Here is a 57,671-nt window from a genome sequence, read left to right as displayed (position 1 = left end):
GATCCACACCCATCAGGTTGTAGTTGGCACCAAAGATTTGGATCTCATCAATTTTAACAGCATTAGCTTCGCTGTTCTGCGCAACGAGGTCGTCAGAGAATTTGGAATCTTCACGATTACTGGCGCCGGTGATTTGAGAGGAATAAACAGTCAGGCCGTTCCACTCAGCAGACAAGTCAGCACCGTTTGAGCTTGCATCCAGAATACGGGAACCAGAGTTGCTGAATAGTTCATAACCGCGTTTTTTCACACCCAGAGAGCCTTTCAGGGCTACCTCGCCAAGGTTGTACTTAGCCTTCAGGTAAGCCTGTTGGAAGCCAGCAATATCATTGGCTTTACCATCAGAACCTTTGGAGATGTTGGTCATACTGGTGTCGTCTTTTGTTTTCAGACTGTTTGCTGCACCAACAGTCACTACGGCACCAACCATGTCATTTACATAGCCGGTATCAAAATCAGCAACCAGAGCATGTACCCATTCGTCACGGTAGTACTTAGGCTTGCCTGAGTCTTTGCGGGCGAGATTCTTTTGCTTCCAAAAATAGTTCTTATAAGTGATGTCCAGGCTTGGATCTGTGGTAGTGATTTCTGCGGCCTGAGCAGAAGCTGCAGCTGCTGTAGCAACAGCAATGGCGAGTGCCAGCTTTTTCATGGGTTGACTCCAGATGTGTGTGCGTGTGTGTTCGCAAGTCGGCAGGGGTACAAAAAAACAGGGGTTCCCCGCCATTGATCTGGATTATTCATTTGCGTGAAATACGGTCATATCGTTTGGTTTTATAACGGTATGCATAAAGCTGATACCAATACGGATACTGCGGAGTGACTATCGAGTTATAGAATGTGCATATTCGTTTAATCGATGATGATTAACGGAACTTTCTTCTGGAAGTTGCAAAAACGTTAGGGACAGGGTGCGTAGTTAATGAAGACCGGTAGTAGAGACCCGCATGCGGTCAAGGTGTCACCGACCGACGATACAATCAGCCTAAACCGTTTAAATCTGAACTTGTTGCCCAGCCTTAAAGCTTTGCTGGATACCCGTAGTGTGACGGAAGCAGCAAAGCATCTTTGTGTTACTCAGCCAACAATGAGTCGTAACCTGGCGCAGTTACGGGAAGGCTTGTGTGACCCACTACTGGTGCGTGCGGGAAACAGAACAACGCTGTCAGAAATGGCACAGGCTATTCATCCCAGGGTTAATCGCCTGGTGGTAGAGGCTGCCAGTATTTTTGAAAATGCGACGTTTGATCCTTTTACAACAACCCGTCATTTTCGTATCGCTGGTGGTTACCTTCCGGTTCAGCAGATTCTTCCCCAGGCTATTTGCGAACTCCGTAAACTGGCACCGAACTTTACCTTTGAAATTGAACTGTTAAATGAGCATGTAATAGAAAAGCTTCATAGTGGTGAGGTTGATTTAGCTGTGGGGTATTCCGGAATGCCGCCATCGGGGTTGCGGAGTCAGGAGTTGATTCGTTATCGCCTTGGCTGCTTGATGAGTGCAAATCATCCGCTGGCTAACCGGGTGTTTACCATGGAGGATTTGAAAGAATATCCTCACCTGATTCAAACATCCGGTTGCTCAATGGCTCCACAGGTGCAGGCGTTCTATCACCGCTTGGGTATTGAGCCAAAAATTTCCAGTCCAAGCTTTGCGGCTACTAAATCTATTCTGGCGGGAAGTGATTACATTTCCTTTTATACGCCAATAAAAGACATGTTGGATGAAAGATTGGTGGTGCGACAAATTCCGGATAATACCCCAGAGGTTGAGCATCGCATGGTATGGCCAGAATACTGGAATGCTAACCGCTCCCATCGTTGGTTACGGGATCGCATTTATCAGTGCATGAGTCGTGTAATGGAAAAAGATTTGAAGCTGGTTTCCGTATCAACCAGCAGTTGGAGTGTTCCGGAGAGTTACAGTGATATGATGTAGCGACTATGGGTTAGCGCTTGAATTTATGAGCTGTAGCTGTTGTTTTTGAAAGTGACAGCTGCAGCTTTTTCATGTCGTGAACGACTTGTTGGCATTGGGCATTCTGCCTGGCCAGCTTTTCTTCCAGCTTTATCAGGCTGTTATTCATTTCCTTCAGGTTTTTCAACGCCTTCTGCAATTTATTTGTATATTCCTGTTCCGTGTTTTGTTGCGCCGTTTGATGGTCCATCTGCCTGAAATCCAACTCTTAACTGTTTAGATTTCAGCATAGACCAGTCCTGATAATTAAAGGGAAGATAAAAAGAAGCCCGGAAGAACCGGGCTTTGGAAAATAATAAATCTGATTTAGTGATAAAGGACGGCTGTATTAACAGGCATGGCAGCGACGCGATTGTTGAGTTCTGCCAATAGTTCTTTAATTTGGTTCTTCTCTGCGTCAATAACATCACTGGTACGCTTAACACGAAGTTCGCGGTGGCGTTCCATGGCTTCCATAATTCTCAGCTCTTTCTCACTGAAAACTTTGGCAGGTTCTTCCAGGGGTTGTTCAACAACTTCAGCCGGGGCTGGTTCTTCTGGGGTGGCTTCTGCTTGCTGGACAGTTTGGGGTGCTTCGGTAAGTGGCTTAACTTCTACCGCTTGTGTTCTTTTCTGTGTTTCCAGCTGGCTTGCAGCCTGAGCATCTCCAGCCAGAACACCATCTACAGCAGCGGTAATAGCGGCCAGTTGAGCGTTAATGGTGTCGTCAATGCTAACGTCCAGCTTCATGCTACCAGTGGTGCGGGATGTTCGCTTTGGATCGACAGGTTTTGGTTGTGCGGCTGCCTTTTGCTCTTCTTCTTTTGCGGCTGCGGCAAGAATGGCTTTAGCTGCAGCAACTGCATCAAAAGGGGAATTGTTGCTTGAGGATTTTTTGGCTGCCGGTTTGGCGGCTTTCGGGATGCTGGTCTGTTGGGAAATAGCGGGCTGGGCAGGAATCTCAGCCTTGATAACCCGACCTTTTGCTTCTGCAGGTTTGGTTTCTTCAGAAGATTTGGATTTTTCTTGCTCTACTGGAAGTTCATCAGAATCGCTGTCTGTGGCAAATGTATCCAGCAGGTCGAGCAGTTCTTTTTCAGCTTCTGATTTCTTGCGTCGAACCGGTGTTTTTTTCTTAATGACAACAACACTGGTCTTGTGACCACGAAGGCTGATGGCATTTAGGGTATCAATGGCGTCCTGCTCAAGCTCTGCAAGCTCCTGGCGATTGTCTGCCATGTCGTAGATTTCGCGGGTAAAGGCATCGCAGCCGTGGGTGCGAATATCACGGTAAAGCGGGAAATCAAGATTCTGCTCAGCAGCGGCCACCATTCGTTCCCATTGAGCGTCCAGATCGTTGCGGGTGGAGCCGACATAAACCTGATTGGTAATAGTGTTGGTGACGGTAAAGATTATCAAGAGGCTGCAACCCTGTTTGACTTGGTAATGACTGAAACGCGAGGCGCGCCATTATAGCGACCTTGACGAGAGTGTGAAGCGGGTTTTTAGTCAGTATTTCACGAATATTCCATTGCGTTGGAATTTCTGGTTATTGAATAGAAATAAGAATGTACGTTGTCGTATAAGCTGAAGGGGAAGGTGGGAAAGGGTAGATAGGAATGTTCGGCCTGAAAGGAGTTTCAGGCCGATGGTCTTGTGCGGTTATGCAGTGCGGCTTACGGAGAAGTTAGCAAGATCAATCATGGCCTGTCGGTGCGCACTCTCTTTCAGAGTGTTTACCGCATCCACAGCCTTTTGTGCTTCTTCTTTTGCACGCTTGGCTGTGTATTCCAAAGCTCCTGTGTCTTTGATTGCAGCCATCACCTCGTCGAGGTAGTCAAGGCCGCTACCGCGAATCGCTTTCCGGATAATAGCGTTCTGGTCATTGGTTCCGTTCGCCATCGCATGAATCAGCGGCAGTGTGACTTTGCCTTCGGCAAGATCGTCACCCACATTCTTACCCATAGTCTCGCTGTTGCCGGTGTAATCCAGCAGATCATCTACCAATTGGAAAGCCAGGCCGAGATTGTTGCCATAAGCTTTCAGTGCATCAGTTTCTTCTGGAGTGGCTTTTGCCAGAAGCGCAGCTGTGTGTGTGGATGCCTCAAACAGCATGGCGGTTTTGCAGCGAATCACTTCCATGTACTGCTCTTCGCTCAAATCAGGAGAACGCACATTAATAAGCTGCATGACCTCGCCTTCGGAAATAACGTTGGTGGCCGTAGCAAGGGTGGAGATGACATCCATATCGCCAATGCTGACCATCATTTCGAAGGAACGGGAGAACAGGAAGTCACCAACCAGTACGCTGGGGGAGTTGCCCCATTTGGCGTTGGCTGTGGATCGGCCACGACGCAGATCGGAAGAATCAACAACGTCATCATGAAGAAGGGTGGCAGTGTGCAGAAATTCAATAACAGCGGCAAGAGTGGCTTGTTGCTTGCCTTTGTAACCGCAGGCTCCGGCACTGAGTAAAACAAGTAAAGGCCTGAGGCGTTTGCCACCGGCATCTATAATGTAGTGGCCGATTTTTTCTACCAGCGTAACATCCGAGTGCAGCTGAGCCATGATGCATTCGTTTACGGTCTGGAATTCCTCTTTGACCGTAGAGTAGATACGGCGGAGATCGTCGTTCTGGGACATTAGTGGTGATACTTGTATGAATCTGGTAGACGGGGCTGATCGTATGGGGTGCCCACAGGGGTGTCAAGGAAATACACGGTCTGGAAAACGGTCCCGTACAGAGTATTGGCAGTAGATGTCCGCTTTGAGGGTTAGAACGGCTTGTTTCGTTGTCAGTCATTCTCTACAATGCGCGATCCGTTCTGAAAGTCTTGATAGCAGCTGTTTGTTATGAGCGATCAGGAATTTGGTAACTCATTGGGTCTACCGAAGTCTGGAATTCGTTACATGGGCGCTATCTCGGAAGCAGGCGGTTAACAAAAAAATTCCACATCGTGTGGATGCCTTTGACAAAAAGGCTAGGGTTTTCGGAGAATTCCATGTACGCAGTTATTAAGACTGGTGGTAAGCAGTATCGTGTAACCGAAGGGGAAACTCTGAAGGTTGAGAAACTGGACATTGCCACTGGTGAAGCCATCGAGCTGGACCAGGTTCTGCTGGTTGCCAACGGTGAAGACGTTAAGATCGGTGCTCCTGTTGTTGAAGGTGCAAAGGTTAACGCTGAGATCGTTGCTCACGGTCGTGGTAAGAAGGTGACTATCGTTAAGTTCCGTCGCCGGAAGCATCACCGTAAGCAAATGGGCCACCGTCAGTGGTTCACTGAAATCAAAATTACTGGCATCAGCGCCTGATTCGGAGGGTATTGACTCATGGCACACAAAAAAGCAGGCGGTAGTACTCGTAACGGCCGCGACTCGGAAAGTAAACGCCTTGGCGTGAAGCGTTTCGGCGGCCAAGTTGTACTGGCTGGCAACATCCTGGTTCGTCAGCGTGGCACCAAGTTCCACGCTGGTGAAAACGTTGGCATGGGCAAGGATCACACCTTGTTCGCTAAAGCTGACGGCAAGGTTGTTTTTGAAGTGAAAGGCCCCAAGAACCGTAAGTACATTCGTATCGAAGCGGCTTAATTGGTGTCTGGCTTTTCTCAGTAAAAGCCAAAAAGCCCCGCTTGCGGGGCTTTTTTATTATGTAAGTAACAAAAGTTTGCGCCCGGTTTATGTTAGTTATTTCGTATTTTTGCCCGGAGATATCTAACATAAGCCGACAGGCGCCTGGATTGATAGCACTGGCAGCTGTAGCGCTGGTGTGGAGGTAAAGAATGAAATTTGTTGATGAAGCCCATATTAACGTTGAAGCTGGCAAAGGCGGCAATGGCTGTGTGAGCTTCCGCCGTGAGAAGTACATCCCCAAAGGTGGCCCTGATGGGGGTAATGGTGGTGTGGGTGGCAGCATCTATATGGTGGCTGATAACGACCTGAACACGCTGGTGGATTATCGTTACACTCGTCACTACAAAGCTAAAAACGGTGAGCAGGGCCGTGGCGGCCAGTGCACTGGCGCAAAAGGTGAAGATACAATTCTGCGCGTACCTGTAGGTACAACGGTTGTTGATGAAGATACCCAAGAAGTGATTGGCGACCTGACTCTGGCGGGTGAAAAACTGCTGGTGGCTCGTGGTGGTCATAACGGAATCGGTAACACTTGCTTTAAGTCCAGCACCAACCGTGCTCCGCGAATCTGCACTCCAGGCAAGCCTGGTGAGGCTCGTAACATTAAGCTGGAGCTGAAGGTTATTGCTGATGTTGGCCTGCTGGGTATGCCCAATGCCGGTAAATCTACATTTATCCGCTCTGTTTCCCATGCCAAACCTAAGGTGGCGGACTATCCGTTTACCACGCTGGTTCCGAACCTTGGTGTTGTCAGCGTTCAGAAGCATCGCAGCTTTGTGGTCGCCGATATTCCCGGTTTGATTGAAGGTGCGGCTGAAGGTGCGGGTCTGGGAATTCGATTCCTGAAGCATCTAGCTCGCTGTCGCATCCTGCTGCATCTTGTGGATGTGGCACCGATTGATGGCACTGATCCGGTTGAGTCTGCCAAAGCCATTATTAATGAGCTGGAAGAATTCAGTGGGGCTTTGGCCAATCGTGAGCGCTGGCTGGTACTGAACAAGCTTGACTTGGTGCCGGAAGAAGAGCGTGATGCTTTGTGTGAGCGTATTACCAGTGAGCTGGGCTGGGAAGGCCCTGTTTATCGTATTTCCGCAATCAGCAGCGATGGCACTATGCAGATGTGCCAGAACATGATGACCTTTATTGAAGAGCGTAATCTTCAGGAAAATCAGGATGAAGAGTACGCTGAGGCTGAACAGGCACAGCGTGAGCGCATGGAAGAGGAGGCGCGTGTTCGCATTGAAGAACTGGCTGCTGAGCGTCGTGCCCGTCGTCAGGCTGAAAAGATGGCTGCGCAGGCTGAAGAAGACGATGATGACGAACATGATGTTGAAGTCTTCTACGTGCCATAAGCCATAACATGTTTTATTCCCGGGTAAGATGATATGTGGGGAGAGTGAAGTGGGTGCAGAAGTAAAAAAAAATAATAATCCTGAGGCTGCTCGCAGCCTGCTCTCTAACAGTCGTCGCTGGGTGATTAAAATTGGCAGTGCCCTGTTAACGGATGATGGCACCCGGCTGAATACCGAAGGTATTCATGGCTGGGTAGCCCAGATTGCTTCTTTGAAAGCGAAAGGTATACAACCCGTTCTGGTATCTTCCGGTGCAGTGGCTGCTGGGATGACACGGTTGGGCTGGAAGATCCGCCCCAAAGCCATGCATGAGTTGCAGGTGGCTGCTGCTGTTGGGCAGATGGGTTTATCCCAAACCTGGCAGAGCGCTTTTGCTGAGCATGGTATTGAAACCGCCCAGGTTTTGTTAACTCATGCCGACCTCTCCAATCGCCAACGTTATCTGAATGCTCGCAGCGCCCTGAATACCATGATGGGGCTGGGGGTTATTCCGGTTGTTAACGAAAATGATTGTGTAGTCACTGATGAAATCCGTTTTGGTGACAACGATACTCTGGGTGCTCTTGTTGCCAACCTTGTAGAAGCGGATGCTCTGCTTCTCTTGACTGATCAGGATGGCCTCTATACTGGCGACCCTCGAAAAAATCCTGATGCTGAGCTGGTGGATTTGCGTCATGCCAGTGATTCATCCCTTGATGCCATGGCTGGCGAAAGCAAAGGTGTGCTCGGACGGGGCGGTATGTTTACCAAGCTTCGTGCGGCCAGGTTGGCTGCTCGCTCTGGCGCCAGCACAGTTATTGTGGGTGGGCGCATTGAAAGTGTTATTGAGCGCCTCTATAAAGCCGAATCTCTGGGTACATTGCTTCTTCCCGATGAGGAGCGTACTGTAGCGCGAAAGCGCTGGCTGGCTGGTCATTTGCAAATGAAAGGCCGGTTGAAATTGGATGCGGGTGCGGTCAGAGCTTTGCGGAATACCGGATCAAGTCTTTTGCCTGTTGGTGTGAGAGGTGTTGAGGGTGTATTTCAGCGTGGTGAAATGGTGGTTTGTGTTGATGAGCATGGCCAGGAGATTGCCCGCGGTCTGGTAAATTACTCTTCGGAAGAAGTGGGCAAGGTTCTTGGATTGCCAAGCAGCCAAATGGCTTCAGTGCTTGGTTTTACTGGTGAGCCGGAACTGGTTCATCGGGATAATATGGTTATAGATTAACCGTTTTATATTTTTCTGATTTTAAGAGCCGCTCCAAGTATCTGGAGCGGCTCTTTGCGTTTGAACTACTTCTTTCCGGGTTTCTTGAGGAAGTGGTAGTTGCTCACCTTCTCTATTGAGTCCACCAGAGCTGGAGTCCAATGGCGTTCATTAATGGAGAGCTTTTTGTTATTCGCAGGAATCATGTAAACAGGTACACCCTCCGGATGGGGATTCTGGAACAGAGTGTTTCCCCACGTGGTTTTATTGTTGAGATACTCGTCCTCTACTTCTGCCAGAATCAGCCAGTTTTTGTTGTAGGCGCTAATTGCCTCGGCCACGTTTTTTTGTGTTCTGTTTTCTTTTGATCGGTAGTAAATGGCATCACGCCTTAGGCTGTCTGGCAGTTCAAGGCTGTTAAAGGCAATGGCAGGTATGTTGCAGGCCAGCCCGGCATATTGCGCTACAGCTCCCCCCAGTGATGACCCCGTTAGAATGATGCTTTTTATAGAGGGTATGTTTTTCAGGTGTCGGCATAAGCGTCTGGCTTCAGTGAGTATCTGATGGCGAAACCCATAGGCAATTTGTGATGAGGCTGAGATAGTCATCGCGCTGCGGTAGGTGGCGTCAAAATCTGTACCGGCAAAGGCAAGAATAACTGTACCGGTGGGTCTGTGGATAAATCCTCGAGCCTGCAGGCCGGAAGAGGAGTCTTCAAAACGTTTAGTGACTCTGGGTTTAAAGTGTTTGGTTGCGGCCACAGATAGATCAACGGCTTTGATTTGCTCAAGGTTGAGGAATTTCAAACGGTCAAAATTCCAGTGGTGGTCTGCCGGTCTGGAGCGCTCCAGCTTATAACTATGAGCCATATGGCTGGCCAGCGCGTAGGGGTAAAGGGCTTTGGCCTGAATGTTGTTAATGTTGATTTTGGGGTTGTCCTCATCCGTTGCTGGGGCCGCGCCCACAAGAGTGGCTGGGGTGAAGAAGTTGCCTGCCGGCAGACGCAAAATGCTTGGGCTGGCAAAGGTTGGCAAAGAAATTATCAATGCCAGAAGTGGTGCAATAAGTCGGTTTGTAATACGCATGGCTGTCCTTCCCTGGTGCCAAATCGGTCTGGTTTCTATCGGTTTTGTATTTCTTGCAGTTTCTTCTCAATCAGTCCGGATTTCATCAAGCCGCAGAGTGCTCTGTTGTTCTCTTCCCATATGCTTTTAAGGCTGTGTCTTTGCTTCAAAGTCGGGCTTTCAAAGGTTAAGACCGGAATATCCAGAATCTGGCTGGCGTAGCTGCCGAGAGAGCCGGGTGTCGGGTGTCCTTCAATTTCGTCCCGAACAATTGGGTAGTTATTGGCTTTATGGAGAAAGTTAAGAATTTCTTCGCATTCTCCATTGCTGTTTAAAAAAGGCTTCCATGAGTGGAGGCTGATGATGAATCCTGGTGGATATCTCTCAAACAATCTTAAAAGGTGCTGATTTTCCGGTTCGCTGCCTGCTTTGGTGCCGGGACTGTAACGGTCGCATCTTTGTTCAGGTATCCAGTTTGGGGCAGGTAGGTTGCGGTTGAGATCAACGCCATTGGAGTTGGTTCTGGTGTTGGCGATCAACCCGTCTGGATTGTGTTTGGGGATCGCTACAGTCGGAATTCCCGATTGTAGAAATGCTGGCTGCTCCATAAGGGTTTTCAGAAGGTGTACACCTTCTGGCTCATCACCGTGGGTGCCGGCAATGAGATAGCAGTAACGTAGCGCGCCACCCGGGCTGATCATGGTGTTGATCAGGCGTCCTTCAACAGACTGGCCGGGTTTTGTGGGAATCAGGTTGGGCATATCAGGATTTTCGGTTGATATGCTTCAGGCTTGAGGGAGGGGTGGTAGGTTTAGAGCAATAAATGAAGAAAATCAGGCAAAAGAAAAGGAGCCATTTGGCTCCTTTTCATAAGGCTTGCGAGGCGGCGAATTAAGCGGCCAGAGCTTTAACCTTAGCGTTCAGGCGGCTCTTGTTGCGAGCAGCTTTGTTCTTGTGGATCAGGCCCTTGTCAGCCATACGATCGATAACAGGAACAGCAGCAGCGTAAGCGGCAGTTGCAGCTTCGAAGTCTTTAGCTTCAACAGCAGCGATAACTTTCTTGATGTAGGTGCGGATCATGGAACGCTGACCAGCTTTGTGCTGACGACGCTTCTCTTGAGTACGTGCACGCTTCTTTGCGGATGGGGAATTTGCCATCTGGATAGCTCCTCGAAAATTCGGTTGTATTTAAAAAACGCGCAAATATGCCGGGTTGGTCAATTTTTGTCAATTTCAGGCAGCCGCGCCAAAGTGACATTGAATCAAGCCGGTGATTTGCATCCCGATGACACATTTCGGGAGATAAAAATACGGGTGCGCGGATTCTGGCATTCATGCCACCTTGGGTCAAGAGTATCTGCTGTCTGAGGTATGTCTCAAAACACGTATCTGGCCTGTATATCCCTGATGGTTTGAGTGAGTTCTTCGTATACGAGCTGGCGGAACCATATGTGCCCGGGATCCTTCATATGACGCTCATGCCAGATAATTGAGTAGGTAAAAGGCTGTTGATTGAGAGGCAAAGGAAGAATCTTCAGGTTGTAGTGGTTGGCGCAACTGGTAGCCAGACCGTAAGGAATGGTAAGTACAAGGTCTGTTGTAGCTACTAAAGCCAGGGCGGCAACAAAGTGAGGAACCCGCAGGGCGATACGTCTTTCCAGCCCCTGCTCTTCGAGGAGATGGTCAACCGCACCTTTGGTTTCGCCTCCCATTGTGATTAATGTGTGGGCATGGCTGGCATAGTTCTGAAGATAATTTTCGCTAAGTTGTGACTGGTTCACCAAGGGATGTGATGGGTTCACCACACAGACAAACTGATCTTCGCCCACGCCTCTGCCGTGGATCATGGAAGGCGCATCACTGACTGTGCAAACCGCCAGATCAATATCCTGCTGATCCAGTATGTGAACAAAGCGTTCCTTCCATGGTGTGATTTCCAGATCAACTCCGGGGGCCTCTTCTCTCAGGCGGCGAATAACTGAAGGCAGCAAAACCTGCGATCCGTAATCTGTGGTCGCTAAACGAAAGCGTGTTGTGGCTTTGGCGGGAATAAACTCAGCAGGTTCTATCAGTAGGCTCAGGTCTTGCAGAGAACGTTGAAGTTGCAGGGCAATTTTTTCTGCTCGTGGCGTAGGAGTCAGCCCTTTAGGGGTTCGAGTAAAGAGAGGGTCGTTAAACAGTTCTCTCAGGCGAGCAAGGTTCCGGCTGATCGCGGGTTGAGTCAGATTGAGCCGCCCAGCCGCTCGGGTGACATTGCGCTCTTCCAAAAGTACCTGGAGTACAGGTAGAAGGTTCAGGTCTTTTGATGAAAGGCTGGAAATACTCATGATATGACTTCTGGTTATATTGATTATGCATGCAATGCATTATATGCATGATGGTAACAGGAATAGAGTAGCCACGTCGCTTAGAACACAAACAGCCAGGGTGCTCCATGTATATCGAGAAGAATCAGAAAATCCATTTAGCCCGCCGCCCACAAGGTCTGCCAGTACCTGAAGATTTTGAGTTGGTATCCGAGACAATCGCTGAGTTAAAAGACGGTGAAGTGCTGGTTAAGAATCTGTGGATGTCTGTTGATCCTTATATGCGTGGTCGCATGACTGAGCGTAAAAGTTATATTGCGCCTTTTGCGATTGGGGAAGTACTGGAAGGTGGCGCCATTGGGGAGGTTGTTGAGTCACGTAATCCCAACTTCCCAGAAGGTACCAAGGTATCCAGCATGCAGGGCTGGAGAGAGTTTTTTATATCCAGCGGGGAAGGTTTGCAAAGCCTTCCTGAAACCGGTGTTCCCGTTCAGGCATTTTTGGGAGTGTTGGGAATGCCGGGTATGACAGCTTATACCGGGTTGTTGAAAATCGCCGAATTGAAAGAAGGTGACAATGTTTTTGTTTCGGCAGCGTCTGGAGCTGTAGGGGCGATTGTTTGCCAGATTGCCAAACTGAAAGGTTGTTATGTGGCAGGAAGCGTGGGCTCTGATGAAAAGGAATCCTATTTAAAAGATGAGCTCGGCGTTGATGCCGTAGTGAATTATAAGAAAACCAAAAACCTGAAAGCCGATATCGCAGAAGCCTGCCCAAATGGTATCGATGTTTATTTTGAAAACGTTGGTGGCGCTCATCTCGAAGCAGTACTTGATCTGATGAACGATTATGGACGTATTGCTGTATGCGGGATGATTGATCAATACAACGCGACTGCTCCAGTGGCAGGGCCTTCCAATCTTGCGCAATTGGTAATCAAAAAACTAAAAATGCAGGGCTTTATCGTATTTGATCACTGGGATGGCTATCCCGCATTTGTTCAAGAGATGAGCCAGTGGCTGCAGAGTGGAAAGGTGGTTGCCCGAGAAACTGTTTATGAAGGTATAGCTCAGGCACCAGATGCATTTATTGGCCTGTTCACCGGCAAGAATACCGGCAAGATGTTGGTGAAACTGGCGTAGTAACAATCTTCCGTTCAATCGCGAGTTACGAATATTAATAAAGGGGCGTTATGTGCTGTGGGTGTTTGTGTGTTACCCACAGCACATCACTTCTAAGAGGGGATATCTGTGAAAGTTTTATTTGTTCTTACATCTCATAATCAACTGGGAAATACAGGCGAAAAAACAGGCTTCTGGATAGAGGAGTTTGCTGCACCGTATTACACTTTTGCCGACGCCGGCGCTCAGGTAACACTGGCCTCTCCTGCAGGCGGGCAACCACCAATTGATCCGAAAAGTGCGCTGCCTGATTTTCAAACAGAGGCAACCCGTCGTTTTGATAATGATGAGGAGCTACAAGCCAGACTTTCCAAGACGATCAAGCTGGCCGATGTTTCGGCGGATGACTTTGATGCCATTTTTTACCCGGGAGGCCATGGCCCACTTTGGGATCTTACAAATGACAAAAGCTCAATTGCATTGATTGAAGCATTCGCGGCACAAGGTAAGCCCGTGTCTGCCGTATGCCATGCTCCCAGCGTTTTGCTGCATGCAAAAGCTGCCAGTGGTGAACCTTTTGTGAGTGGTCGGGCTGTTACCGGTTTTACCAATACGGAAGAGGCTGCTGTGGCTTTGACTGATGTAGTGCCTTTCCTATTGGAAGATGCCTTGGTAGAAAAAGGGGCTAAATACAGCAAAGGTGAAGATTGGGGATCTTACTGTGTGAAAGATGGCTTGTTGGTGACAGGGCAAAACCCAGCATCTTCAGAAGCCGTTGCTGACACGGTTTTATCTTTTCTTAAATAAAACTGGGAGCTGCTAAAAATGATTAAGGTTCATCACCTGAAAAAGTCCCGGTCGACTCGTGTTATCTGGCTTCTTGAAGAACTGGGGCTGGATTATGAACTGATAACCTACGATCGAGACCCTCAGACTAATCTTGCTCCAGCGGCATTGCGAGATATTCACCCACTGGGTAAGGCTCCTATTGTTGAGGATGGTGGTCGGGTTCTGGTTGAGTCTGCCGCAATTCTGGAATGCCTCCTGAATAAATATGCGCCAACACAGTTGCGCCCGAATCATGGGGCGAAGGAATATCCTGTTTATCTCCAGTGGCTGCATTTTGCCGAAGGTTCTGCAATGTTGCCGGTATTGCTGAATCTGTTTCTTGACGGGCTGGATGTTGGAAATGCACCCATTGTCGGTTATGCGCAAAAAGAAACAGCGCTCGATTTTTCTTATATCGAAAGTATTCTAAGCCAGTCTGACTATTTTGTTGGTAATGATTTTACGGCTGCTGACATCATGATGACGACGGTTCTGTTGTTCGCTTTGGAACGGGGGATGCTCGAGAGCTATACAGCGACGCAAGCTTACCTGAAGCGTATTATGCAGCGCCCAGCCTTTCAGAAGGCGGCTTCTCTCGGTTAAGTATTTGTTGACGATATGACGGGACAGGCTATGAACATGACAGGCAATTTAAAATGGTGTCGTCATGAGTCTGTCCCGTCGTTCATTTGTAAGTGCTACCGCTGCAACGGCTACCTGCCTTTCTCTGCCTTTAGCTTTAAAGGCTTCTGTCCCTCCGAAAGACACTCAGGCTGATAAGAAGTTTCGGGATTATGACTCTGCGCCAGAGCATGTCACCCGTTTCTATAAAGAGCATCACCAGAAGCAAACTCATCAGTTTGCCGTTGATCAAATGGAAAAGTACGGGAAGCTGAATCATAGCAAGGCAACAATCTGGGAGATGACCGAAAAGCTGGACAAGGTTCACGATAACAGTGACCCGGATATTAATTTATCCCAGATGGAGCATTCCTTTCAGGTTGCCCAAAGTATGAGAGCAAAAGGGTTGCCGGACTGGATGGTTCTCTCTGGTTTCATTCATGATCTGGGTAAAGCACTGGTGTTTTGGGGAGAGCCCCAGTGGGCCGTTGTAGGAGATACTTTTCCTACGGGTTTGACATATTCACCCGATATTGTTCTTTCCCACTTTCTGGATCAAAACCCGGATGTGAACAACAAAGACTTTAATACTGATTTTGGTATTTACCGCCCGGGGATCGGCTTGGATAAGGTTGTTATGACCTGGGGTCATGATGAATACCTCTATCAGGTATTGGCACACCAAACCAAACTTCCCGAAGAAGCGCTGTTCGCAATCCGTTACCACTCCCTTTACCCCATTCATACGGCCAAAGAACCCCGTTATCTGGCATTGATGAATGAAGCGGATAAAAAAATGTGGCCATGGGTTGAACAGTTGAATGGTCATGATCTCTACAGCAAAACCGATCAATCCTCACGCTTTGTTATGGCGGAGAACACCGATTATTACCGGAGCTTGATTGAAAAATACACGCCGGGAATCCTGCTCTGGTAAGCGGAGCGACTCTGTTGATTCCTATAGTTGTATGTACGTCTGGTATCCTGAGGTCTTAGGCAGGTACACTTTATTGATTTGATCTTCTCATTTTCTGGAATTTATGACGTCTGAAAAGCAGGATGCTGCTGAAAATAAGGCAGGCGGTGGCCTGTTACGTTCATCACTGGTTGTAGGAGTGATGACCATGCTGTCCCGTGTGCTTGGTTTGGCGCGGGATGTAGTGATTGCGGTGTATTTCGGCTCTCAGGCTGAGGCTGATGCATTTTTTGTTGCCTTTAAAATTCCGAACTTTCTGCGCCGTCTTTTTGCTGAGGGGGCGTTTTCTCAGGCTTTTGTTCCGGTTCTTTCGGAATATCGCACCAAGCGGCCAAAAGAAGCTGTTCAGGAGTTAGTGAACAGGGTTGCGGGAACGCTGGGAGCAACACTCGCCCTTGTTACAGCTCTGGCGATGCTGGCAGCACCTTTACTGATCCTCGTGTTTGCTCCAGGGTTTCATGCTGAAACGGAAAAGCTTGCCCTTGCCGGGGATATGCTGCGCATCACCTTTCCTTATCTTCTGCTGATTTCCCTGACCGCTTTTGCAGGCTCCATTCTTAACAGTTATGGAAAGTTTGCGGTTCCTGCCTTTACGCCAGTACTATTGAACCTGAGTCTGATTGGTTCAACGGTTTTGCTTACCCCTTATTTTGAACAACCTGTTATGGCTTTAGCCTGGGGCGTAGTCATTGCCGGTATTTCCCAGCTGCTGCTGCAGATTCCATTTCTAAAACAAATTCAGTTGTTGCCCAAACCTCTTTGGGGTTGGAAAGATGAAGGTGTTCGCCGGATTCTGAAACTTATGGCTCCAGCCATGTTTGGTGTATCTGTGGCTCAGATTAACTTGTTACTGGATACAGTGCTGGCATCGTTCCTGCAAACTGGCAGTATTTCCTGGCTTTATTATTCCGACCGTTTAATGGAACTGCCACTGGGTATTTTTGGTATCGCTATCGCTACGGTGATTCTGCCAAGCCTTTCCCGTCAGCATGCTTGTGATGACCCGAAGGCATTTTCTGCAACTCTGGATTGGGCAGTTCGTCTGGTTCTGCTGATTGGCATTCCTGCAGGTATCGCGCTGTTCCTTCTGGCAGAACCATTGATTGCCACTTTGTTCTATCACGGACGTATGGAAGATCGGGATGTATTAATGGCGGCCATGAGTCTGCGAGCTTATGCCGGAGGGATGCTGTTTTTTATGCTGATCAAGGTTTTAGCTCCGGGATATTTTGCCCGTCAGGATACCAAAACCCCGGTAAAGATTGCTGTGTATGCCATGGTTTCGAATATGGCGTTTAATCTGGCGCTGGTCTGGTCGCTTCAGCATGCAGGTTTGGCACTAGCAACATCACTGTCGGCCGCCTTGAACGCTGGTATGTTACTTTGGGGGCTGGTGCGTACAGGTGTGTTCAAAATACAGAAAGGTTGGGGACTTTATGCGTTCCGCCTGGTGATAGCAAATACTGCTATGGCGGCAGTGTTGATCTGGTTAGTCAATTCACCAGATGTATGGCTCGATTGGACGCTTTTGGAGCGTATTGAAAACCTGGTTGTTCTAGTCACTGCGGGTCTTGGTGCCTATGGGGTGACGTTGATTGCTTCTGGGTTGCGCCCGCGAGACTTGATGGCTAGATAGCTTTTTCAGCCCCCTTCGAAGGGGGCTGAATCTCTACTCCTCAATAATCATTCCATCGAATACTTCGATATAGACACCAAAGTCCATTGAGAAAATTCCATCATTCTTTAAATCCATAACTTCGCCTGGCCGGTGGGGATTTACAGGTTCTCCCTTTCCGTGGGGAGAGCGTAGGGTGATCGTATTGCTTTGCTCGTCAAAGTTCAGAACACTGTATCCGTGACCATCCACAAGGTCTTTAAAAGGGGGAAGGACGGAAGCTTCTGGAGGTCGTTCGTATAAAACGGTGACCATGACTTTATTACCTCTTTGGGCGGAAATAACCTGCTCTCGAATGGATTGATACTCTTTTGCCTCAAAAGCTATTCCTTTGGCAGAGTTTCCTGTCAGCAGCTTAATAGCCTTGGATGCATGATAGGCGGTCAGGTAATAGTCGATATCCCGGTCGTCAAAGAAAAGTTGGAATTGACCAGAGGAGTCCTTTTTACTGATGTGCGCTTCGGCCGCATTTGGGGCTGGTTTTTCGCTTCTTTGCTCATGAAGAAGAACGGCCTGCTCCAGAACGTTAACCCAGGAGCCACCTTGTTCGCTGGCTTTAGCTCCGGCGATGATGTGGGTCATGTTTGATCTGACCAGTAGAGGGGCTTGTGATGGAAAGTTCACTGTAAATGAACCATCTCCATTATCCTTAATCATCTCAAAGAGGGCCTGCTTTCCCCGTTGGGAGTGAGCCAGAGAAGATATGGCAGAAATGAGCGCGCAGTCGCCAATTTTACCCTGAAAAACTAAAGATGAATCGATGGATTGGATACCGCGAGGATGCAGGCCAGCCTGATACGCTTGGAAGCCTCTTATGAAAGATTCGGAAAACTGGAGCCTGTCGATTCGGTTTAGAAACAGTTTGATATCCTGGTGAGTCAGCCCATAGTTTTCATGAAAGTACGTGTCATGGTTTAAACGGCTTACGGCGTCAAAGCGTTGTAGCATGGTCCATAACAGAGTCTGGGTATAGATGCCGGCCTGGCTTGCAATAGGATTATCTTCCAGCTCATCTTTTGTGACAAAGCCATCTCCGTCCTGATCAAGGTCGATAAAGAAATCGGCGCTGTCAGGTATTTCCCGGGTTAGCAGCCCTCTGTACGTTTTTCCTTCATGCTCATCAGTGTCCTGTAATGCAGAGGCTGGAGTACTGATGAAGAGCATCATCAGGATAGCCCCCAACAGGGAGGGGAGATTCTTCATAGAGGGGCTCCGTGATTCCGTGGAGTGTTGTTAGGCGTGTCAGAACGACATTTTCCTTGCCTGCTACTTGTTCAGACATTTTTCTGAAGAAGGAGTTCTTCCTATACGTCTGGAAGATTATTCGACCTTGGTCTGACTCTCGAGTGAGCTTTTCCCCTAAAGACGGCCGCCAGCCATGACTTTTACTTGCTTTCCTTTATATAATCCTTCGTTTCGTTCTGCGAGCTGATAGTAATCGATGGAGAGTCGATGCAGTTGATTCGAGGGCACGGCGCCATCACAGAAGAGCACCGTGGGTGTGTTGCCACCATTGGTAACTTCGATGGCGTTCATCTGGGTCATCAGGATATTCTTGCGCAGGTGCGCGAACTTGCCAGAAAGGAAGGCGTGCCAACCTGTGTTATGGTGTTTGAGCCTCTGCCCCGGGAATACTTTTCCCGGATTTCCGGTTCAGATGATAATCCGCCTGCCCGCATACAGACTTTCCGTGACAAACTGGAAGCACTGGAGCAAGCCGGTGTGGATCAGGTGTTGTGCTTACCTTTCAACGAAGCATTGCGCAGCCTGACCGCTGATGAATTTATTCGTCAGGTTCTTGTTGACGGGCTGGCCATACATCATCTTGTGGTTGGGGACGATTTCCGGTTTGGCTGTGATCGCAAAGGTAACTTTGAATCTTTGCAGGCTGCTGGTGAGCGCTATGGTTTCACTGTAGACCATACCCGTACTGTGGTTGTAAATAGCGATCGCGTCAGCAGTACTCGTATTCGACAATTGTTATCCGATGGTGATTTTGCCGAGGCTGAAAATCTACTGGGTAAACCATTCTCGATTTCTGGTCGTGTCAATCATGGGCAGAAGCTGGGCAGGCAGCTTGGCGTCCCTACAGCTAACCTGCGTATTGGTCGGCGTCACTGTCCGGTACAGGGCGTATATGCTGTTCGGGTGCATGGGCTCGATAAAGTTTATGGTGGTGTCGCGAATATCGGTATGCGTCCCACGGTAAACGGTAAGGTTGAGCGACTGGAAACCCATCTGCTGGATTATGATGGCGATCTGTATGGCCGCAGGATTTCCGTGGAATTTGTTAACAAAATTCGCGGCGAACAAAAATTTGATCATCTCGATAAACTGAAACAGGCTATCGAGAACGATATTGCCCGGGCAAGGGTTATTCTGGCCGGGGTTTAAAACTTTTTAGGTGCTGAAGGTTCTTCGGGAGCCGAAGGTTCTGGCCGCAACCAAAGTGAAGCAGCAATTCGCTGATTGAGCAGCCTTGAGCTGAGTAAACAGCCCTGAGCTGAATTTGTATTTTCTGGTAAACGACTGATGAGCGATTACAAGCCTACGCTAAACCTGCCGGAAACCGCGTTCCCAATGCGCGGTAACCTGGCAAAACGTGAACCTGACATGCTCAAACGCTGGCAGGAGATGGATCTCTACGGAAAAATTCGTGAAGCGCGTGCCGGTCGTGACAAGTTTATTCTTCATGATGGCCCTCCTTACGCTAATGGCGATATTCACATTGGTCATGCGGTAAACAAGATTCTGAAAGACATCATTGTTAAGTCAAAAACAATGAGTGGCTTCGACGCACCCTATATTCCTGGCTGGGATTGTCACGGTCTGCCTATTGAACACAAGGTAGAAACCAAGATTGGTAAAGCTGGTGACAAGGTTGATTACAAAACCTTCCGCCAGAAGTGCCGTGAATATGCAGCGACTCAGGTTGATGGCCAGCGTAAGGACTTTATCCGTCTGGGTATTCAGGGTGACTGGTTCAATCCTTACCTGACTATGAACTTCGAAACCGAAGCTGACATCATCCGTTCTCTGGGCAAGATCGCTGAGAATGGTCACTTGGTAAAAGGCTACAAGCCTGTTTACTGGAGTGTTGTTGGTGCTTCCGCTCTGGCTGAAGCGGAAGTGGAATATCAGGATAAGACTTCTTTCCAGATTGATGTGCGTTATGCCGCCGTTGATCAGGATGCAGTACTGAATGCCTTCGACCGTGATGAAGATGGTGAAGGTGAAGTTGCAGCAGTTATCTGGACCACCACTCCCTGGACTCTGCCTTCTTCTCAGGCGGTCACTGTTGGTGCTGATTTAGGTTATGCACTGGTTCAGTGTGAAATCAGCGGCGAGCCTGCCCGTCTGGTTCTGGGTGAAGAGCTGCTGGAAGGCGCTATGCAGCGTTACGGTTGCGAAGATTACAAAATCCTCGGTCGTACTGTTGGTGCCAAGCTGGAAAACCTGAAAGTTCATCATCCGTTCTACAGCAAAGAGCTGCCAATCATTCTGGGCGACCACGTAACCACCGATGCGGGTACTGGCTGTGTTCATACCGCACCTGACCATGGTGTGGATGACTTTAATGTTGGCAAGAAATACAACATTGGCACCCTGAACTATCTGGATGATCACGGCACTTTCCGCCCACAGGTAGAGATGTTTGCCGGTGAGCATGTTTACAAGGTTGATCCAAAAGTTGTTGCGGTTCTGGAAGAGAAAGGCCGCCTGCTGGCTCAATCCAAGCTGGAACACAGCTATCCACACTGCTGGCGTACCAAGACTCCGCTGATCTTCCGTGCGACTCCTCAGTGGTTTGTCAGCATGACCAAAGAAGGTCTGCTGGATACTGCTATGGCTTCTCTGGAAGGCGTGAAGTTCACTCCTGACTGGGGCCGTAACCGCATGGAATCCATGCTGGGTCAAAGCCCTGACTGGTGTGTATCCCGTCAGCGTACCTGGGGTGTGCCAATCACTCTGTTTATCCACAAGGATACCGAAGAGTTGCATCCGCAGATTGCCGAGCTGGTGGAAAAGGTTGCTCTGCAGGTAGAGAAAGAAGGTATGGATGCCTGGTTCGACCTGAACCCGGAAGACATTCTCTCTGCTGAAGATGCCGCTAACTATGTGAAAGTAACGGACACTCTGGACGTATGGTTCGATTCTGGTGTGACTCACCACTCCGTATGTGACCGTCGCGAAGAACTGCAAACTCCTGCTGACCTGTATCTTGAAGGTTCCGACCAGCACCGTGGCTGGTTCCAGTCTTCTTTGAAGACCGGCATCGCTATGAATGGCGTACCTCCTTACAAGGCGTTGCTGACCCACGGCTTCACTGTAGACCCTAAGGGTCGCAAGATGTCCAAGTCTCTGGGTAACGTTGTTCCTCCTCAGAAGGTTGTGAACAGTCTGGGCGCCGATATTCTGCGTCTGTGGGTATCTTCTACTGACTACACCACTGAGATGACCGTTTCTGACGATATCCTCAAGCGTGCAGCAGACAGCTACCGTCGTATTCGTAATACCGCCCGTTTCCTGCTGTCCAACCTGAATGGTTTCAACCCTGAAACTGATGCGGTGGACTGGAGCGAAATGCTGCCACTGGATCGCTGGGCTGTAGATCGTGCTCTGAAATTGCAGGATGAAATTCTGTCCAGCTACGATTCTTACAGCTTTGTAAATGTTTATCAGAAGGTTCATCACTTCTGTGCGCTGGATCTGGGTAGCTTCTATCTGGACATCATCAAAGATCGTCAGTACACCACTCAAACTGACAGCCTGGCTCGTCGCAGCTGTCAGACAGCCATGTTCCATATCATGGAAGCCTTTGTACGCTGGATTGCTCCTGTACTGAGCTACACCGCTGATGAAATCTGGCAGGTTATGCCGGGTGACCGTGGTGAAACTGTCCACACTCAGGAATGGTATACCGGGCTTGTAGCTCTGGGTGAAACCGAGCTGTCCCGTGAATACTGGGAGCAGGTAATGGTGGTGAAGACCGCCGTAAACAAAGCCATGGAAGATGCCCGTAATGGTGGTGCTATCGGTGGCAGCCTGCAGGCAGATGTGACTCTGTATGTTTCAGACGCACTGAAAGCACAGCTGAAAAAGCTGGGTGATGAACTGCGCTTTGTTCTGATCACTTCCCGTGCTGATGTGGCCTCTCTGGCAGATGCTCCTGAAGCCGCGGTTGAAACTGATGTGGCTGGTCTGAAGGTTGTTGTTGGCAAGTCTGCTCATGAAAAGTGTGAGCGCTGCTGGCATCACCGTGAAGATGTTGGTTCCAACGAGAAGTACACTGACCTGTGCGGTCGTTGTGTTACTAACGTCGAAGGTGAAGGTGAAACCCGCCACTACGCATAAACAGAATAATTCTGTTCAATAAAAATGCCGACACGTTTTCACGTGTCGGCATTTTTTATGGGGGCGACTGGTGCAAAGCCAGTCTAAATAATGACACCCTTGCGGAAGTGTGGCTTGTAACGACTTCGGGCTTCTTTGAGGTAAACCTCATGCTGCAGTGCCATAAAACGTTCAAATTCCGGAAGAAGTTTGGGTAGATTATCTGTTGATGGGTTTCGTGCATGTTCATCAATCATGCGTGCGATTTTCTCTTTAAACCCTATGTAACCCGGAGGCACTGATACATCTATCTGGCCGAGCATCTCATAGAACTCCTGATTTATACTCGTTCCGTCTTTGCCCATATTTGCAAGAAGTTTAGAGACAGCTTTTTCATGCTGGGTGGAATATCGGATAAATGGATTGCCACCATCTTTTTCAGTTAATCCTTCGAACTCTTCAGGTTTTGCAGACCATGAGGGAATTTTTTGCATTTTCCCCCCTCTCCAACCATTGTACTTGGCATACATGTAGGTGAGGGTGTTATTTCCAGGCTGCTCCCACCAGTTATGAACGCTGGAAACTGAAGCACCTGCTCCAATTTTTACACTGCCTATCGGACCAGTTGGAATGCTCAGGTTGTCTGGTGCTGATATTCCTATACTGTCGTTCGACAGTAGTCGGGTAAATTGCAGGCGCCAGCCTTTAAGACGTTTAACCAGGTGACACTCTATTCTCATACCCGCCTCAACAGAAAAACTGGGCATTTGAGGAACCAGTTCAGAAAGTGCTGCAAGGGCAAATTCTGGCAGGTCGCTGTCTTCTGAATTTTTTCTGTCTTTGGCCTTTTCTATAGCGGTTTGCAGGGTTTTCATCGCCACGGCCATTGGTGTTGTACCTGAATTGATATTCAGACCAAAAGTGAAATAGTTACCATCATTGTCGGGGTTAACATGCTTACCAATGATGGAGTGCTTAATATCGGCAGAGAGCCCAACATTGGTATTGGGTATAGCCAGACTGAGCTTCATTGAGGTCGTCTTCTCTGTGCTTCTGGCAACAGAGGCAGCGGTCAGGCTCTGACGGACATGTTTTTCATCCTTCAGGCTCAGTTGAGGGGTATCAAGTGAGGGTTCGATATTGTCCTGGAGAACTTTGTTGAATACCGGGTCGTCGCCTTCTGGCGTTTCCCCTGGCAGAAATGTGTCCTTATAGAGTTGGTGCAAATGAAAGAATGAGTAGATGTGTGCGGCGATAAACTCTCCTCTGTCCTTGGCGCCATAAACCTTTTGCATACTGTGTTTAGCTGTATGGAAAGGCTTTTGCGAAGACTCTTCGCCGACACGGCCTTCCATCGCATTAACCGTGAAATAGTACATATCCCGTTCAATGAACTGGTCGACCATGGCTTTCTTTAATACTTCCCGGATAGCCAGCCTCTGCTCTGTGCAGCTGGTTTGTTCACTGAAAGAGATTTCAGAATCTGGATTCTGGCTCAGTTCCAGCTCTTTATCCCGAAGGTCTTTTAAGGCTTCTGCCTGATCATTCATCCACTTTGCAGCATCTTGCGTGCTTTTTCGAACACTGATAACGCCATCCTCTTCTTTGAAGTTGGCGAAAAGAGTCTGTTCCTGATCGGTAAGAGTGTTTATTCCCTCATGGACATTTGGCAATTGGTTAGTAGCTTCTGGTGGGCTTTCCTGAACACTTGGGGTAGCAGTCTCATCTGCGGACTGCACTTGATCGTCAGACTCGCTGGAGGGTTGGGTTTTGAGTGGGATACCGCTTCGCAGCTTCAGGTCGTGATACCGGAGTTCCTCAAGAGGGGAGGCCGGAACCCAGAATGATATATACCCTTTATGTTTCTTTGGGGGCGATGCTTTATCTGGGTTATTACGCAGCATATAAAGCAGGTTTGTTTTTGTTTTAAAGTTTGTTGCTTTGTTCTGTACTGATACTTCACCTTCAATAACACCGGCCAGAGCTTTCACTTTTAGACTTGTGGCAATAGCGTGTTGTTTAAAGTTGGCGTAGTTTACACGTTCCTCCTGAGAGACTCTGATCTGGTCTCCTGGGTGAATTACTCCTAACTCCGCCAGTCTTTGTGAAAGCAGCTGGCCATCTGCTGTCACTTTTCGCTGAAGGTTTTGTGCTCTTCGGGAATCAACGCTGCCTTTGGTGTTCACAGCAACATGGCTAAGGGTTCCCATAAGCATGGGAACCAGATCATTACTATGGAACTGAACGAAATCCTCAAGGTTTTTAAATACCCGCCCCTTGGAGTGAGCCGTTCCGGCTTCTAGAGCGGCTGAAATAACCTTGTCATCCCCTCCAGCCAGAGAGAGAGAGGGCTTAACGATATGGAATTCCCTGACCTTGGTATCATCATTGCCGGTGACCTTGAAGGTGTATTCAAGTTTTGCTCCTATCGAGAGTGCACTTATTCCCGCAACGGAAGCGGCACCTCCAATATCAATGGAAACAGTAAAGGTCTTTTCACTCCCGCCTTTCTCAAGGAATCGCAGCTGGCGATAGAGTTCTTTTTCAAATCTGGCCTTGGTGCGATTGAGAATTTGTGAGTCTATATGATCCCTTAGCAGGTTAAGGGTTTGGCTATTGAGCCTTGAATCCGTTAACTTGGCAGCTTCTTTCAGTATTTTGCTGAGCTCAACCAGCGTGGCATCAGAAAGATCATCTTTTTCCTCGGGAAGCTCAATGACCCTTCTTTCCAGAACCTTTAAACCTTCGACAGCTTTTTGGTCATTAACCATCAGTTTTTTTAAATGCTTGGCAACCTCCTTTAAATCCGCAAGTGAGAGCTGATCATCTTTTAACAGAACCCTGAGTTCAGGGTGGCTGTCTATATGGCGTGCTACGTTGACTATCGGATGGGTCTGGCCAGGAGCATTATCTCGGATTCGTTCCAGATCTTGCATCCTGAGTTCATCGATTTTTGTCAGTGCTATAGGTAAATGCTGTTCCAAATCGTCAGAGGCCATGTCTTCTTTAAATTCTGCGGCCTCCTGAAAAGATTCTTCGTGCTGTTCCCGGATATTTTCAAGGGTGCTCATGACTATAGGAACGGTGTATTCGGGATCAGAGAGGTCAATGTCCTCTCCCATAAACAGGTTGGCATATTCTATTAAAGGGCCATCCGGCAAATGGGAGGCTCTGGCATTGAGTCGAGCTTGAATCTGCAGTAGACCCTTGCCCATTTTGGTCCTGTCTTCGCTGGATAGAGGCTCTCCTGCTTTAAAACATTCCAGCACATAACTTCCAAAACCTGTGCTGAGAAAGATTGCCAAAGCCCGCGGTGTGTATTCCTTCATCAGGCTGCTGAACTCAGCAACTCCTTCCTGAGTAGCTGTTGCTTCTGGTGTTTCGTCAGCCAGAGCTCTCAGCAGAGCTTTCAGTTCTTTCTTTGTTTCTGGATTGAGGCTGTTGCCATGGAGCAGAGATTCCAGAACATATTGGAACTCATCGTCACTGGTTGTTTCGTCAGATAATTCGTTAAGAATAACGGCATGCTTTTTGGCAATTTCCAGAGTTTCACTCTCGCTGGCATGATCGCTTTGCTCTCGTTCCCTCAAGGCCGTAAGAAAACTGGTTCTTTTTGGCATTTCTCTGAGTCTGGTCACAACTCTGCTGCTGATAGCCTGTTGCAGCTGTAAACGGAAAACCATGGGGTGTTTGGCAAAGTGGCTCTGCACCGGTGCTTCTGCATGAGACCAGCGGCGGCTGGGGCTTCTTTTAGCACTTGGTGGGCGCTGTTCTCCTTCGGTTATGGAACCACGGCGCAGGGTTGAGGTCCGCGAAAAGCGGCGCGGGGATTGAGAAACTGAGCGAGTTGGACCAGCCATGGCAAATGTGCTTCCCAGCGTATTAATTTATTTATTATGGATCAGGATTCTAAAAGGGTTGGTGCTGTGGAGCGGGTGGTGGTTAAAATACAGGCCATTAAAATCTTGATTGGAACTAATGCATGGTTCGCAGTAAGCGGCTTTTTGCTACCTCTTTATTTGTCTGCCTGCTGATTATTGTTGCAGACCAGCTTCTTAAAGGCTGGTTTGATAATAATTTCTTTATGTATCAGCAGGTTGTTGTTATCCCTGATTTCTTCAGTTTCACTCTGGCCTATAACAAAGGTGCAGCATTCAGCTTTTTAAGTTCAGCTGGTGGTTGGCAGCGTTGGTTCTTTATTGCTGTGGCTGTCGGAGTGAGTTCGGTTCTAACCATTTGGCTTGCCAGACTTGAAGAAAAGCAGAAGCTGCAGGCTGTGGCTTTGACTCTTATTCTTGGTGGGGCCATAGGGAACCTTATTGACCGGGCTTTTTTAGGACATGTGGTTGACTTTATTCTGGTGCATTACAAGCAGGAGTGGTTTTTCCCAGCCTTTAACCTGGCGGATATTGGCATTACCACTGGTGCCGGATTAATGATTCTCGATATGATTATCAACCCTGAAGCCAAGAAACAGCAGTAAAACAGGATAATGCAATAATGACGATAACAGCGGAGCAGGGCATACAGGCAGGAAGCAAAGTGACCCTTAATTTTTCCCTGAAGCTGGAAAATAACGATGTAGTCGACAGCACCTTTGACCGGGAACCCGCCACCCTTGTGATTGGTGATGGAAATTTGCCGGCAGGTTTTGAGAAATGCATTTTGGACCTGGAAGCTGGTTCCAGTGAGACCTTCACGATTGAGCCTGAAGATGCCTTTGGGCAGCACAACCCCAGTAATCTCCAGACAATAGGACGTAGCCGGTTTGCTCCTGATATGGATTTAGAAGAAGGACTGGTGATCTCGTTTGCCGATCAGGCAGGCAGTGAATTGCCTGGTGTGGTAAAGGAATTTGATGAGCAAACTGTGACTGTGGACTTCAACCACCCTCTGGCCGGTAAGACCTTGATTTTTGATGTGGAAATTATCTCTGTAGACTGATTTTTAGCCACTTATCCCCTCCCTCAGGCCGCTTATCGGCCTGAGCCTCTCTAGCTCTGATTGTTTCATTTTCCCTGCCTAGGCTGTCAATAACGGCGTAGAAGGTACAGGGAGGTGCCCATGCCTGTTTTCAATGGGCCTGCCAAAATAAACCAGATTGGTCTCACTCTTCCGGAGTTACTCTGGGCGATTGCTTTATTTGGCATCCTTATTACTGCAGGTGTTCCCTCCATGGTTGGGATGACCAACCGTCTGGAAGCTGAATCAGCCTTCCGAAACTTTCGTGGTGCTGTCTCTTATGCCCGGGCCGAAGCCATTGTTCGTCGTTCTGATGTGGTTCTTTGCCCACGACAAGCCAATACCGAAATGTGTCACGCCGGTGCTATAGGCTCTGATGATGAAGAGGAGCGAGTGTGGAAACAGGGCTGGTTGTTATTTGTGGATCGTGGCAACTCACCATCCTCCATTGATGAGAGCGAAGGCGACCAAATTCTCAAGGTTTACGACGAAGTTGATGACACTCTGGACATGACTATCACCAACAGTGGTGGTGGTCAGCTGGATAACGTCAGTTTTACCTCGAAAGGAGGGAGTTCTCCATCGACTATTACGGTACTGATCTGTTTGAAAGATGAATACGATGATGTGGATTTTGCCGGGCTAACGGTTGTTCATCACGGGCGAGTCCGTATGTCTGACCGGGATGAAGCTCAGGAGGACTGCAATGCGATTTAAGAGCATAAGAGCTGATAGAGAGCGCGGTTTTAACCTGGTTGAGAACCTGGTGACACTCTTTGTTTTGTCTGTAGGGTTGCTTGGTGTTGCCGGTATGCAGGCTGTCGCCATGAAAACCCAGCAGACCAGTCATTATTACCATAAAGCTTTGTCTTTGGCTCAGGGGTTCTCGGACCGAGTCCGGGCCAATATGGAAGCAGCGGAAGCGGGTGCCTATGACCTGAAAAGCCCAGCTGAAGGGCTGAGCCTTTCTATAGATTCCGATTGCACTGCGAATGGCTGTACGCCTATTGAAATGGCCGGGCACGATATTACCGAGTGGCGAGATACCGTTGAAAGAGTTCTGCCTAAAGGAAACGCTTATGTTTGCCAGGACAGTACTCCCAGCCAGGATCCAGAAGATTATTATGGCGATCCATTTACTGTGATTCCCAGCTCCTGTGATGGCCAGGGAGATACTTATGTTATTCACATCGTCTGGGATATGGATCCAAAGCGTGATGGGGTAGTGATTCTGACATCAAACCCTGAAAAGTCTGATGGCCACTTCATGATGGTTTTCGAGCCGTAGGGGCGGGGATAAAAGGAGCGTGTTATGAAAGGATTTCAGCGCGGTTCCCTCATGGTTGAGGTCATGGTTTCCAGCTTGATTGGAACCCTGCTTCTCTATGGTGCCCTCTCTATTATGCTCAACAGCCGGATCAGTTTTAAGGCCAGAGAAGGGTTGTCCCGTATTGAGGAACGTGGCCGGCTGGCACTGGAAATTGTGGCCGATGATATTCGCTTGGCTGGCTATAAAGGCTGTGTATCCAGTGGTGGGCAGGACATTATCAGGGCCGTGGATATTTCGTCGGGATGGGTTCAGCCAGAGCTGGGTATCAGAGGATGGGCCTTCAGTAATACGGAGTATGGTGATGACTTAGATGTTCATTCCATTCAGCAGTCTGCATTTACTACCGGGAACTGGCAGCCTAATACTCCCGGTAGTAAAGGTACGAACATTGATATGCTCCAGAGAAGTGATGTGCTGGAACTCTGGGTTGCGCAGCCTTTTGTTATGGATATTTCCGGAGCCACAATAACAGACTCTCTGAAACAACTTAATGCGGTTCCTTCCACTATGGAGGGCTTCCCCGACAGCAGCGAAGCGGATCCTGAGAGATTGCTGTTAGTCAGTGATTGTTCCAGAAATATCCTTGTGAAGGCGGATTCCTTCGGCTCTACTGGTCTGGTTGGCCTTGATCCCACTAACACGAATAGCCATGCCTCGCAGCTGACATCCATGAGCCAGCCTCAGGCCGTTATGATTCAGGGAATTATGTATTACCTCACGATTCCTTCGGATCGCGATCGTCCATCCCTTTATAAGAAAGAAGTGAATGCGGATGGCACATATAAAAACGCCGTAGAAGTGTTACCCGGGGTTTTGAATTTTCAGCTTCAGTTTGGTGAGAATACAGATACAGAACTTTCAGCAGATCGTTATGTTGATGCGAATGAAGTCAGTGACTGGGCCAATGTGATCAGTGTGCGTATTTATATGCTGGTGGAGACTGAGATCGAGGATGCAGTGCCTGATGGTATGGAATTTTATTTCTTTGGAAGAACTTATTCCCCTGCAAGCTCACAGGATAAAAGGATTCGCAGGGAATATACGACAACCGTAACACTCAGGAACCGGTCGCTGGGGTTGATATTGACAGGTGAAGCTGATGATCCGTGAGGGTAGTGCGATGAAAGGATATCAAAGCCCATCTCACCAGAAAGGCGCAGCACTAATTGTTGCCATGGTTTTGCTGACACTGTTAACCCTGATGGGGACAGATAGCATGAGAACTTCAATGCTGGATATGCATTTGAGTAAAGGTTTTCAGGATCAGAATCATGCTTTTCAAACGGCAGAAACGGGGCTCAGGCTGGCAGAGGAAATTCTACAGACAGCCACCAGTGATGCAGAAATTGATGCACTGTTGGCCAGTTCGAACATCGATGTAACAACGGGCTCAATTGATTATCACGATAGTAGTTACTGGGGCAGCAAAGATTTCTACGACGATGACTATCTGGTAAAGATTGTTGTTCAGCGGTGGCGATTCATTTCAGACAGCTTGTCTGTAGGGGCGGAGAACCCTACAGGAATTCAGTATTACCGTATTACCGCTCGGGGAGCTGATGCTGGTTATTCGAAGTATCTCAGTGAAGGGAATGGTGAGAACTATAGAAAGAGCCGTTCAATCGTAGTTTTACAGAGTATCTACGCCGCACGGCATAACTGATTGCCATAACAATAAAGAAACGACAGGGAGGATACGGATATGCGTCTGTCGGTGCTTGCAGCTTTATCATTAGCATTTGTGGGAACAAAAACAACTGCGCTTAATTTTTCTGAAAAGCCTTTGTTTCTGGCAACAGGTTCTCTGCCCAATGTGTCGTTGATGTTGGATGACTCTGGTTCTATGGACTGGGAAATTCTGAGCAACAATCATTATCGATATTGCTCATTTCTTCCAGCCATAGTTCCCACTATGAATGAATCAGCAGAAGTGACTGGTAACTCAGGGGATGACAAGGTCTGTTTCTATTCTGATGAGAACTACGGTGGAACAAAGACCTGTTATAACGGGCCTACTGACTGGATTGGGTATTCACGTAATGATACCTGGTCATCCGTTCGCGTAAGGTCAGGTTATGCCGTTAGAATGGTTGAACACGGTGATGTTGACCCTAACTTTCCTGGTGTACATATTGATGTGACCAATGACCGGGTAAGAATGCCCAGTGGTTGGGATAATCGTGTATCTTCCCTGAAAATATTTGAAACCAACCCACCAGCTTCTAACAGTAGCTGTGTAAATAATGAATTTGATAACGGGGGGCTATTTTACCCTCACAATGGCATCTACGCCTTTTACATGTTTGGCAGCTATTCCAACTACAACACTTCAGACGTTAACTTTTTTGATGAAGAGCAGGGTGACTGGAGAATTTTTGCCAATGCATTAAATGTTCTCTATTTTGATCCATCCGAGAATTACGCTCCATGGGATGGTTACTCGGATGCATCTTTCACTGCAGGCCGTTTACACCCACATCCATCGAATGGGAGTTATGGAACTACCCGTGATCTAACGGGTTCCTTCTATGCTGTGGCCAACAATTCGGCTGGTTTTGCCGGAGATAAGCCTGTTCAGGCTGATGCGAACTATTCATCAACACCTAACGAGTTCATAGATGCTTGGGATAATCACACTCTTTACCAGATTAATGGCTCATCTATTGCCCGATGGAGTGTGACATTCACCCTTGAAAATGATTCATTGGGAGATAATGTTGTTCGGCGTTCGGTGCGCCTTTCTGATATCACAAACTCATCAGAAGTGAGTGCTATTAAACAGAATTACGCTAACTGGTATCAGTACTATCGCAAGCGTTTGTTCTCCGCTGCTTCTTCCGTAAGCTCGTTAATTACAACGACACCGAATTACCGTTACTCGCTGGGTTATATCAACCGCTCCAGTATGGTGTTTAATGCACCGGCCAATAATGATGATCTGGACACCCACAATGCCAACCTGCTGGATGAGATGTTTTCCTCGTATCGGGGAAGTGGTGGTACGCCTTTAAGGGCTGGCCTTGACCGTGTGGGAAACTATTTTAAAACCACCGGCGCAAATGCTCCTATCACGGAGAGCTGTCAGCAGAACTTCTCGATACTGTTCACTGATGGTTATTGGGGTGGATCTTTTTCCAATGGCGCAATCGGAAACTCCGATGGCGATCCATACTCTGAAACTGTCGCAGATGTCGCTCATTATTATTACAAAGAAGATCTCCGTCCTGACCTTGTTGATAATGTTCCTATTGCCCCTGCAGACAGTGCCCAGCATCAGCATATGTCTACCTTTACTGTGGCTTTTGGTGTGGAAGGTGCGTTAACGGATGGTGACGGCAGTGGATGGCCAGATAGGAATGGTGTAGACCTGACTGAAAGTTCTGACTGGGGTAACCCTTATGACTGGTCCGGGCCAGGAAAGATCGATGATATGTGGCATGCGGCTTTCAACAGTAAAGGCCTTTATACATCGGCAAAAACTCCCGGCCAGGTTGTTGATGGGCTCTCAGCTGCTCTTGCGGAAGTTGCGCAGCGTATAGGGTCATCGGCTTCAGTTGCTACAAACTCCGGCAGCCTTCGTAGCAACAGTACGGTCTACCAGGCACGCTTTAATAGTGGAACCTGGAACGGCGATGTCTGGGCGCTACCTTTGGGAAGTGATGGTACTGTCAGCCCAACACCGAATTGGCAGGCTGGTGCGTTACTGGATGCTAAACACTATGCCAGCCGGGTTGTACTGACCGCTGATAAAAACAGTTTAGGCCGGTTCGTTGGGGCTCCATTCCGTCATAGCACTCCCAATCTTTTATCCAATGACTATATAGCCCGCCTAGGCGAAGGAATGACTGCATTGGGTATTAATGGTTCGGTGGATGATTATGCAGTTGCTTTCACTGATTTCCTGCGAGGAGACACATCTAATGCTGGTGGTGGAAACCCTCAGGTGACATGGGCAAAGTGTGCCAATGAATACGAAACCTGTAACTTTTCAGGAACCCGAACAGTTCGTTATGGCATTAATAACTCATGGACAACAAAGGTTGTTACAGGTCCGGTGGCCTGCAGTAACAGTGTATTCGGTGACCCTGCCCAGACTTTTGTAAAAGAATGTTATGTGGGTACAACAACCCATTATGGCTTCCGGGAGAAAACCTCCAAGCTGGGCGATATTGTGCATTCTGATCCCACCTATGTCGGTGCACCGGGTGCCACTTATAGCGACTCAGGTTATCAGGCGTTCAGAGACGCGTATCGTAACCGCCCAGCAATGGTTTATGCCGGTGCTAACGATGGCATGTTACACGGCTTTGATGCTGAGACAGGTAATGAACGTTTGGCATTTGTTCCCTATGCCCTGGGTACACAACTTCACCACTTGGCCGATCCGGACTATCCCCACAAGTTTTATGTTGATGGCTCTATTACTGTTGGGGATGCCTGTACCGGTACACCAAGTTGCAGCTGGAAAACATTGTTAATTGGAAGCTTACGAACAGGTGGTCGTGGGATATTTGCCCTGAATGTAACTGACCCGAACAGTTTTTCAGAGAGTCAGGCTTCAAATATCGTGCAGTGGGAGTTTAACTCTGAGACTGATTCCGATATGGGATACAGCTTTGGTAAACCTCTCGTTGTAAAACTCGCTACTGGACAGTGGGCTGTAATTACTGCCAACGGTTATGACAGTAATAATGGCAAAGCTGTGTTGTTTATCCTTGATGCCGCTACAGGGCAGCCTCTCGCTTCTGGCGGAAAAATCGATACCGGAGCTAATGGCTCTAATGGCCTTTCCAGCCCAACAGCAGTGGATACGGATCAAGATGGTGATGTTGATTTTATTTATGCCGGGGACCTGAAAGGTAACTTATGGAAGTTTGATCTGCGCTCATCAAACTCTGCAGACTGGCGTGTTGCTTATAGTTCAAGTGGCAATCCTCTCCCTCTGTTTGCTGCAGGTACTGGTAAACCAATAACAACAGCACCAGAAGTAGGGCGTCATCCTACCGAAACAGGATTCATTCTCTATGTGGGTTCTGGTCAGTATATGGAAGTTGATGACAACCAGGTTTTAGGGGAGCCAACCCAAGGCTTTTTCGGAATCTGGGACGACAACCGAGCGGATAATAACTTCTCCTCTTCCATAACAATGTCAAACTTGCTGGTTCAAACGATTCTGGCAGAACAGGATTTTTATCCTAACGACACCAATGGTGACGGCGTTAATAACAGCAGTGATGATGGAATAAGGTTCAGGGCGACTTCCAATAATGAAATTTGCTGGAGTAATTGTGGTTCTGGTCCCACTCACCGTGGCTGGGTATTGAACCTGGAACTTTCTGGTAATAATCGTGGTGAACGGCAGGTAACAAATTCTGTTCTGAGAAATGGTCGTGTTGTATTTACAACATTGCTGCCATCCGGTGATGCCTGTGAGCGAGGCGGTACAAGCTGGCTGATGGAACTGAATGCCACTGATGGTAGTTATCTGTTCGAGCCTCCGTTTGATATCAATCAGGATGCTGAGTTTGATAGCGATGATTTGAACTATTCAAACTGGACAACCGAAACCCTAGTGAATTTTTGCCCGGATGGTAATTGTCAGTCTCCCTCGGGAATACACAACGATGGGATTGTTCAGACTCCCGCTATTATTACCTGTGGTAAGGGGATGGAGTGCAAATATCTGAGTGGCTCCGATGGTTCTGTTGAGAAGATTGATGAGAACCCAGGCGGTAATAGTCTCGGAAGGCAGTCATGGAGAGAGCTGAGAGGAGATTAAATATGAAATGGATTCTATCTGTATTAATGATGTGCTTTTCCCTGTCTGGTTATGCAGAGGAAAAACAATTGACGAAAGGCGTATTAAAAGGAATTAATGATAATACTCGCTCTCTGATAATTGGCAGCTCAGGGAAAGAGTATCCAATGACTGAAAACGTCAGAATTGAGTCACCTTACTTGAAGTCAAATCATTACTTTCTTTTGCCAGGATTGACTCTTTCTCTTCACTCTTTAGACGGTAAAAAGGTGTCTCGTATTGTTATTCATGGGCCATACTCCTTATTACGTAAGGCTGTAATGCATTAATACGTACCCAAAGCTCGTGTTAATCAGTAAGGAACCTGTCAAAGGAGATTTGATTACAGCCGTTTGAAATGGATCATTCAGCAGTAGAAGTACAAAATCATGGCAGTAGTAAAAGCAGTAAAGCCAAATGGATTTACCCTCTTTGAGCTTCTTATAGTTCTTGCGATCGTCAGTATCCTTATGTCGTTCGCATATCCCTCTTACCGTGATTACATTATCAGGGCCAGCCGCTCCGACGCCCATGTCGCTATTCAGAAGGTAGCCATGGCCGAAGAAAGGGTTTATGCCGTGCATAGTCAATATACTGCGAATATGGACTCTCTTGGGGGAAGTGAATCCCAGGAAGGTCTTTATACACTGTCTGCTGTCACTGGTATCTGGAGTGGGTCAAATTGTGCTCTGGCCGTCAGTGATACGACAGCAACCAACTCTTACACAATCTTCGCTATGCCTGTTACGGGTAAATCTCAAGAAAGCGACAGTGACTGTACATGTATTTATTTTGACAGTCGCGGTGTCAAGGGCTCGACCGGAGCTCGTGATAATCCCAAAGACTGCTGGTAACAGCGCTATTTACCCACCTGCCTGACACCCCCTCTCCAAACTAAACTCAAGAGTGTATATCTGCGCCTTTTTATCAGGAAGTAGTTGTATAGATGTCTGATAGTCGAGTCTGGAAAGTACTCGTATTGAATGGCACTGAAGATGATTGTGCGGTTTGGTCGAGTACCTTAGAAGAGTCAGGTGGGGACTTTGAGTTCTCCTACCCGACTAGTCTCGACCAATATAAATCACTTCTGAACGAAACAACGTTTGATCTTATTGTTGCTTACGACTTATCAGATCCAATTATCGCTCCCGATAAGTCTTTGATTCATCAAAAAAACATCCAGCCCCAGACGCCTTTATTTATTGTTTCATCTGAGTATTCATCTGCCACTGTCGTTAAATGGCTGAAAGCTGGTGCCTGTGATGTTGTTCCCCATGGCAACAAGGATCACATTGCTCTTGTCACTATGAGAGAGCTTAGTCGAACTTCTCATATGTCAACAAGTATTTTCTCAGAAGAAGAAAAAGCAAGCGACAGTGTACAAGAAACTCTGGCGCAACTGCTTAGTACTCCAGTGGAGAGCCGATCAGGAAAAACTTTCTTCATGATCGAAATACAAGACTGGGTTGGTTTAATCAGCAGGGTAGGAAAAGAAAAATCTTCCGTTGTCCTCAAATCCGTAACTGATGTCATCCAATCTCACCTTGGTAACGACTCTCTGTTAGAAATCATAAATGAAAAGTTTGTTTACGCAATGACAGAAGTTGGAGAAAAGTCTCCGGAAGAAATAGCACACGACATTACTCGTGAAATGGATCAGTTATTTATTGATATTGATCATCACAGTTTGCAGGTGGGAATCAGCATGGCTGTGGTGCCGCTGGATTGCCCATTCGCAGATTACGAAGAATTGGATACTCGTGCAAAAGAACTTTTACAGGAGGTTGAAGCTATGGGCGCGAATAAATTTAAGGTGTTCTCTCAAGCGGTTGTTATTGAGAAGCAGGCTACGGAAGGGGATTCTCATGCCCTTGTGCAGCATGCCCTTGATAACAACAGTTTTCAATTGTACTTCCAGCCGGTTGCCAGCTTGAGTGGCGACCCGGAGGAGCATTACGACGTATTGCTACGGATTATTGATCCTCAGGGCAAGAATGTATCTGCCGGTAAATTTATGGGGCCGATTGACCGTACGCCATTGGCAGAGAAAATTGATAAGTGGGTAATCCTGCACAGTATCAAGCGCTTGATTGAGCACAAGAAAAACGGTGGTGGCTCTCACCTGTTTATCCATTTGAGTGGTGCAACCATCCAGGATAACAAGTTCTTGCCCTGGCTGTTCCTGTTGCTGAAGAAGGCGGGTGTGGCGCCAAGTTCTCTGATATTCCAGCTGGGCGAAGAAAACATTGCTCGATTTAAAGATCAGGCGCTGAAAATGCTGCAGGGCTTCAAGAAGATTGGCTGTAGAACCAGTATCAGCCACTTTGGTACCACTATGAATCCAATGCGCATAGCGGAGGAGCTGGAAACAGATTACGTCAAACTGGATGGTAAATTGACCGAGGAACTGGCCGGAGACGCCGAGCAGGAGAAACCGGTTCAGGAATTGATCGAGAAGCTACAGGAGCTGGGAAGAAAAACCATTGTGCCTCAGATAGAGAACCCGAATGTGATGACCAAGGTTTGGAGAACCGGTGCTGCATATGTGCAGGGTTATTTCCTGCAAAAGCCAAAGCCTGATATGGACTATGACTTCAGCGCGGATGAATAAATGAATGAGAAATGATATGTGGCCAACAACTAAAACTCTTATATTACGGACATACAAAGCCAATTTGGCCGGCTACATTTCCTACTCCTGATTGTGTCAGTGTTATCTGTGGAAAGATTGGGTTAACAGGTGTTGCTACAAGCGTATATGTTGATGGTGTTACAGCTCCCTGAAAACCAATGGTGTAATTCTGTACGCCCCCATCAACAGGACTACGTATAGGAAAATTAACTCCAGCTACGGCTCCATTGTAACCCCTGTTTGTAACTCGATATCTTTCTAAAGTACTTACAGCTCCCATTAATGTGCCTCTGGCATCCTGACAAGCATTTCTGATTATATATGTTTGATAGGACGGATAAACTACGGCTGCCAGAATCGCAATAATAGCTACTACGATCATAAGCTCAATCAATGTGAAGGCTTTTTGTTTCACAGCCCTGATTTTTTTTATATGCACAGCTTTATGCCCTTTATGGAAACGGGGGCAACATAAAGTTGCCCCTTATTTTCATGTTTACTGAATCAAAGCATCAATCCAGCCAATGCCTGTAACGGAGCCTTCGTCTGCTAACTCATCAAGCCCAAGGCCAGTGCTTTCGAGAGTTGTTCTTACACCGTTACTGTCAGGGTTATTTGCAAGCTCGCCTGTATTTACAGTTATAAGCTTTGTTGCAGATATAATACCTGTGTTTTTCACTATGGTATAACGTTCGCCATCTGGTGCTGAACCATCAGAGGCTGATACGCGATAGAAGCGATTGATACCAACAACAGGATCACAGCTGTTTGCCAAGGTTGCTGGTTCGTAGCTGACATAGCTGATATTACCATTAATTAGCGATATATCCGATAATACCTTCTCACCATCCTCAGGCATGGTTATGTACCATCCACCATCTTGTTTGAAGGAAGATACCCCATCCGGGTCAGTTTTTTGTTTACCATTAGAGTCAACGTAAGCTAGAGCTAGGTTAAGCTTGGCTGCCTCTTTTTCTTCATCTGTTCCGAGTTGAACTTTATTTTCTGAAGCATCATAAAGATCATTTTCTGACAGGGTTTTTGCATCTGGGTTGTTATTATAGATAGCCGCTGACTTAAGAACATAAAGCCTATCTGTTACTGTTTTATCAAGAGGGTGTGCTCTATAACCTGATCCAATGGAAATTGTAAACATCTCTCTGTTACCTGCATAGGTTATACCTGTCACTGGCTTCATAAAGAAGCGCCTGTTATCAGCAGCCTCAGAGTCAATGCTTAAATCAGCTACAACCCCGTCCGCTTTGTTTGCATTTTTACCTAGAGGAGTTATTACCAGATTGTTCTTGGACTTTGTACTTTCAGAATGATCTGCAAATAGCCTCCAAACTTGTCCTCCCATATCTGCAAAAACAATCTGATCTGCCACCCCATCAAAGTTCAAATCTATAACACTCAAATCACCAGGAATGCTGTATTTCATTTTCTCAACTACAAGCTTTCCATAGGTGCCTGCTATGGCATCAGGATTATTTGTTGCTTTCCACAGAAGTTCACCCGTTAAAGCATCGACTATGAAAATAGCATTACCTATCGTATCGCTATCTCTGGCGGAGCCACTGATATCGTTAGTCGTATCGTATCCACCGCCGAAAATCAGAACCTTTTGGGCCACTTGATCATTTGGGTTTCCAGTTTGGTTAACGACTATGCGCGTTAAAATTGGTGTGGACCATGTCTGCCCCAACTCCTCAAAACCAGTATCAACAGCGCCTTTTTTCCAGAGTAGTTTAGGGTTATCTCTGTCAGTTATATCCAAGGCTGTATAGAAATTGCCACCTCTTCGCATACCTGTGTATAGATACACCCTGTCGCCAGCAGCTTTATCAATAAAACCGTCCCTATTTTTATCTATCCGCCATGCGACTGGAGAACCATCAATACCGTATGGCTTCTTTACAAGTGTTCCACTGATATCTGGGTTCGCACGGTAAACTTTCAGATTTCCAAGGAACTCCTTGGGGATATAAGCAAAATGTTCACGACCATTTTTACCACTTACTGCATGCAAGAACCCTTGGTTGGTTCCAAAAAACAGACTGATATCTTCAGATGCGGAATCAGCACAGCCTTTCTTTTTATCATTGGGGTCGTCGTACTGAGTACACCCATAGCTTATGAGGGCTGGTTCTGAGTGGAGAGGGTCTCCAATTTGCTGGCGTTCTGAGCCGTCTTCTGGATCAATACCTCTTGCCCACTGGATGACATCGCTTCGTTCACTACTGGATACTCCAAGAAGGGTGCTAGTGATTTTACTATTGCTTTCTTTCACCTCGTTGCTAGTTATTGATAAACCATCATCTATATCAATATCTGTGTATATCTTACGATTATCAGGGTCTGGTAGCTGCGATGCGGCTCCTCCTTGAGCAGTATTTTTTCCATCATCGCTGGGAGACCAGATGCTTCTTGTACCCTGCTTAAAGCCTCCAGTATCAGGATCAACGGCCTCTGTTCCAAAAGTGTCGGCAATATAGAATCTGGCAACAGTTTTGCCATTTACTGTTTTGTCTTCTTTACCGATTTGATACTTTTTGATGTTCCCATCCCAGTTAACGGTCTTGGATGGTGTAAACAGTGCGTAGTAAAGTTCGTTATTATGCTGATAACTTTTGTATTGGTTTACAGAGATACTAGGGCTAACAAATGATGACTCTGTTGCCAGTATGGACTGCAAAATTGAACTAAATGCTTTTGTCAGTTCTGTTGCATTATTTGCAGTATATGAGCTTGTCTTTCCGGTATCGTCTACAGGGCTGGCTATCTGCTGCAGAAAGTTACTCGCTTCCTCATTAGCCGCAAAGCTTATTGTATGCGTTGTGATGGTGTTATCGCCATCCAGCCCCGGTAGCATGTCAGTCGTTCTCATCCAGTCGGTAAGGGTTTTGCCACATTGGGCGTCATCGTCCAGATAATCTGTTCGGTCATCGACATACTGACAATCTCCACCGGTTAAACTTCTAACATTATCATCCCACCCATTCAGTCCATTTGGCTCACCATCTGATAAGAAAACAATATGATTGCTTTGGCAGGTGTTGGTTATGGGAGTATTAGAGCCAGAGTAGTAAGATTGCGCTTGTAGAAGCGCCTTTATCGCAGGCGTTCCATACTTTGGAAACAAAGCATTGGTATAACTGATTAACTCATCACGAACCTTGGGGCCAGTGTTACCATCTATATACTCTTCAGGTACTTTAATAACCAATCTAGGAGCTAAAGCCGATCCTCCATCCCATGAGTAAACTCTCCGATCATACGCTCGACTGCCTGAAGTTCTGGATATCATTAGAGCTAACGGGTTGCCGGCATTCCAGTCGCCTCTGGCAAGAATCTCTTCGAGTATTGAGCTGATATCTGGGCTTCGGTACGACAAGCCATTATTCCAGTCTTCATTAATTACCCAGTTAACCTTTGCTGCTGATTTATCTCTGCCGGTGATTGAGTTCTGGTTCTCGTTAAATTCTGCTGCTCTCGCAATGTCGTTGCCGACAATTTCCACTGTAATGTTGTGAGCACTGCTCGAGCTGGCAGTAAATTCAAGATAGGCCTCGGATATCTGAGCCCCTCTTTTTATTGGAAAATATTCATAACGAACTCCAATTTCTCGATCAGCAAGAGCTAAGTTTTGTGAACTTAAGTCTGTAAAGTACTGGTTACCGCTACGACTCCTTTGAGCATCATTGGATTGACCCGTTACTACTCTTTTGATGGTTTTATTATTACAACTAGGTACGTTTGAATCCGCAAAATCGATAACGAGCTCTGGTGCAACATCGCTAGATTCATCACTGGCTATTTCTCGGTATCCTGGTGTATTTTCATCAGGTGTAAGAACAAAAGCCATAGAGTTTCCGCCACACCAGCCACTTCTATCAATAACTTCCTGAACACTTGAGGTGATATCAACTTCATGTCTGATGATATCGCCAGTATTCGTTGATCGCTGCCAGGGGGATAATTGCCAACTTGTTGTATTAGAGGTTAAAGAGCGGCTATTAATGTTGTCGTCGTCATTGTTAAAGGGTTGTGCGTTATCTGCATCCTCAGCAGCAACAGTAAACAGAGGTTCTGAGTCATAGTTAGATGAGGATGTAAAGCGTAATGATGCGCTAGTGATGCTGGAGCCTTGAGGAACCTCAATGTTTGTGAAGTGAAAGCCTCCACTATAGGTATACATCGTACCATCTCCAGAGCCAGGAGTGATGATGCTCTGCTGGCTGACTTGATAGCGTATGGTTAGTTTAGGCTCTCTTCCTGCCTGATTGTCATAGTAAGTTTCAAGGTTGTTTGGGTTATGAACCGGGTTGAAAATAAGCGTTAAGTTATCTATTCCACTAACTGAGTTATTATCAACAACGTCTTGAATAACTGATGATATATCCGGCGAGCTGTACCATCCTCCGCCAACAGGTAAGCTCCCAAGTGTCCAGTTAACACGGGATGACTGTTCTATTTGGGTTCTTGAAGAAATGTTCCCTGAATTATTGCCTAAAGGATTATTGATGCTTCGGTCGGCACTTATAACGACAGAATCATTCTTTCCCGACCAGTTTTGAGGCGTGTAAGATTGAACAACAAGCCTGGCTTCAAGGATTGTGGCACCAGAAGGAATCGAGAAGTTTTCAAAGTGGTATGCGTTAGTTGTGTTGTTATCAAAGTTCAAATAACCGTTTTTTGATATGCTTCCGTTGCTTCTCTCTGTAGAGTGATTGTGGGTACCTCTAGGAAGCAAAAGGTCTGAAATAGTGTATTCTGTCGGTGTTCCACCTTCAGTAACGGTACCAATTCTAATGGTTTCTCTATCAGTCGTAACTTCATCGGTCTTACTATATTGGTCACCATCGCTTACACCTTGTTCAGGTGTTAAGTAGATAATTGGATTATTTCCGATCGGATCGTCAACATTGGTTACAGGGTAGTAAACACCATTGTTATCGTTGTAACTATTGTTATCATGAAATCGCGTTAGACCTACGTTCATTGCGATTCCGGTAGTGCTGTTCATCAAGTTTTCAAAAGAGGTCCTCAAGACCTCGATTCTAGACTTGTCTTTCGTCTGTGGATCATTTTTACACTCGTAGTCATAGTCGTCGCAAATATCCCATTGCATGGAGCCGGAATTATCCATAACAAATAAAATGTTTGGGGGGATGACAGAGCCAGATTGCAAGCCACCAAAAAAGATTTCGGTATCATCTGCAATTGCTGAGTGAAAAGTGCTACTGCTCAAGACAACCGAGGCGAGCAAGGCATTAATTTTTTTATTCATTTTTAGCTTTGCCTTAATCAATATATTCGTAAGTTCTATAACGATAAATAGTGCTGTAGGAGTGTGTTGGGCTGCCAATGTCAATATTTGTATCGCTATTATGGTCAAATCCAACGGTTGTAGAGATAACTTTACACTTGAATTTTCCAGCGTTTGGGTCAAAGGCGTTGTTCTTCTGTAGGCAAAAACCTAAATCTGTATAGCTTGAATTTCCAATAGTTGTTGAGCCAACAGGTGATATGACGGCTGGCTCGGTTTCTGGGTTTGCTTGACCCTTGATGTTACTTATAGCGTCATTGATAAGGCTATTGGCTTCGCTCTGAAAATCTCTGCTTTCAGACATTGCTGTCACTTGCTTTTCCTGAAGGCTGACACTGAAAATACTAGACAGTCCAACAATAGTTATAACTAACAGCATGATCATGGAAACAAGAAGAACTGCGCCCTGTTGTTTTTGAAAATTCATCAGTTTCTGTTCCTCGCCTTGATAATTGTTGTGAAAGTACCTTCCTCAATTTCTCCGGCAGGTGCAGGCCCGTTTACATCATTTCTAAGATTATCTAGTAAATTAAGAGTGACTGCGAAGTAGTCTTCGGGATTGTTGGTGCCAGCTGGCATCGTAAGAGCAGTTTGTTGAGTTACGGAAACGCCATCGTTTTCTATTCCGTCAACCATGACGTTTGTGTTCAGTGTTAGTTCTCCATTATTAAATTGGTAGACTCCCTCGCTGTACTCATATAGTCGTATGTTTGAGTCGGATGAGTTGTTTTTCATATCCCAGAAAAGGTTTGATACCGGAGATGCAAGAACAAAATTGTCATCTCCTCCGTTAATGGTAGGAGGATCAATCAGCTCCATTGTGTGACAGTTGGCAATAATTAATCCATTGTTATTACTGCCACTGGTGTCATCATCCCTTTGATTAAAAGTAGTAGGGTCAGTATCTGGGCTTTGATTTATGGTAAGCATTGTTCGATCGGCAGAGATATTAACTGTTGTTCCACTGGCAAAGAGCGGGGTAAGGAATGCTGTGGTTAACGATGATGTCCCACTCACCATAACTTTGTCTGTGAGGCGTTGATATCGCGTTGGCCAATCACCACCTGTAAAAGAAGTTGCAGCCACAGGGGAGCAACCAGAAAAGCCACCTCTTTGGATGTCATTTCTGATTTTATTCATAACAACACGGGCGCTATCCTGGCTGTTTGCTAAGTCAATGCTTGTCCTTTGAGTTGCCAATGCATCAACTGCGTAACGTGTGATACCAAGAACCAGTATGGTGCCAAGTGCAAGTGCTATGAGTAGCTCTAATAGAGTTAAGCCTAATTGTTTTCTTGTATATAGCGTATTCATCTCATTCGTACCTCTCTGGTGAGAGTTCTCAAAGCCGCTCCGTTGTTATTAGGGGTTCTTGAATTGACTTCTGTCCAAGCCACCTGCACCGTGAATGTATTGACTCCGTTTATTGCCAAGGTAGGGCAGGCGGCGCCGACGCCTCCCAACATAGAGACAACCGCTGTTGGATCGATTGTTTGTGCATTTATATTAAAAGGAGCAAAGCTGCCTGCATTGCAGATATTTCTACCTTGGCTGGCTTCCATGCTTCGAATAGTTTCTTCCACTGAGTCAAGAATTAAGATTGCCCTAGTGTCTTGCTCCGAGCCGATGTTAGCTTGAAGGGCGTGACTTTGTAGGCTTATCATACCCAATATCCCAATAGCTAAAATCAGCAAGGAAATCAGAATTTCTATCAGTGAGAAGCCCGTTTGTCTGCTTGATTTTTTCATGCTATTGAACCGTTCCATGGATTGTTTTAACAACAGTGACGAGGCCTGCACCATTAACGCTGATGTTGGAAGTTATCGTGTTCGCATTATTGGCAACAATGATGTTAGGAAGAACTCCGGAAATAGCACCGTCTCTATCAAAGGTGATATCAATGTTTATATCATCAAGACTGTCTGGTATTGGAGCTAAAGCCTGAATGACTTGATTTCCAGGAGGTAAAACTGAGCGACTGGTATCTAAAATCAGGAACCCATTATTTCCACCTGCTGCACAAGCAGTTTGTCCCACATTAGAATTACAAAACCTTATGTCTGCACGACGAGAAATTGCTTCTGAGCGGGTATGCCGTATCAGGGAAACCATTTGATTGGATTGGGAGGCAACACTGTTTCTTTCAATAAACTCCCTGAAATCAGGTGCTACCACTGTTACCAGTATTGCAACAATGATCAGTACGACCATTAATTCTATAAGAGTAAAACCGAACTCATCCCTAGTCATCAGCTTCGACCTAATTATTATTGGCATCCATTTTATTCAATGTTCAGCCACGGTCGTGAAAGAAGAGATAAGTGGTTGTAGTGGCCAGATGACTGACCACTGAGAGGAGCTTATTTCAATCTATAGTCGTTTCTTGCTCATCAAGATTAAGTTTTTTCAAACGGTATCGAAGCGCCCTGAATGTGATACCTAACTGTTTAGCTGCTGCAGTACGATTCCAACGGGTAGCTTCAAGAGCCTGAAGAATGGCCTTCTTTTCTATACCCTCAAGATAATCTTCAAGGCTGTCGAAATTGGTCTGTGGAATTGCAGTTGCTTCAGGAGCCTGCTCTTCAGATGTCTGGATGTTGTTCTGGTTATTCAGATAAAGATCCGATGGCTCAATAGTATCATCCTCACACAGCGTAAACGCACGCTCGAGAATGTTTTCCAACTCCCGAACATTTCCAGGGTAGCTATAACTGGATAGTGCTTGAATTGCTGCTTCGGACAATTCCGGAGGAGTGGTATCGCACTCATCACTAAGTTTTGTTAGAAAATGCTCAGCCAGAAGCAGGATATCGTTACCCCTGTCTCGCAGTGGAGGAACTTTCAGCTCAATAACATTAATTCGGTAGAATAAATCCTGACGGAAACGTTCATCCTGAACCTCTCGGCTCAAATCCCTGTGAGTGGCACTAAGAATTCTGATATCAACAGGTTCTTCCTGCTGGCTGCCAACAGGGCGAATCTTCTTTTCCTGTATTGCCCTTAACAGCTTTACCTGCATATGAAGAGGAAGGTCTGCCACTTCATCAAGGAACAAGGTGCCGCCATGGGCTGCTTGGAATAAACCTGTTTTGTCTGATACTGCTCCGGTAAAGCTGCCTTTTCGGTGTCCGAAAAACTCACTTTCCATCAGCTCTGAAGGAATGGCACCACAGTTAACTGCAACAAAAGGTTGATCACTGCGAGGGCCTTGTTCGTGAATCATTCGTGCTACAACTTCTTTACCGGTACCGGATTCACCATTGATATACACAGGGGCCTGACTGCGCGCGATACGGGCAATCTGCTTTTTTAACGTTTGAATAGATGCCGAACTTCCCAACATCTTGATCTTTGTTGTTTTGGCTTTTGTTTGCGACAGTTTCAATGCCTGATTCACAAGCTCTCGCAGGCGGGGAAGTTCGACTGGTTTTGAAACAAAGTCAAAGGCACCGGCTTTAAGAGAAGCAATTGCAGTGTCCATGCTGCCGTATGCAGTAATAACCGCCACGGGTGTTTCCGGGCAGTGCTGCTGGATAAACTGTACCAGCTCTATACCGTTGCCATCCGGCAGATTCATATCCGTCAGACAAAGGTCAAATTTCTCTTCTTCAAGAAGAAGCTCTGCTTCACCCACTGTGGCCACAGCTTTAGTATCAAGCTTCATCCGGCCAAGGGTGATTTCCAGTAACTCCCGAATATCTGGCTCGTCATCAATAATCAGAACGCGTGGAGGATTCATACCGCTTCCTTTATTATTTTTTCCTTATGCTGCCAGAGCACATGGATATCCTGCTAACAAAATTACAAATGGCTTCTTATTCTATGCGCTTGCCCGGGTGGGCAAATGAAATACGGAATGTGCAGCCTTTCTCCTTTCCTGGAGGGAGCAGCTCAAGACTGGCCTGATTGGCCTCGCACAGTTCACGGCTTATATAGAGTCCCAGCCCGGTACCATTTTTATCTGTGGTAAAAAATGGATCAAAAATACTGTCGAGCTGATTCTCAGGAATGCCTGGCCCCCGATCAGTGATTTCCAACCATGGATGACCTGATGGGTTAACACCGGTTTTTAACTGCAGCCATGCTGTTCCTGTTTCCTGCATGCTGTAACGCAGGCCATTCAGGCACAGGTTCATAATAACCTGATGAAGCTGCTTATTATCAAATCGTGCCATCAGTTCTTTAGCGATTGGCGAAAAATAGATTTGAGGGTTATCAAAACCTGAGAAATGCTCTTCATGAATAAAGTGGTTTATCCATGCATTAAGGTCGAGCAATTCCGGGCTCCAGTTTTCCTTTCGGGAAAGCTGGAGAATGGTTTCGATAATGTCATTCATACGCCGACTGTGTTTATGAACAATATTCAGTAGTTTCTGATCGGCTTGATCAAGATTTTCAGATTCAGATAACAGCTGGGCTGAATGGCTGATGGCTCCAAGAGGGTTTCGTATCTCATGGGCAATGCTGGCGGTAAGCTGCCCCAGTGCTGCCAGTTTTAGTTGCTGGGCATGTTGGGACATTGTGGCCTTATCATCGAGAAAGATCAGCACATAAACATCGGCGTCATAAGCCAGCCGGGTAAAGTTGGGCTGAACATCTGGAGTATCGGGTGTGACTCGAAAGCTTTCCTGTCGAAGTAAAGGGTTATCCCGCCACTGCCAGTATGCGGTTTGCAGTTTTTTGGATATAGATGACAAATCGCCTGAACTCTGGCCGGAAGCCAGCATATGATTTGCAGACTCATTCATCATAACAACCTGGTCTGGCTCGCGAAGAACCACAATCCCGGTGCGCATATGCTGCATAATGCTCAGGCTGAGCTTTTGTAAATCAACGGCCCGGTTTTGATTAAGCTTGGCCGACTGCTCTGTGTTCTTAAGACGCAGGTTGTAACTCTGCATCATTAATGCAGTGACAAAAAACAGGATACCTTTTAATCCGGCGTCAATCTGCTGGGAGGTTTGTCCAATCGATCCTGTGTAGTAATCAATTACCAGCAGAAATATTGAAGCCATGGCTGCCAGCAAAATGCCTGTACGACCTGGGATTAGAATATTACCGATGATAATAGGGACAAAAAGAAGATTGGTCAGACCATTATCCTGATGGGTCCCCATAGTGAGGAGAATGCTCAGTAAAATAATATCCAGAAATACGATGCCAAAGATTGCGGTCTTTCCTGGAAGGGATCGGAAAAATATTAGAATGCCCACAACCTGTAGCAGATAAACCCCGCAATACAGCAGGGCATCGGTGGCACTGACAGAAGCGAAGAAATTAGGCGCTCCCGGAAAAATGGCAATCAGAAAAAGCACAATTGCCAATAGGAAACGGTAACTGTTGTACAGACTGTACACGCGATCAGGCAAAGAATGTTCGTGATCGGCGGGCATAGAGTAGGGAGACAATATCTTTCTCTTCTTGCTTTTATACTTGTTGTCGCTGTCTTGGTGGATTCTACACATCCACCCTGCTGTCGTGAACTACCGAGTTTGCTAAGACGTCTACGCCATCACAGAAGACTGGCAACGTTTTAACACTGTAAACCCGGGCAATAACTTATAGAATACTCACCATTTGCATCTGACTCATTTGAGGTACTCATGGCCGCGACTCTGCGCGTTGCCCTTGCTCAGCTGAATTTGCTGGTAGGAGATATCGAGGGAAATGCCCGCCGAATCGTTGAAGCTGCCGAGGAGGCGAGCTCTCAGCACGGTGCTCATATTATTGTTTTCCCGGAACTGACCCTGTGTGGTTATCCTCCGGAAGATCTTTTGCTGCGCCCAAGTCTTGATCTGCGCATCGAGAAAGCTCTGGAAATTCTGGCCGCAGTGAAAGGTATTGATCTGGTTGTTGGTATTCCTGTGCGTAATGGCCCTGTTCTGGAAAATCAGGCCGTTGTGATTCGTGATGGGAAAATTATAGCCAGCCATGCCAAGTGGCACCTGCCCAATTACCGGGTGTTTGATGAAAAACGCTACTTTCACCCTGGTAGTTCAGCTGAAACATTTGATTGCCGGGGAATCGCAGTTGGTTTGACTGTCTGTGAAGATATCTGGTTCTCCGATCTTTCTGCCGAGTTGAAGGAGAAAGGCGCGGAGCTGGTTCTTAACCTTAATGCATCTCCTTTCCATGTTGATAAGCAGGATGAACGTCATCAGGCGGTGAAAGAGCGCTGTCTGGAAAACTGTTTACCCGTTGTGTATGTGAATCAGGTTGGCGGGCAGGATGAGCTGATCTTTGATGGTGGCTCTTTCGTGATGAACAAGGATGGAGAGGTGGCAACTTCTGCACCTACCCATGAAGAAAGCCTGCTTATTGCTGAATTCGATCAGCAAAGTGGCCTGTTCCTTCACAGTGAAAAGGCCATGCTGAAGCCTTTGGAGGCCCGTATTTATGACAGCCTTGTTCTCGGTGTGCGGGATTACGTGAACAAGAATGGTTTTAGAGGTATTGTCCTCGGTCTTTCCGGAGGTATTGATTCCGCGCTTACACTGGCTGTCGCTGTTGATGCTTTAGGCGCTGACCGTGTAGAAGCGGTCATGATGCCATTCCAGTACACAGCAGAAATCAGTAAAGAGGATGCGGCAGAGGAAGCCCATGCATTAGGCGTCACCTATAAAGAGTTACCTATTAAAGGTATGTACGATGCCTTTATGGCAACTCTTGAAGATGAATTTGCTGGAACCGGCCGTGATACCACTGAAGAAAATCTGCAGTCCCGCTGTCGTGGAGTGATCCTGATGGCGATCTCCAACAAAAAAGGCTACTTGGTTCTGACCACCGGCAATAAGAGCGAAATGGCTGTTGGTTATGCCACTCTTTATGGTGATATGGCTGGTGGTTTTGATGTGCTGAAAGATGTACCGAAAACCATGGTCTTCCGTCTGTCTGAATACAGAAATACTTTGTCGTATGTGATTCCGCAGCGGGTTATTGATCGTCCACCCTCTGCAGAACTGGCACCGGATCAAGTGGATGAAGACAGTCTCCCTCCTTACGATATTCTTGATGCAATTCTGGAACTTTATATCGAACAGGATATGAGTGCCGAAGCCATTATTGAGCAGGGCTACGAACGGGATGTGGTCTACCGCATTTTGCGTTTGGTGGATGTGAACGAATACAAACGTCGTCAGGCGCCTGTTGGTGTGCGTATTACCTCCAGAGGTTTTGGTAAGGATCGTCGCTATCCCATTACTAATGGTTGGCGTCCGGGCTTGTAAGGCTGGTTGTAAAAGGAAGTAAACATGACAGAACAAAAGCCAGTAATGATCAGGGATACCTTTCCTGTTGGCCCTCTGCAGTGTAATTGCACAATTATTGGTGATCCGGTTACCAAGCGCGGCATTGTGATTGATCCTGGCGGTGATGCTGATGTAATTCTGGAAAGAGTACAGGCCCATGGTTTAACTATTGTTGCCCTGATTCACACCCACGCTCATCTGGATCATTTTCTTGCCAGTGGTGAACTGAAGGAAAAAACCGGAGCGCCTATCCATCTGCACAAAGAAGACAAGTTCCTGTGGGACGCTCTGGAAACTCAGTGCAAGATGTTTGGTGTTCCCTACAAGCCCGTTCCTGGCCCTGATGCCTGGCTTAAGGATGATGAAGCCTTGCCTTGTTGCGATGGTGTGGCCATGCACACTCCGGGTCACAGCCCCGGTTCCATGAGCTTCTGGTTTGGTGATGAAAAGCTTCTGGTGGCTGGCGATACACTCTTCCGTCGCTCTATTGGTCGTACGGATCTTTGGGGGGGTGATTCTGCAACCATTGAGAAATCCATTCGTACAAGGCTGTATACATTGGATGAAGAAGCCGTTGTTGTAGCAGGTCACGGGCCTGATACAACGATTGGTGAAGAAGTCCGTGAGAATATGGTGATCAGGGGCGTTTAACTGTCAGACATTACTCGTCTATCTTCTCAGCGCTGTTTGTACATTTTGTGACATATTGCGGGAAAAAAAAGTCGTAATATGGTGGCTGATTAATAAGTAGTCAGCATATGTTGCAAGGAGTTTTTCATGCTGAAGAAGATTGCCGTACTGGCTATGACCGGCGTTATTGTTGCCGGTTGTCAGAGCACGAATCCTTATACCGGTGAACAGCAGACAGCAAAGTCTGCCAAGTATGGAGGTATCGGCGTTCTGGCCGGTGCGGTAATTGGGGCAGCTGCCAATGGCAAGGATGGCGCTTTGGCTGGTGCTGCTCTTGGCGGTTTGGCAGGCGCTGGCTATGGCGTTTATACCGATAAACAGGAAGCCGCATTGCGTTCAGAGCTCCAGGGAACTGGAGTTCAGGTTGCCCGTTATGGTGATGACCTGAAACTGATAATGCCGGGTAATATTACTTTCGACAGTAATGAATCCAGTATTAAAACCAGTTTTTATTCGGTACTGAGTTCTGTTGCCCGTGTGATGAAAAACTACGACAAAAACCCTGTCGTTATCATCGGCCATACCGACTCTACAGGCAATGAGGTGAAAACCAATATGCCACTGTCTCAGGCCAGGGCGCAAAGTGTTGCTTCTTATCTGGTTCAGCAAGGCGTTCCGGCCAGTCGGATTACCTCTTATGGTGTTGGATCCAGTCAGCCTATTGCCAGTAATAAAACTCCAGAAGGACGGGCGCAGAACCGTAGGGTGGAAATCGATCTGAAACCACCCATGCAGTAACCTCTGAGTACAAATAGAAACGGCCCGCATATGCGAGCCGTTTCTTTATTGAATATGTAGACCAGAAAAACTCAGTGCATCTCTTCTAGTTTTTTGTCTTTCTTTTCCCAGATATCGTTTACCCAGCACTGCATCTCTGCCCGGAATGCCCGATCTTCCATATAACTCTTGCCAACAAAGTCTTTAGGAATATCGAGGGTCTCCATGTGCACTTTGGCTGATGGGCATCGGCCGCAAAGGAAATCCCAGAAATCCGGTACTTTGCCTTCGTACTGAATGGTGATATTGAGCAAATAAGGCATATTGTGCCCCATTGCTCCAATCACAAAACCAACCCCACCAGATTTGGGCTTTAGCAGGTGATTGTAAGGTGAACCTTGTCGCTTATGCTTGGCTTCAGAAAATCGGGTTCCTTCCAGAAAGTTATAAATACAAACAGGGCGATCCTTAAATTTCTCGCAGGCTTTGCGTGTGGTTTCCAGATCTTGCCCTTTCTTTTCTGGGTGTTTCTTTAAGTAGGCCTTGGTATGGCGCTGCATAAAGGGGAAGTCCAATGCCCACCAGCACAAGCCCAGAACCGGTACCCAGATCAGCTCTTTTTTCAGGAAGAATTTTAACTGGGGGGCGCGCCTGTTGAGTAATACCTGAACCAGAACAATATCAGCCCAGGACTGATGATTGCTGGTGACCAGATAAGAGCGGTCCAGGGATAGTGTTTCAAACCCAGATGCTTCCAGCTTCATAGGGCTGCACAGATGCAAAATTACATTGTTAACGCTAATCCAGAAGGATACGAGCCCATCCAGCCCTTTGCTGCACAGAGTCTGGAAGGGTTTTACGGGTACCAGTGCTTTCAGAAGTGCCAGTGAAAAAAGCACGACAGAAACCAGTATCGTATTGATTGCCAATAACAAGCTGGCGATTACACCTCGCAGAAGCGGCGGCAAAAAGCTAAGCATGTATACCTCGTTATAATTATCTCAGCCGTTAATTGTTTCAGACTTTATTGTTTTAATCGTTTTACTTTTGTTACAGGCACAGCTTTCAGTCTTGGCTGGCCTGAATGCCAGTTAAAGCAATGGTATAGACGATATCATCCACCAGTGCTCCCCGGGAAAGGTCATTGACCGGTTTGTTAAGCCCCTGCAACAACGGGCCAACGCTGACAACATTGGCACTTCTTTGAACCGCTTTATAGGTTGTATTTCCGGTATTGAGATCAGGAAATACAAATACAGTGGCACGACCTGCAACCGGGCTGTCCGGAGCTTTGCTTGCAGCAACCGAAGCTATAGCAGCCGCGTCGTACTGAAGAGGGCCATCAATCAGAAGTTCAGGTGCTTTTTCTTTGGCAATTCTGGTTGCTTCACGAACCTTCTCTACATCAGAACCCTGACCGGATTTTCCTGTGCTGTAACTGATCATGGCAACCCTTGGTTCAATACCAAAGGCTTCAGCGGAGCGGGCACTCTGGATAGCAATGTTGGCCAGTTCTTCAGCATTTGGATCCGGGTTGACCGCACAGTCACCATAAACCACTACCTGATCTGGAAGCAGCATAAAGAAGACCGAAGAAACCAGACCACCAGCCGTTGGGTTGGTTTTTATCAACTGAAAGGCGGGGCGTATGGTATTCGCTGTAGTATGAACTGCACCGGATACCAACCCATCAACATCCCCCTGTGCCAGCATCATGGTGCCAAGTACAACTGTATCTTCCAGTTGCGCTTCTGCCATGGCCTCGTTCAGACCTTTGTGTTTGCGCAGCTCAACCATGGGGGCAATGTACTGTTTGCGAATAGTGTCCGGATCAATAATTGCCAGGTCATCAGGCAGGGTTACGTCTAGTCCGCGTGCCAGCTCTTGAATTCTCTCTGGATCACCCAGCAGCACACAGTTAGCAATTCCTTTATCCTGACAGGTAATGGCTGCCTGAATAGTACGGGGCTCTTCCCCTTCAGGCAGAACAATGCGCTTACCCGCTTTTTGGGCTCTTTCCACAAGGTTATAACGGAATGCTGGCGGGGTGAGAAAATGCTTATGAGGCTCACCACAGTGTTTGCGGAGCTTCTCAATATTAATATGTTCCGCAACGGTGTTCATCACTTTTTCCATGCGATCGACGTCGTCTGTTGGAACTTCCGGATTCATTCTGTCCAAAAGCGTAGCTGTGTCGTACGAATTGGTGTCCGTCAGCATAACCGGTAGTTGAGATGCTGTAATCGCTGGCTGGCACAAGCGCATAACCCCTTCTGGGGGCTGTTCGCCATTGGTCAGCAGAAGTCCTGCCAGTGGAACCCCATTGCTGGCTGCCATGCAGGTAGCCATCACAATGTCGTCTCGGTCGCCGGGAGCAATAATTAATGAACCGGCAATCAAGTGCTGGGTGATTTTTGCAGACGAACGGGCGCAAAGAATACGACGGGCTACACGCCGGGTATCAATTGTACCCTCATTGATGATTTCGGCCCCGAGACGATTGCAGATATCCCGGGTACGGGGAGCGGCCAGCTCAGGGTTCCAGGGGATATGACCGATGGGAGAAAAACTCTTCGCCGGCATCTTGGGAAGAGCTTTGAATTCACCGGGTTTGGCACCAAAACGATTTACCAGCTCGTCTGGCATTTTGTTCAATATATATCCGAGAATGGAAGAGTTTCTTACTCCACCATAGTTATCAGCGCTGATTCTAAGATGATCAGCCAATTCCCTCGGAGTATTCTCATCGGCTCGCGAAACAATCAGAACATCTGCACTCAGGGTACGAGCCATATCGCTGTTAAAGCGAGTTACCCATGGAGTATTCCGGGTGGGGGTTAAACCTTCAACAACCATGGCATCGGCATGTTCACCGGCAGCATGGTTAAGCAAACTGACAATCTCTTCCAGCACATCTTCACGGCGATTCTGGCCAAGCATATCCTCAACATGGCTGAACGACAGTGGTTTAGGTGGTTCAAGATGCAGGGTTTCGCGTGCAAATAAAGTAGAGCGCTCAGGGCCATGATCCGACGCATGTTGCTGAGCCACAGGTTTGCAGAAACGTACTTTAAGACCAACTCGTTCCAGCGCACGAACCAGCCCCAGAGCTACAGAGGTGAGGCCAGCGCCGTAGCTGGTGGGAGTGATGTAGAAAATATGCATAACCGCAAACCTGTCTGTAAGTTCTTATAAAATAGTGCGGATTGTCAGTTTATCTCTGAGCTAAGAGCTGACCACAGTTTGCCAATCAATTTCGCTGGGTAAAAGCCGGTGTTTAGACATGTAATACACCAGTTGTCCGGCGGAAACGGGATGATTGGCTGGTGGATTCAGCACCAGATCATCACCATGAACACTGTCTGCAAGCCCAAGCACAAGAGCATCGTGACTGGATTTACAGTAAGTAATTATTTCTTTGAACGTGCAGCCGGGAAAATCTGCTGGAACCTGAAGGCTGAACTGTGTTGGGCCGGTCAGGGTATTTAACAACTGGCTTTGAACACGGGAAGAACCCGGATCCTGGGCAGAGCGAACCAGCATCTCCGTTGTTGTGCTGATATGGCATTCAACCTGAGGAGCATGGGCTTTTAGGAGGTTAGCCATAGATTGATCATCAAAATGGCAGACAATATGAGCCTGTGTACCACGAGCAATCAGGTTAAGGGCGGTGGTCAGGGTATTATCATCATTCTGGCCGGTAATAATAATACGGCTGGCGTCTGCTACGGCTGCTCGCTTGCAGGCATCTTCTGAAGCCAGATTATCAGCAGAAACAAAATGGATACGTTTTGGATCAGGGTTTTCCATATCCTTGGTCGATACCAGTACGATCTCCCGTTTTTCCCGCTTCACATCGCCAAAGATCAGATCGATCATGCGACCGGTGCTGTCCCGGTGCCAACCCATGATAACCAGGTGGTTCTGCAACTGGCCGCTGAAGTCCAGTTGTCCTTTCATATTTTGTCTCCAGGCATTTACAAGAATTGTAGTGATCTTACCGATCATGGCGGCGAAAAGCGTGATTCCACCGGGAATAATAAACAGACTGACAACCAGTCTGCCGAGTTCTGACCGGGGGGAGAAATCTCCGTAGCCGACGGTTGAAGCTGTAACCAGATAGAAATAATAAAAGATGTCGGGCTTCGTTAAGTCAGTCTCCTGAACCAGCTCTAAAAGAGCCCAGGAAAGAACAAAGTGCGAAAACAGAGCCAGAGCCAGAACTGCCCAGCTAAGACGCAGCATGTGTAGGTTTATCCTCAGGAACATCCTGACGACAGGGTTCATTCAACAGCCTCCGGAATAACAGAAAACCCGGGTATCTTATCAAGATAACTGTGCAGCATGTTACTGCTGTTCAGGCGGGCATCCAGCACCGACATAAATGTATAAACGCCCATCAGTTTTCTGTTTAGAAACAGAAACTCCTTGGGCGGTACTTCAAAGTATCGGCTGACTGCCGATTTGGTAGCCTTACCAACGATACGGTTGGGTAAATCACTGCTGCTCCAAAGGTAGTTGCCTTCATTATCCAGCACGTAGTCGGGTATCTGTGTGTGAGTGCCTGCTACCGGTTCAATCATCATCTGGCAAAGTTTGGCGAAAGCATTTCGAATTTCATCGGGAATTTTTTCACTGATAAAACCCAGCTCTTCTGCTCCGGCGATAATCTGCTTTTCATCTCCATACCAAGATGCAGCAATGACCTTGCAGATAGGCGTCATAACATCGACCGGATAAAGGTTCACCGCTCCAAAATCCAGTAACACAATTCTGTCTGAATCCTGGTCGCTTTCTTTCAGGCGAACGCGGTAGTTGCCAAAGTTGGGGTCTGTCTGTACTTCGTGCCAGTCAAACATCTCTTTAAAAAACAGATCCAGAAGACTGGCTGCTAGATGGTTTCTCCGTTCTTGAGAAAGGTTTTGGATTTCCGGTTCTGTAACTGCTAGCCCTGATTCATAACTGGTAGTAAGTACTCGCTTTGTTGTGTATTCAGGAAACACTTCAGGAACTATGAAACGTTTGTCGTCTTTTAGCCGTTCACCGAAACTTTGAGTCGTTCGAGCCTCTTCAAGGTAGTCAATCTCCCGATGCAGCATTGAACGGATTTCTTCCAGCCAGTCATCGAAAGCATGAGTGGCTTTAATCATCCGGGTCAGGCGCAGCAGGTTGGCAACACCGTTTAAGTCGGAATCTACCGCATCAGCAACACCGGGGTACTGAACTTTGAGGCACAATTGTTTGCCATCACTTAACCGTGTCGCCCGGTGAACCTGCCCGAGAGACGCAGCTCCAATAGGAACTCGCACAATTTTTAATTCAGCGAGCTTTTCTGTTCCTAATTCTTTTCTTAAAGCTTTACGGATAACTGGCCATTTTAACGCCGTAGTCTGATGTTCAAATTCATGGAGAGCTTCTGTCACTTCCGGAGGCAGGAAATGCTCACCGTATAGCGCCATCATCTGACCAATCTTGACCACACTTCCTTTCAGCTTACCCATTTCCGCCACGAGATAGGCTGCTTGTTTAGACTGCATGTCACGTCTACGGGACAGACGTTTATCTTTGCTGGTCAGTGCATTTGCGGCCAAATGGGTAGCCATTCGACTGCCCGCTTTCAGCCCGGCGGATGCCAGATGCAGGCGACGTTCAAAACTTCCTGTTTTGATGCGGGAAACAACGGAGTTACCGTGTCGGTCTTTCATGCTTGGCGTAGTGTGCTTTCGAATCGTTATTCTTCTTGTGGGGATAATGAGCGACCCGGCGTTTGATGTATAGTGTCGATATTTCTCCGGCCTGTATTTTTCCATGAAAGTGCCCAGGCATTTCGTGCTGTGGGATGGACACTTTCGGTTTATGACTGCTTATGCGAATACTTTTGTTATCTGCCTACGATGCGGTGTCTCACCGTTACTGGCGAAAAGGACTTGTGGAACAATTTCCCGAACTTGACTGGACGGTTTTAACCCTTCCGGATCGACATTTCAGCTGGCGTTTGCGGGGCAATAGCCTGAGCTGGGCGATGGGCAAAGAGCGGGAAATACTTGAGCAGTCATGGGACAGAATTATTGCCACATCCATGGTGGATCTTTCTTCCCTGAGAGGAATGGTTCCTTCTCTGGGGCAAGTACCTACTATTGTTTACTTCCACGAAAACCAGTTTGCTTATCCGCGTTCCGGGCATCAGGTGTTCAGCCCGGTGGAACCGCAGTTGCAGACAACCTATACAGCACTGTGCGGCGATAAACTGGTGTTTAATACCGAATATAACCGCCAGACCTTTTTGCAAGGGGCAAGAAAACTGCTGAAAAAATTTCCGGATCATGTGCCTGCCGGAGTTGCAAATGTCATTGAATCTCGAAGTTCGGTGTTGCCGGTTCCCCTGGCCGAAGATGTTCCTGAATCAACATCGGAAAGACCCGATGATACATTTCTTATTGCTTGGGCCGCTCGCTGGGAATACGACAAAGGGCCGGATCGCCTGCTGACTATTTTGCAAGGCTTGGAGAAAAGTGGCATTGATTTTCAATTGGCTATTCTTGGGCAATCCTTCCGCAAGCAACCACCGGAGTTTGCGCTGATTAAAGAAGAGTTTGGCCACCGATTGAAGATATTTGGTTATGCAGAATCCCGGAAAGATTATCTGCAATGGCTGCAAAAAGCTGATGTGATTTTGTCCACCTCCCGCCATGAGTTTCAGGGTGTTTCAGTTCTGGAAGGTGTTGCCTGTGGTGCTGTCCCTGTTCTGCCGAATGAGCAATCCTACCCTTGTTTGTTTGATCGGGAGTTCCTGTACGACGATGAGCAACATGGTATTCAGATGATCATCGAAAGAGCTATGGAGAAAAAGGCTACTGGCTTACGAGCTCCGGATATGTCCGCTTTTGTATGGCGAACAAACCGGGATGCTTATCAGAA

48 protein-coding genes (2 of these 48 running past the window's edge) are annotated in these 57,671 nt (G+C 47.2%); 26 read left to right on the top strand and 22 right to left on the bottom strand.

Annotated elements, in window-relative coordinates:
* Positions 1-652, bottom strand: partial view of an OprD family outer membrane porin gene (locus ACY2RR_RS21655; RefSeq protein WP_490110277.1) — the 5' portion only. The gene continues 650 nt to the left of window position 1, outside the view; the window shows 652 of its 1,302 coding nt (coding positions 1-652); it begins with the start codon at positions 650-652; its stop codon lies off the left edge, out of view.
* Between the two features lie 270 nt (positions 653-922).
* On the opposite strand from ACY2RR_RS21655, the gene ACY2RR_RS21650 reads away from it, so the two are divergent.
* Positions 923-1,939 carry a LysR family transcriptional regulator gene (locus ACY2RR_RS21650; RefSeq protein ID WP_490110276.1) on the top strand — a complete coding sequence of 339 codons (1,017 nt, stop codon included), beginning with the start codon at positions 923-925 and terminating at the stop codon, positions 1,937-1,939.
* Positions 1,940-1,949: 10 nt separating this feature from the next.
* On the opposite strand, the gene ACY2RR_RS21645 is transcribed toward ACY2RR_RS21650, so the two are convergent.
* The 3 genes from ACY2RR_RS21645 to ispB all read right to left on the bottom strand — a co-directional run bounded on the left by ACY2RR_RS21645 (position 1,950) and on the right by ispB (position 4,600).
* Complete coding sequence (locus ACY2RR_RS21645; RefSeq protein ID WP_490110275.1) at positions 1,950-2,168, bottom strand: hypothetical protein; 219 nt, start codon at positions 2,166-2,168, stop codon at positions 1,950-1,952.
* 116 nt (positions 2,169-2,284) lie between these two features.
* Positions 2,285-3,376 (bottom strand): GIY-YIG nuclease family protein, encoded by a 1,092-nt coding sequence (locus ACY2RR_RS21640; protein WP_490110274.1) that lies wholly within the window; start codon positions 3,374-3,376, stop codon positions 2,285-2,287.
* A gap of 243 nt (positions 3,377-3,619) precedes the next feature.
* Positions 3,620-4,600, bottom strand: coding sequence for an octaprenyl diphosphate synthase (ispB, locus tag ACY2RR_RS21635; protein WP_490110273.1), 981 nt, complete (start codon positions 4,598-4,600; stop codon positions 3,620-3,622).
* A 359-nt stretch (positions 4,601-4,959) separates the two neighbouring features.
* Here ispB and rplU point away from each other — a divergent pair, with 359 nt between their 5' ends.
* The 4 genes from rplU to proB all read left to right on the top strand — a co-directional run bounded on the left by rplU (position 4,960) and on the right by proB (position 8,148).
* On the top strand, positions 4,960-5,271 hold the full coding sequence (gene rplU / locus ACY2RR_RS21630; RefSeq protein ID WP_490110272.1) for a 50S ribosomal protein L21: 312 nt from the start codon (positions 4,960-4,962) through the stop codon (positions 5,269-5,271).
* Positions 5,272-5,289: 18 nt separating this feature from the next.
* Positions 5,290-5,547, top strand: coding sequence for a 50S ribosomal protein L27 (gene rpmA / locus ACY2RR_RS21625; protein ID WP_490110271.1), 258 nt, complete (start codon positions 5,290-5,292; stop codon positions 5,545-5,547).
* A gap of 191 nt (positions 5,548-5,738) precedes the next feature.
* Complete coding sequence (gene cgtA / locus ACY2RR_RS21620; protein WP_490110270.1) at positions 5,739-6,941, top strand: Obg family GTPase CgtA; 1,203 nt, start codon at positions 5,739-5,741, stop codon at positions 6,939-6,941.
* A gap of 49 nt (positions 6,942-6,990) precedes the next feature.
* A complete protein-coding gene (proB, locus tag ACY2RR_RS21615; protein ID WP_490110269.1) occupies positions 6,991-8,148 on the top strand; it encodes a glutamate 5-kinase in 1,158 nt (385 codons plus the stop codon).
* A 65-nt stretch (positions 8,149-8,213) separates the two neighbouring features.
* On the opposite strand, the gene ACY2RR_RS21610 is transcribed toward proB, so the two are convergent.
* The 4 genes from ACY2RR_RS21610 to ACY2RR_RS21595 all read right to left on the bottom strand — a co-directional run bounded on the left by ACY2RR_RS21610 (position 8,214) and on the right by ACY2RR_RS21595 (position 11,518).
* Positions 8,214-9,212: a Tle-like phospholipase domain-containing protein gene (locus tag ACY2RR_RS21610; RefSeq protein ID WP_490110268.1), complete on the bottom strand. Its 999-nt coding sequence runs from the start codon at positions 9,210-9,212 to the stop codon at positions 8,214-8,216.
* 35 nt (positions 9,213-9,247) lie between these two features.
* Positions 9,248-9,952, bottom strand: a complete 705-nt coding sequence (locus ACY2RR_RS21605; RefSeq protein WP_490110267.1) for a M14 family zinc carboxypeptidase — start codon at positions 9,950-9,952, stop codon at positions 9,248-9,250.
* A gap of 130 nt (positions 9,953-10,082) precedes the next feature.
* Positions 10,083-10,349 (bottom strand): 30S ribosomal protein S20, encoded by a 267-nt coding sequence (gene rpsT / locus ACY2RR_RS21600; RefSeq protein WP_490110266.1) that lies wholly within the window; start codon positions 10,347-10,349, stop codon positions 10,083-10,085.
* A 218-nt stretch (positions 10,350-10,567) separates the two neighbouring features.
* Positions 10,568-11,518 carry a LysR family transcriptional regulator gene (locus ACY2RR_RS21595; protein WP_490110265.1) on the bottom strand — a complete coding sequence of 317 codons (951 nt, stop codon included), beginning with the start codon at positions 11,516-11,518 and terminating at the stop codon, positions 10,568-10,570.
* Positions 11,519-11,625: 107 nt separating this feature from the next.
* Between ACY2RR_RS21595 and ACY2RR_RS21590 the strand changes: the two genes are divergently transcribed.
* The 5 genes from ACY2RR_RS21590 (at position 11,626) to murJ (ending at position 16,676) form a co-directional block, all read left to right on the top strand.
* Positions 11,626-12,636: an NADP-dependent oxidoreductase gene (locus tag ACY2RR_RS21590; RefSeq protein WP_490110264.1), complete on the top strand. Its 1,011-nt coding sequence runs from the start codon at positions 11,626-11,628 to the stop codon at positions 12,634-12,636.
* A 108-nt stretch (positions 12,637-12,744) separates the two neighbouring features.
* The gene (locus ACY2RR_RS21585; protein ID WP_490110263.1) at positions 12,745-13,422 is read left to right on the top strand and encodes a type 1 glutamine amidotransferase domain-containing protein; all 678 of its coding nucleotides are present in this window, start codon (positions 12,745-12,747) and stop codon (positions 13,420-13,422) included.
* A gap of 18 nt (positions 13,423-13,440) precedes the next feature.
* Positions 13,441-14,046: a glutathione S-transferase family protein gene (locus ACY2RR_RS21580; RefSeq protein ID WP_490110262.1), complete on the top strand. Its 606-nt coding sequence runs from the start codon at positions 13,441-13,443 to the stop codon at positions 14,044-14,046.
* A gap of 64 nt (positions 14,047-14,110) precedes the next feature.
* Entirely contained in the window at positions 14,111-15,001 is an 891-nt protein-coding gene (locus ACY2RR_RS21575; RefSeq protein ID WP_490110261.1) for an inositol oxygenase family protein, read from the top strand.
* Between the two features lie 103 nt (positions 15,002-15,104).
* Positions 15,105-16,676, top strand: a complete 1,572-nt coding sequence (murJ, locus tag ACY2RR_RS21570; RefSeq protein ID WP_490110260.1) for a murein biosynthesis integral membrane protein MurJ — start codon at positions 15,105-15,107, stop codon at positions 16,674-16,676.
* 33 nt (positions 16,677-16,709) lie between these two features.
* Here the strand turns inward: murJ and ACY2RR_RS21565 are convergent, their stop codons facing one another.
* Complete coding sequence (locus ACY2RR_RS21565; RefSeq protein ID WP_490110259.1) at positions 16,710-17,918, bottom strand: calpain family cysteine peptidase; 1,209 nt, start codon at positions 17,916-17,918, stop codon at positions 16,710-16,712.
* A 249-nt stretch (positions 17,919-18,167) separates the two neighbouring features.
* Between ACY2RR_RS21565 and ribF the strand changes: the two genes are divergently transcribed.
* Complete coding sequence (ribF, locus tag ACY2RR_RS21560) at positions 18,168-19,109, top strand: bifunctional riboflavin kinase/FAD synthetase (RefSeq protein WP_490110258.1); 942 nt, start codon at positions 18,168-18,170, stop codon at positions 19,107-19,109.
* Between the two features lie 138 nt (positions 19,110-19,247).
* A complete protein-coding gene (gene ileS, locus ACY2RR_RS21555) occupies positions 19,248-22,070 on the top strand; it encodes an isoleucine--tRNA ligase (protein WP_490110257.1) in 2,823 nt (940 codons plus the stop codon).
* A gap of 83 nt (positions 22,071-22,153) precedes the next feature.
* On the opposite strand, the gene ACY2RR_RS21550 is transcribed toward ileS, so the two are convergent.
* The gene (locus ACY2RR_RS21550; protein WP_490110256.1) at positions 22,154-25,909 is read right to left on the bottom strand and encodes a hypothetical protein; all 3,756 of its coding nucleotides are present in this window, start codon (positions 25,907-25,909) and stop codon (positions 22,154-22,156) included.
* Positions 25,910-26,031: 122 nt separating this feature from the next.
* On the opposite strand from ACY2RR_RS21550, the gene lspA reads away from it, so the two are divergent.
* The 10 genes from lspA to ACY2RR_RS21500 all read left to right on the top strand — a co-directional run bounded on the left by lspA (position 26,032) and on the right by ACY2RR_RS21500 (position 36,749).
* Complete coding sequence (lspA, locus tag ACY2RR_RS21545) at positions 26,032-26,532, top strand: signal peptidase II (RefSeq protein ID WP_490110255.1); 501 nt, start codon at positions 26,032-26,034, stop codon at positions 26,530-26,532.
* A gap of 17 nt (positions 26,533-26,549) precedes the next feature.
* A complete protein-coding gene (locus tag ACY2RR_RS21540) occupies positions 26,550-26,993 on the top strand; it encodes an FKBP-type peptidyl-prolyl cis-trans isomerase (protein ID WP_490110254.1) in 444 nt (147 codons plus the stop codon).
* Between the two features lie 120 nt (positions 26,994-27,113).
* The gene (locus ACY2RR_RS21535; RefSeq protein WP_490110253.1) at positions 27,114-27,728 is read left to right on the top strand and encodes a GspH/FimT family pseudopilin; all 615 of its coding nucleotides are present in this window, start codon (positions 27,114-27,116) and stop codon (positions 27,726-27,728) included.
* Positions 27,718-28,299, top strand: a complete 582-nt coding sequence (pilV, locus tag ACY2RR_RS21530; RefSeq protein ID WP_490110252.1) for a type IV pilus modification protein PilV — start codon at positions 27,718-27,720, stop codon at positions 28,297-28,299. Before ACY2RR_RS21535 ends, pilV begins: the two co-directional genes overlap by 11 nt.
* Before the next feature lie 24 nt (positions 28,300-28,323).
* Entirely contained in the window at positions 28,324-29,451 is a 1,128-nt protein-coding gene (locus ACY2RR_RS21525; RefSeq protein ID WP_490110251.1) for a PilW family protein, read from the top strand.
* Complete coding sequence (locus tag ACY2RR_RS21520; protein ID WP_490110250.1) at positions 29,441-30,004, top strand: pilus assembly PilX family protein; 564 nt, start codon at positions 29,441-29,443, stop codon at positions 30,002-30,004. Before ACY2RR_RS21525 ends, ACY2RR_RS21520 begins: the two co-directional genes overlap by 11 nt.
* A gap of 39 nt (positions 30,005-30,043) precedes the next feature.
* Positions 30,044-34,120: a PilC/PilY family type IV pilus protein gene (locus ACY2RR_RS21515; RefSeq protein ID WP_490110249.1), complete on the top strand. Its 4,077-nt coding sequence runs from the start codon at positions 30,044-30,046 to the stop codon at positions 34,118-34,120.
* A 2-nt stretch (positions 34,121-34,122) separates the two neighbouring features.
* Positions 34,123-34,428 (top strand): hypothetical protein, encoded by a 306-nt coding sequence (locus ACY2RR_RS21510; RefSeq protein WP_490110248.1) that lies wholly within the window; start codon positions 34,123-34,125, stop codon positions 34,426-34,428.
* Between the two features lie 99 nt (positions 34,429-34,527).
* On the top strand, positions 34,528-34,992 hold the full coding sequence (locus ACY2RR_RS21505) for a type IV pilin protein (RefSeq protein WP_490110247.1): 465 nt from the start codon (positions 34,528-34,530) through the stop codon (positions 34,990-34,992).
* Between the two features lie 92 nt (positions 34,993-35,084).
* Positions 35,085-36,749 carry an EAL domain-containing protein gene (locus ACY2RR_RS21500; RefSeq protein WP_490110246.1) on the top strand — a complete coding sequence of 555 codons (1,665 nt, stop codon included), beginning with the start codon at positions 35,085-35,087 and terminating at the stop codon, positions 36,747-36,749.
* A gap of 43 nt (positions 36,750-36,792) precedes the next feature.
* Here the strand turns inward: ACY2RR_RS21500 and ACY2RR_RS21495 are convergent, their stop codons facing one another.
* The 8 genes from ACY2RR_RS21495 to ACY2RR_RS21460 form a co-directional block, all read right to left on the bottom strand.
* Entirely contained in the window at positions 36,793-37,209 is a 417-nt protein-coding gene (locus ACY2RR_RS21495) for a type IV pilin protein (protein WP_490110245.1), read from the bottom strand.
* Positions 37,210-37,266: 57 nt separating this feature from the next.
* Complete coding sequence (locus tag ACY2RR_RS21490) at positions 37,267-42,060, bottom strand: pilus assembly protein (protein ID WP_490110244.1); 4,794 nt, start codon at positions 42,058-42,060, stop codon at positions 37,267-37,269.
* Positions 42,061-42,073: 13 nt separating this feature from the next.
* Positions 42,074-42,526 (bottom strand): pilus assembly PilX family protein, encoded by a 453-nt coding sequence (locus ACY2RR_RS21485; RefSeq protein ID WP_490110243.1) that lies wholly within the window; start codon positions 42,524-42,526, stop codon positions 42,074-42,076.
* Entirely contained in the window at positions 42,526-43,413 is an 888-nt protein-coding gene (locus tag ACY2RR_RS21480; RefSeq protein ID WP_490110242.1) for a prepilin-type N-terminal cleavage/methylation domain-containing protein, read from the bottom strand. Before ACY2RR_RS21480 ends, ACY2RR_RS21485 begins: the two co-directional genes overlap by 1 nt.
* Positions 43,410-43,847: a prepilin-type N-terminal cleavage/methylation domain-containing protein gene (locus ACY2RR_RS21475; RefSeq protein WP_490110241.1), complete on the bottom strand. Its 438-nt coding sequence runs from the start codon at positions 43,845-43,847 to the stop codon at positions 43,410-43,412. Before ACY2RR_RS21475 ends, ACY2RR_RS21480 begins: the two co-directional genes overlap by 4 nt.
* Before the next feature lies 1 nt (position 43,848).
* A complete protein-coding gene (locus tag ACY2RR_RS21470; RefSeq protein WP_490110240.1) occupies positions 43,849-44,349 on the bottom strand; it encodes a GspH/FimT family pseudopilin in 501 nt (166 codons plus the stop codon).
* A gap of 115 nt (positions 44,350-44,464) precedes the next feature.
* Entirely contained in the window at positions 44,465-45,838 is a 1,374-nt protein-coding gene (locus tag ACY2RR_RS21465) for a sigma-54-dependent transcriptional regulator (RefSeq protein WP_490110239.1), read from the bottom strand.
* 76 nt (positions 45,839-45,914) lie between these two features.
* Entirely contained in the window at positions 45,915-47,507 is a 1,593-nt protein-coding gene (locus ACY2RR_RS21460; protein ID WP_490110238.1) for a sensor histidine kinase, read from the bottom strand.
* 195 nt (positions 47,508-47,702) lie between these two features.
* Here ACY2RR_RS21460 and ACY2RR_RS21455 point away from each other — a divergent pair, with 195 nt between their 5' ends.
* From ACY2RR_RS21455 to ACY2RR_RS21445, 3 genes are all read left to right on the top strand, one after another.
* The gene (locus ACY2RR_RS21455; protein WP_490110237.1) at positions 47,703-49,325 is read left to right on the top strand and encodes an NAD+ synthase; all 1,623 of its coding nucleotides are present in this window, start codon (positions 47,703-47,705) and stop codon (positions 49,323-49,325) included.
* A gap of 24 nt (positions 49,326-49,349) precedes the next feature.
* Complete coding sequence (locus ACY2RR_RS21450; RefSeq protein WP_490110236.1) at positions 49,350-49,997, top strand: MBL fold metallo-hydrolase; 648 nt, start codon at positions 49,350-49,352, stop codon at positions 49,995-49,997.
* A gap of 126 nt (positions 49,998-50,123) precedes the next feature.
* Positions 50,124-50,774, top strand: a complete 651-nt coding sequence (locus ACY2RR_RS21445; protein ID WP_490110235.1) for a YiaD family glycine zipper/OmpA-like lipoprotein — start codon at positions 50,124-50,126, stop codon at positions 50,772-50,774.
* A gap of 71 nt (positions 50,775-50,845) precedes the next feature.
* On the opposite strand, the gene yihG is transcribed toward ACY2RR_RS21445, so the two are convergent.
* The 4 genes from yihG to ACY2RR_RS21425 form a co-directional block, all read right to left on the bottom strand.
* The gene (gene yihG, locus ACY2RR_RS21440; protein WP_490110234.1) at positions 50,846-51,733 is read right to left on the bottom strand and encodes a 1-acylglycerol-3-phosphate O-acyltransferase, YihG family; all 888 of its coding nucleotides are present in this window, start codon (positions 51,731-51,733) and stop codon (positions 50,846-50,848) included.
* A gap of 85 nt (positions 51,734-51,818) precedes the next feature.
* On the bottom strand, positions 51,819-53,918 hold the full coding sequence (gene pta / locus ACY2RR_RS21435; protein WP_490110233.1) for a phosphate acetyltransferase: 2,100 nt from the start codon (positions 53,916-53,918) through the stop codon (positions 51,819-51,821).
* 60 nt (positions 53,919-53,978) lie between these two features.
* On the bottom strand, positions 53,979-54,998 hold the full coding sequence (locus tag ACY2RR_RS21430; protein ID WP_490110232.1) for a potassium channel family protein: 1,020 nt from the start codon (positions 54,996-54,998) through the stop codon (positions 53,979-53,981).
* Between the two features lie 38 nt (positions 54,999-55,036).
* A complete protein-coding gene (locus ACY2RR_RS21425; protein ID WP_490110231.1) occupies positions 55,037-56,458 on the bottom strand; it encodes an ABC1 kinase family protein in 1,422 nt (473 codons plus the stop codon).
* A gap of 161 nt (positions 56,459-56,619) precedes the next feature.
* Between ACY2RR_RS21425 and ACY2RR_RS21420 the strand changes: the two genes are divergently transcribed.
* Positions 56,620-57,671, top strand: the 5' portion of a protein-coding gene (locus ACY2RR_RS21420) for a tRNA-queuosine alpha-mannosyltransferase domain-containing protein (protein WP_490110230.1). It continues 16 nt past the right edge of the window; only the first 1,052 of its 1,068 coding nucleotides appear in the window; its start codon is at positions 56,620-56,622; the stop codon falls past the right edge of the window.

Source organism: Parendozoicomonas sp. 2304DJ65-17 (genome assembly GCF_058148445.1).
Note: the sequence above shows the minus strand (reverse complement) of the source record. Positions and strands in the feature narration are given on the sequence as shown.

Excerpts from the sequence above, each read along its gene's own strand:
- ileS (WP_490110257.1), top strand. The coding sequence starts at position 19,248 with ATGAGCGATTACAAGCCTACGCTAAACCTGCCGGAAACCGCGTTCCCA.
- ACY2RR_RS21580 (WP_490110262.1), top strand. The coding sequence starts at position 13,441 with ATGATTAAGGTTCATCACCTGAAAAAGTCCCGGTCGACTCGTGTTATC.
- rpsT (WP_490110266.1), bottom strand. The coding sequence starts at position 10,349 with ATGGCAAATTCCCCATCCGCAAAGAAGCGTGCACGTACTCAAGAGAAG.
- ACY2RR_RS21575 (WP_490110261.1), top strand. The coding sequence starts at position 14,111 with ATGAGTCTGTCCCGTCGTTCATTTGTAAGTGCTACCGCTGCAACGGCT.
- yihG (WP_490110234.1), bottom strand. The coding sequence starts at position 51,733 with ATGCTTAGCTTTTTGCCGCCGCTTCTGCGAGGTGTAATCGCCAGCTTG.
- ACY2RR_RS21485 (WP_490110243.1), bottom strand. The coding sequence starts at position 42,526 with ATGAATTTTCAAAAACAACAGGGCGCAGTTCTTCTTGTTTCCATGATC.
- ACY2RR_RS21610 (WP_490110268.1), bottom strand. The coding sequence starts at position 9,212 with ATGCGTATTACAAACCGACTTATTGCACCACTTCTGGCATTGATAATT.
- ACY2RR_RS21430 (WP_490110232.1), bottom strand. The coding sequence starts at position 54,998 with ATGCTGCGTCTTAGCTGGGCAGTTCTGGCTCTGGCTCTGTTTTCGCAC.
- ACY2RR_RS21445 (WP_490110235.1), top strand. The coding sequence starts at position 50,124 with ATGCTGAAGAAGATTGCCGTACTGGCTATGACCGGCGTTATTGTTGCC.
- pta (WP_490110233.1), bottom strand. The coding sequence starts at position 53,918 with ATGCATATTTTCTACATCACTCCCACCAGCTACGGCGCTGGCCTCACC.
- lspA (WP_490110255.1), top strand. The coding sequence starts at position 26,032 with ATGGTTCGCAGTAAGCGGCTTTTTGCTACCTCTTTATTTGTCTGCCTG.
- ACY2RR_RS21470 (WP_490110240.1), bottom strand. The coding sequence starts at position 44,349 with ATGACTAGGGATGAGTTCGGTTTTACTCTTATAGAATTAATGGTCGTA.
- ACY2RR_RS21550 (WP_490110256.1), bottom strand. The coding sequence starts at position 25,909 with ATGGCTGGTCCAACTCGCTCAGTTTCTCAATCCCCGCGCCGCTTTTCG.
- ACY2RR_RS21515 (WP_490110249.1), top strand. The coding sequence starts at position 30,044 with ATGCGTCTGTCGGTGCTTGCAGCTTTATCATTAGCATTTGTGGGAACA.
- ACY2RR_RS21480 (WP_490110242.1), bottom strand. The coding sequence starts at position 43,413 with ATGAATACGCTATATACAAGAAAACAATTAGGCTTAACTCTATTAGAG.
- ACY2RR_RS21465 (WP_490110239.1), bottom strand. The coding sequence starts at position 45,838 with ATGAATCCTCCACGCGTTCTGATTATTGATGACGAGCCAGATATTCGG.
- rpmA (WP_490110271.1), top strand. The coding sequence starts at position 5,290 with ATGGCACACAAAAAAGCAGGCGGTAGTACTCGTAACGGCCGCGACTCG.
- ACY2RR_RS21505 (WP_490110247.1), top strand. The coding sequence starts at position 34,528 with ATGGCAGTAGTAAAAGCAGTAAAGCCAAATGGATTTACCCTCTTTGAG.
- ACY2RR_RS21605 (WP_490110267.1), bottom strand. The coding sequence starts at position 9,952 with ATGCCCAACCTGATTCCCACAAAACCCGGCCAGTCTGTTGAAGGACGC.
- rplU (WP_490110272.1), top strand. The coding sequence starts at position 4,960 with ATGTACGCAGTTATTAAGACTGGTGGTAAGCAGTATCGTGTAACCGAA.
- ACY2RR_RS21645 (WP_490110275.1), bottom strand. The coding sequence starts at position 2,168 with ATGGACCATCAAACGGCGCAACAAAACACGGAACAGGAATATACAAAT.
- ACY2RR_RS21490 (WP_490110244.1), bottom strand. The coding sequence starts at position 42,060 with ATGAATAAAAAAATTAATGCCTTGCTCGCCTCGGTTGTCTTGAGCAGT.
- ACY2RR_RS21540 (WP_490110254.1), top strand. The coding sequence starts at position 26,550 with ATGACGATAACAGCGGAGCAGGGCATACAGGCAGGAAGCAAAGTGACC.
- ribF (WP_490110258.1), top strand. The coding sequence starts at position 18,168 with ATGCAGTTGATTCGAGGGCACGGCGCCATCACAGAAGAGCACCGTGGG.
- ACY2RR_RS21525 (WP_490110251.1), top strand. The coding sequence starts at position 28,324 with ATGAAAGGATTTCAGCGCGGTTCCCTCATGGTTGAGGTCATGGTTTCC.
- ACY2RR_RS21590 (WP_490110264.1), top strand. The coding sequence starts at position 11,626 with ATGTATATCGAGAAGAATCAGAAAATCCATTTAGCCCGCCGCCCACAA.
- ACY2RR_RS21535 (WP_490110253.1), top strand. The coding sequence starts at position 27,114 with ATGCCTGTTTTCAATGGGCCTGCCAAAATAAACCAGATTGGTCTCACT.
- ACY2RR_RS21520 (WP_490110250.1), top strand. The coding sequence starts at position 29,441 with ATGATCCGTGAGGGTAGTGCGATGAAAGGATATCAAAGCCCATCTCAC.
- ACY2RR_RS21510 (WP_490110248.1), top strand. The coding sequence starts at position 34,123 with ATGAAATGGATTCTATCTGTATTAATGATGTGCTTTTCCCTGTCTGGT.
- cgtA (WP_490110270.1), top strand. The coding sequence starts at position 5,739 with ATGAAATTTGTTGATGAAGCCCATATTAACGTTGAAGCTGGCAAAGGC.
- ACY2RR_RS21565 (WP_490110259.1), bottom strand. The coding sequence starts at position 17,918 with ATGAAGAATCTCCCCTCCCTGTTGGGGGCTATCCTGATGATGCTCTTC.
- ACY2RR_RS21450 (WP_490110236.1), top strand. The coding sequence starts at position 49,350 with ATGACAGAACAAAAGCCAGTAATGATCAGGGATACCTTTCCTGTTGGC.
- ACY2RR_RS21650 (WP_490110276.1), top strand. The coding sequence starts at position 923 with ATGAAGACCGGTAGTAGAGACCCGCATGCGGTCAAGGTGTCACCGACC.
- ACY2RR_RS21595 (WP_490110265.1), bottom strand. The coding sequence starts at position 11,518 with ATGAGTATTTCCAGCCTTTCATCAAAAGACCTGAACCTTCTACCTGTA.
- murJ (WP_490110260.1), top strand. The coding sequence starts at position 15,105 with ATGACGTCTGAAAAGCAGGATGCTGCTGAAAATAAGGCAGGCGGTGGC.
- pilV (WP_490110252.1), top strand. The coding sequence starts at position 27,718 with ATGCGATTTAAGAGCATAAGAGCTGATAGAGAGCGCGGTTTTAACCTG.
- ACY2RR_RS21475 (WP_490110241.1), bottom strand. The coding sequence starts at position 43,847 with ATGAAAAAATCAAGCAGACAAACGGGCTTCTCACTGATAGAAATTCTG.
- ispB (WP_490110273.1), bottom strand. The coding sequence starts at position 4,600 with ATGTCCCAGAACGACGATCTCCGCCGTATCTACTCTACGGTCAAAGAG.
- ACY2RR_RS21425 (WP_490110231.1), bottom strand. The coding sequence starts at position 56,458 with ATGAAAGACCGACACGGTAACTCCGTTGTTTCCCGCATCAAAACAGGA.
- ACY2RR_RS21455 (WP_490110237.1), top strand. The coding sequence starts at position 47,703 with ATGGCCGCGACTCTGCGCGTTGCCCTTGCTCAGCTGAATTTGCTGGTA.
- ACY2RR_RS21500 (WP_490110246.1), top strand. The coding sequence starts at position 35,085 with ATGTCTGATAGTCGAGTCTGGAAAGTACTCGTATTGAATGGCACTGAA.